This is a genomic window from Pseudomonas sp. FME51, from assembly GCF_014897305.1.
In genome coordinates this window covers 1-55,949 of record NZ_JABUYN010000016.1, presented here as the reverse complement: position 1 = coordinate 55,949, position 55,949 = coordinate 1, and the positions used below count along the sequence as shown (strand labels likewise).

At 58.0% G+C, this 55,949-nt stretch carries 59 protein-coding genes and 4 tRNA genes (1 of these 63 running past the window's edge); 34 read left to right on the top strand and 29 right to left on the bottom strand.

Annotated elements, in window-relative coordinates:
• From INT39_RS20405 to INT39_RS20385, 5 genes are all read right to left on the bottom strand, one after another.
• Positions 1-472 carry the start of an aldehyde dehydrogenase family protein gene (locus INT39_RS20405; RefSeq protein WP_193075806.1) on the bottom strand. The gene continues 1,049 nt to the left of window position 1, outside the view, so only the first 472 of its 1,521 coding nucleotides appear in the window; the start codon lies at positions 470-472; the stop codon falls past the left edge of the window.
• Positions 473-617: 145 nt separating this feature from the next.
• A complete protein-coding gene (locus tag INT39_RS20400) occupies positions 618-1,484 on the bottom strand; it encodes a D-hexose-6-phosphate mutarotase (RefSeq protein WP_051610862.1) in 867 nt (288 codons plus the stop codon).
• Positions 1,485-1,486: 2 nt separating this feature from the next.
• Positions 1,487-2,947, bottom strand: coding sequence for an NAD-dependent succinate-semialdehyde dehydrogenase (locus INT39_RS20395; protein ID WP_193075805.1), 1,461 nt, complete (start codon positions 2,945-2,947; stop codon positions 1,487-1,489).
• Positions 2,948-3,145: 198 nt separating this feature from the next.
• Positions 3,146-3,361, bottom strand: coding sequence for a dodecin (locus INT39_RS20390; protein ID WP_193075804.1), 216 nt, complete (start codon positions 3,359-3,361; stop codon positions 3,146-3,148).
• A gap of 52 nt (positions 3,362-3,413) precedes the next feature.
• Complete coding sequence (locus INT39_RS20385) at positions 3,414-3,581, bottom strand: hypothetical protein (protein ID WP_193075803.1); 168 nt, start codon at positions 3,579-3,581, stop codon at positions 3,414-3,416.
• 171 nt (positions 3,582-3,752) lie between these two features.
• Here INT39_RS20385 and INT39_RS20380 point away from each other — a divergent pair, with 171 nt between their 5' ends.
• The 4 genes from INT39_RS20380 to INT39_RS20365 all read left to right on the top strand — a co-directional run bounded on the left by INT39_RS20380 (position 3,753) and on the right by INT39_RS20365 (position 8,759).
• Positions 3,753-5,117: an imelysin family protein gene (locus INT39_RS20380; RefSeq protein ID WP_193075802.1), complete on the top strand. Its 1,365-nt coding sequence runs from the start codon at positions 3,753-3,755 to the stop codon at positions 5,115-5,117.
• An 88-nt stretch (positions 5,118-5,205) separates the two neighbouring features.
• Entirely contained in the window at positions 5,206-6,603 is a 1,398-nt protein-coding gene (locus tag INT39_RS20375) for a di-heme oxidoredictase family protein (RefSeq protein WP_193075801.1), read from the top strand.
• 10 nt (positions 6,604-6,613) lie between these two features.
• Positions 6,614-7,657, top strand: coding sequence for an imelysin family protein (locus tag INT39_RS20370; RefSeq protein WP_193075800.1), 1,044 nt, complete (start codon positions 6,614-6,616; stop codon positions 7,655-7,657).
• Between the two features lies 1 nt (position 7,658).
• A complete protein-coding gene (locus INT39_RS20365) occupies positions 7,659-8,759 on the top strand; it encodes a DUF1513 domain-containing protein (protein WP_193075799.1) in 1,101 nt (366 codons plus the stop codon).
• A 13-nt stretch (positions 8,760-8,772) separates the two neighbouring features.
• On the opposite strand, the gene INT39_RS20360 is transcribed toward INT39_RS20365, so the two are convergent.
• Positions 8,773-9,105, bottom strand: coding sequence for a PilZ domain-containing protein (locus tag INT39_RS20360; protein WP_193075798.1), 333 nt, complete (start codon positions 9,103-9,105; stop codon positions 8,773-8,775).
• A 215-nt stretch (positions 9,106-9,320) separates the two neighbouring features.
• On the opposite strand from INT39_RS20360, the gene INT39_RS20355 reads away from it, so the two are divergent.
• On the top strand, positions 9,321-9,815 hold the full coding sequence (locus tag INT39_RS20355; RefSeq protein ID WP_193075797.1) for a copper chaperone PCu(A)C: 495 nt from the start codon (positions 9,321-9,323) through the stop codon (positions 9,813-9,815).
• Positions 9,816-9,839: 24 nt separating this feature from the next.
• On the opposite strand, the gene gorA is transcribed toward INT39_RS20355, so the two are convergent.
• Complete coding sequence (gene gorA / locus INT39_RS20350) at positions 9,840-11,204, bottom strand: glutathione-disulfide reductase (RefSeq protein WP_193075796.1); 1,365 nt, start codon at positions 11,202-11,204, stop codon at positions 9,840-9,842.
• A 129-nt stretch (positions 11,205-11,333) separates the two neighbouring features.
• Positions 11,334-11,777 carry a hemerythrin domain-containing protein gene (locus tag INT39_RS20345; RefSeq protein WP_193075795.1) on the bottom strand — a complete coding sequence of 148 codons (444 nt, stop codon included), beginning with the start codon at positions 11,775-11,777 and terminating at the stop codon, positions 11,334-11,336.
• Between the two features lie 217 nt (positions 11,778-11,994).
• Here INT39_RS20345 and INT39_RS20340 point away from each other — a divergent pair, with 217 nt between their 5' ends.
• The 15 genes from INT39_RS20340 to INT39_RS20270 all read left to right on the top strand — a co-directional run bounded on the left by INT39_RS20340 (position 11,995) and on the right by INT39_RS20270 (position 29,289).
• Entirely contained in the window at positions 11,995-12,408 is a 414-nt protein-coding gene (locus tag INT39_RS20340) for an NADH-quinone oxidoreductase subunit A (protein WP_193075794.1), read from the top strand.
• A gap of 10 nt (positions 12,409-12,418) precedes the next feature.
• Entirely contained in the window at positions 12,419-13,096 is a 678-nt protein-coding gene (locus INT39_RS20335; protein WP_193075793.1) for an NADH-quinone oxidoreductase subunit B, read from the top strand.
• A gap of 57 nt (positions 13,097-13,153) precedes the next feature.
• Complete coding sequence (nuoC, locus tag INT39_RS20330; RefSeq protein WP_193075792.1) at positions 13,154-14,938, top strand: NADH-quinone oxidoreductase subunit C/D; 1,785 nt, start codon at positions 13,154-13,156, stop codon at positions 14,936-14,938.
• Between the two features lie 2 nt (positions 14,939-14,940).
• Positions 14,941-15,435: an NADH-quinone oxidoreductase subunit NuoE gene (gene nuoE, locus INT39_RS20325; RefSeq protein WP_413468954.1), complete on the top strand. Its 495-nt coding sequence runs from the start codon at positions 14,941-14,943 to the stop codon at positions 15,433-15,435.
• The gene (gene nuoF, locus INT39_RS20320) at positions 15,432-16,781 is read left to right on the top strand and encodes an NADH-quinone oxidoreductase subunit NuoF (protein WP_193075791.1); all 1,350 of its coding nucleotides are present in this window, start codon (positions 15,432-15,434) and stop codon (positions 16,779-16,781) included. The genes nuoE and nuoF overlap by 4 nt, the downstream gene beginning before the upstream one ends.
• A gap of 48 nt (positions 16,782-16,829) precedes the next feature.
• Entirely contained in the window at positions 16,830-19,565 is a 2,736-nt protein-coding gene (gene nuoG, locus INT39_RS20315; RefSeq protein ID WP_193075790.1) for an NADH-quinone oxidoreductase subunit NuoG, read from the top strand.
• A complete protein-coding gene (nuoH, locus tag INT39_RS20310) occupies positions 19,562-20,551 on the top strand; it encodes an NADH-quinone oxidoreductase subunit NuoH (protein ID WP_193075789.1) in 990 nt (329 codons plus the stop codon). The genes nuoG and nuoH overlap by 4 nt, the downstream gene beginning before the upstream one ends.
• A gap of 10 nt (positions 20,552-20,561) precedes the next feature.
• A complete protein-coding gene (nuoI, locus tag INT39_RS20305) occupies positions 20,562-21,110 on the top strand; it encodes an NADH-quinone oxidoreductase subunit NuoI (RefSeq protein WP_193075788.1) in 549 nt (182 codons plus the stop codon).
• Between the two features lie 19 nt (positions 21,111-21,129).
• On the top strand, positions 21,130-21,636 hold the full coding sequence (gene nuoJ, locus INT39_RS20300) for an NADH-quinone oxidoreductase subunit J (protein ID WP_193075787.1): 507 nt from the start codon (positions 21,130-21,132) through the stop codon (positions 21,634-21,636).
• Entirely contained in the window at positions 21,633-21,941 is a 309-nt protein-coding gene (nuoK, locus tag INT39_RS20295; RefSeq protein WP_193075786.1) for an NADH-quinone oxidoreductase subunit NuoK, read from the top strand. The genes nuoJ and nuoK overlap by 4 nt, the downstream gene beginning before the upstream one ends.
• Entirely contained in the window at positions 21,938-23,791 is a 1,854-nt protein-coding gene (gene nuoL, locus INT39_RS20290; RefSeq protein ID WP_193075785.1) for an NADH-quinone oxidoreductase subunit L, read from the top strand. Before nuoK ends, nuoL begins: the two co-directional genes overlap by 4 nt.
• A 31-nt stretch (positions 23,792-23,822) precedes the next feature.
• The gene (gene nuoM, locus INT39_RS20285) at positions 23,823-25,352 is read left to right on the top strand and encodes an NADH-quinone oxidoreductase subunit M (RefSeq protein ID WP_193075784.1); all 1,530 of its coding nucleotides are present in this window, start codon (positions 23,823-23,825) and stop codon (positions 25,350-25,352) included.
• Positions 25,353-25,374: 22 nt separating this feature from the next.
• Positions 25,375-26,832 (top strand): NADH-quinone oxidoreductase subunit NuoN, encoded by a 1,458-nt coding sequence (gene nuoN / locus INT39_RS20280; protein ID WP_193075783.1) that lies wholly within the window; start codon positions 25,375-25,377, stop codon positions 26,830-26,832.
• Between the two features lie 138 nt (positions 26,833-26,970).
• Entirely contained in the window at positions 26,971-27,282 is a 312-nt protein-coding gene (locus tag INT39_RS20275; protein WP_193075782.1) for a DUF2388 domain-containing protein, read from the top strand.
• 57 nt (positions 27,283-27,339) lie between these two features.
• Complete coding sequence (locus INT39_RS20270) at positions 27,340-29,289, top strand: DUF4105 domain-containing protein (protein WP_193075781.1); 1,950 nt, start codon at positions 27,340-27,342, stop codon at positions 29,287-29,289.
• Between the two features lie 36 nt (positions 29,290-29,325).
• On the opposite strand, the gene INT39_RS20265 is transcribed toward INT39_RS20270, so the two are convergent.
• Positions 29,326-29,604: a hypothetical protein gene (locus INT39_RS20265; protein ID WP_193075780.1), complete on the bottom strand. Its 279-nt coding sequence runs from the start codon at positions 29,602-29,604 to the stop codon at positions 29,326-29,328.
• A 222-nt stretch (positions 29,605-29,826) separates the two neighbouring features.
• On the opposite strand from INT39_RS20265, the gene INT39_RS20260 reads away from it, so the two are divergent.
• Positions 29,827-29,913 (top strand) — tRNA-Leu (locus tag INT39_RS20260).
• Positions 29,914-30,102: 189 nt separating this feature from the next.
• Here the strand turns inward: INT39_RS20260 and INT39_RS20255 are convergent.
• A complete protein-coding gene (locus tag INT39_RS20255; RefSeq protein ID WP_193075779.1) occupies positions 30,103-30,339 on the bottom strand; it encodes an amphi-Trp domain-containing protein in 237 nt (78 codons plus the stop codon).
• Between the two features lie 237 nt (positions 30,340-30,576).
• Between INT39_RS20255 and INT39_RS20250 the strand changes: the two genes are divergently transcribed.
• Both INT39_RS20250 and INT39_RS20245 read left to right on the top strand, forming a co-directional pair.
• A complete protein-coding gene (locus INT39_RS20250) occupies positions 30,577-30,978 on the top strand; it encodes an antitoxin Xre-like helix-turn-helix domain-containing protein (RefSeq protein ID WP_193075778.1) in 402 nt (133 codons plus the stop codon).
• Entirely contained in the window at positions 30,972-31,667 is a 696-nt protein-coding gene (locus tag INT39_RS20245; protein ID WP_319021398.1) for an RES family NAD+ phosphorylase, read from the top strand. Before INT39_RS20250 ends, INT39_RS20245 begins: the two co-directional genes overlap by 7 nt.
• 8 nt (positions 31,668-31,675) lie before the next feature.
• Here INT39_RS20245 and INT39_RS20240 read toward each other — a convergent pair whose 3' ends face one another.
• Positions 31,676-32,545: a DMT family transporter gene (locus INT39_RS20240; protein WP_193075777.1), complete on the bottom strand. Its 870-nt coding sequence runs from the start codon at positions 32,543-32,545 to the stop codon at positions 31,676-31,678.
• Here INT39_RS20240 and INT39_RS20235 point away from each other — a divergent pair.
• Positions 32,531-32,755, top strand: a complete 225-nt coding sequence (locus INT39_RS20235; RefSeq protein WP_193075776.1) for a hypothetical protein — start codon at positions 32,531-32,533, stop codon at positions 32,753-32,755. The genes INT39_RS20240 and INT39_RS20235 overlap by 15 nt on opposite strands.
• Before the next feature lie 89 nt (positions 32,756-32,844).
• Here INT39_RS20235 and INT39_RS20230 read toward each other — a convergent pair.
• From INT39_RS20230 to INT39_RS20205, 6 genes are all read right to left on the bottom strand, one after another.
• A tRNA-Cys gene (locus tag INT39_RS20230) sits at positions 32,845-32,918 on the bottom strand.
• Between the two features lie 42 nt (positions 32,919-32,960).
• Positions 32,961-33,036: transfer RNA gene (locus INT39_RS20225), tRNA-Gly, on the bottom strand.
• Positions 33,037-33,109: 73 nt separating this feature from the next.
• Entirely contained in the window at positions 33,110-33,670 is a 561-nt protein-coding gene (pgsA, locus tag INT39_RS20220) for a CDP-diacylglycerol--glycerol-3-phosphate 3-phosphatidyltransferase (RefSeq protein ID WP_193075775.1), read from the bottom strand.
• A 31-nt stretch (positions 33,671-33,701) separates the two neighbouring features.
• Positions 33,702-35,531 carry an excinuclease ABC subunit UvrC gene (uvrC, locus tag INT39_RS20215; RefSeq protein ID WP_193075774.1) on the bottom strand — a complete coding sequence of 610 codons (1,830 nt, stop codon included), beginning with the start codon at positions 35,529-35,531 and terminating at the stop codon, positions 33,702-33,704.
• A complete protein-coding gene (gene uvrY / locus INT39_RS20210) occupies positions 35,528-36,178 on the bottom strand; it encodes a UvrY/SirA/GacA family response regulator transcription factor (protein ID WP_193075773.1) in 651 nt (216 codons plus the stop codon). The genes uvrC and uvrY overlap by 4 nt, the downstream gene beginning before the upstream one ends.
• A 97-nt stretch (positions 36,179-36,275) precedes the next feature.
• Positions 36,276-38,189 carry an acetate--CoA ligase gene (locus tag INT39_RS20205; RefSeq protein WP_193075772.1) on the bottom strand — a complete coding sequence of 638 codons (1,914 nt, stop codon included), beginning with the start codon at positions 38,187-38,189 and terminating at the stop codon, positions 36,276-36,278.
• 92 nt (positions 38,190-38,281) lie between these two features.
• On the opposite strand from INT39_RS20205, the gene INT39_RS20200 reads away from it, so the two are divergent.
• From INT39_RS20200 to INT39_RS20190, 3 genes are all read left to right on the top strand, one after another.
• Entirely contained in the window at positions 38,282-40,216 is a 1,935-nt protein-coding gene (locus INT39_RS20200; RefSeq protein WP_193075771.1) for a putative nucleotidyltransferase substrate binding domain-containing protein, read from the top strand.
• On the top strand, positions 40,213-40,929 hold the full coding sequence (locus tag INT39_RS20195) for a 3'-5' exonuclease (RefSeq protein WP_319021397.1): 717 nt from the start codon (positions 40,213-40,215) through the stop codon (positions 40,927-40,929). The genes INT39_RS20200 and INT39_RS20195 overlap by 4 nt, the downstream gene beginning before the upstream one ends.
• A 178-nt stretch (positions 40,930-41,107) precedes the next feature.
• A complete protein-coding gene (locus INT39_RS20190) occupies positions 41,108-42,382 on the top strand; it encodes an OmpP1/FadL family transporter (protein ID WP_319021399.1) in 1,275 nt (424 codons plus the stop codon).
• Between the two features lie 74 nt (positions 42,383-42,456).
• Here INT39_RS20190 and INT39_RS20185 read toward each other — a convergent pair whose 3' ends face one another.
• The 4 genes from INT39_RS20185 to INT39_RS20175 all read right to left on the bottom strand — a co-directional run bounded on the left by INT39_RS20185 (position 42,457) and on the right by INT39_RS20175 (position 45,165).
• On the bottom strand, positions 42,457-44,226 hold the full coding sequence (locus INT39_RS20185) for a sodium:solute symporter family protein (protein ID WP_193075769.1): 1,770 nt from the start codon (positions 44,224-44,226) through the stop codon (positions 42,457-42,459).
• Between the two features lie 18 nt (positions 44,227-44,244).
• Positions 44,245-44,511, bottom strand: a complete 267-nt coding sequence (locus INT39_RS20180) for a DUF4212 domain-containing protein (RefSeq protein ID WP_193075768.1) — start codon at positions 44,509-44,511, stop codon at positions 44,245-44,247.
• Positions 44,512-44,759: 248 nt separating this feature from the next.
• On the bottom strand, positions 44,760-44,891 hold the full coding sequence (locus INT39_RS22740; protein ID WP_264299124.1) for a hypothetical protein: 132 nt from the start codon (positions 44,889-44,891) through the stop codon (positions 44,760-44,762).
• Positions 44,892-44,952: 61 nt separating this feature from the next.
• Positions 44,953-45,165: a hypothetical protein gene (locus INT39_RS20175; protein ID WP_193075767.1), complete on the bottom strand. Its 213-nt coding sequence runs from the start codon at positions 45,163-45,165 to the stop codon at positions 44,953-44,955.
• A gap of 186 nt (positions 45,166-45,351) precedes the next feature.
• On the opposite strand from INT39_RS20175, the gene INT39_RS22735 reads away from it, so the two are divergent.
• On the top strand, positions 45,352-45,486 hold the full coding sequence (locus INT39_RS22735; protein WP_264299125.1) for a hypothetical protein: 135 nt from the start codon (positions 45,352-45,354) through the stop codon (positions 45,484-45,486).
• A gap of 153 nt (positions 45,487-45,639) precedes the next feature.
• Here the strand turns inward: INT39_RS22735 and INT39_RS20170 are convergent, their stop codons facing one another.
• The 7 genes from INT39_RS20170 to INT39_RS20140 form a co-directional block, all read right to left on the bottom strand.
• Entirely contained in the window at positions 45,640-46,542 is a 903-nt protein-coding gene (locus tag INT39_RS20170) for a LysR family transcriptional regulator (protein ID WP_193075766.1), read from the bottom strand.
• Positions 46,536-47,546, bottom strand: coding sequence for a phosphonate dehydrogenase (locus tag INT39_RS20165; RefSeq protein WP_193075765.1), 1,011 nt, complete (start codon positions 47,544-47,546; stop codon positions 46,536-46,538). Before INT39_RS20165 ends, INT39_RS20170 begins: the two co-directional genes overlap by 7 nt.
• Before the next feature lie 9 nt (positions 47,547-47,555).
• Positions 47,556-48,383, bottom strand: a complete 828-nt coding sequence (gene phnE, locus INT39_RS20160; protein WP_193075764.1) for a phosphonate ABC transporter, permease protein PhnE — start codon at positions 48,381-48,383, stop codon at positions 47,556-47,558.
• A 9-nt stretch (positions 48,384-48,392) separates the two neighbouring features.
• Complete coding sequence (gene phnD, locus INT39_RS20155) at positions 48,393-49,253, bottom strand: phosphate/phosphite/phosphonate ABC transporter substrate-binding protein (protein ID WP_193075763.1); 861 nt, start codon at positions 49,251-49,253, stop codon at positions 48,393-48,395.
• A complete protein-coding gene (gene phnC / locus INT39_RS20150; protein ID WP_193075762.1) occupies positions 49,250-50,101 on the bottom strand; it encodes a phosphonate ABC transporter ATP-binding protein in 852 nt (283 codons plus the stop codon). The genes phnD and phnC overlap by 4 nt, the downstream gene beginning before the upstream one ends.
• Positions 50,102-50,670: 569 nt before the next feature.
• A complete protein-coding gene (locus INT39_RS23055; protein ID WP_226944936.1) occupies positions 50,671-50,823 on the bottom strand; it encodes a carboxymuconolactone decarboxylase family protein in 153 nt (50 codons plus the stop codon).
• Positions 50,824-51,319: 496 nt separating this feature from the next.
• Positions 51,320-51,409: transfer RNA gene (locus INT39_RS20140), tRNA-Ser, on the bottom strand.
• Between the two features lie 162 nt (positions 51,410-51,571).
• Between INT39_RS20140 and INT39_RS20135 the strand changes: the two genes are divergently transcribed.
• The 6 genes from INT39_RS20135 (at position 51,572) to cls (ending at position 55,173) form a co-directional block, all read left to right on the top strand.
• Complete coding sequence (locus INT39_RS20135; RefSeq protein WP_193075825.1) at positions 51,572-52,234, top strand: Bax inhibitor-1/YccA family protein; 663 nt, start codon at positions 51,572-51,574, stop codon at positions 52,232-52,234.
• A gap of 74 nt (positions 52,235-52,308) precedes the next feature.
• Complete coding sequence (gene tusD / locus INT39_RS20130; protein ID WP_193075761.1) at positions 52,309-52,698, top strand: sulfurtransferase complex subunit TusD; 390 nt, start codon at positions 52,309-52,311, stop codon at positions 52,696-52,698.
• Between the two features lies 1 nt (position 52,699).
• Entirely contained in the window at positions 52,700-53,053 is a 354-nt protein-coding gene (gene tusC, locus INT39_RS20125; protein ID WP_193075760.1) for a sulfurtransferase complex subunit TusC, read from the top strand.
• A 22-nt stretch (positions 53,054-53,075) separates the two neighbouring features.
• Positions 53,076-53,375 carry a sulfurtransferase complex subunit TusB gene (tusB, locus tag INT39_RS20120; RefSeq protein ID WP_226944935.1) on the top strand — a complete coding sequence of 100 codons (300 nt, stop codon included), beginning with the start codon at positions 53,076-53,078 and terminating at the stop codon, positions 53,373-53,375.
• Positions 53,372-53,707, top strand: a complete 336-nt coding sequence (locus INT39_RS20115; protein ID WP_413468956.1) for a TusE/DsrC/DsvC family sulfur relay protein — start codon at positions 53,372-53,374, stop codon at positions 53,705-53,707. The genes tusB and INT39_RS20115 overlap by 4 nt, the downstream gene beginning before the upstream one ends.
• 26 nt (positions 53,708-53,733) lie before the next feature.
• Entirely contained in the window at positions 53,734-55,173 is a 1,440-nt protein-coding gene (gene cls, locus INT39_RS20110) for a cardiolipin synthase (RefSeq protein WP_193075759.1), read from the top strand.
• 67 nt (positions 55,174-55,240) lie between these two features.
• Here cls and INT39_RS20105 read toward each other — a convergent pair whose 3' ends face one another.
• A complete protein-coding gene (locus INT39_RS20105) occupies positions 55,241-55,759 on the bottom strand; it encodes a hypothetical protein (protein ID WP_193075822.1) in 519 nt (172 codons plus the stop codon).
• Between the last annotated feature and the right edge of the window lie 190 nt (positions 55,760-55,949).

The window sequence follows — 55,949 nt, the reverse complement described above, 5'->3', positions numbered from 1 at the left end:
CCACGCCCAGCGGCTCATGGAAGTGATAGGCCACGGTGGTTTCGTTGATTTCCGCGGCACTGCCTTCCTGGGCGCGGATACAGCCGGCAAAGTAGCGGAAGTGATCGGCCGCCAGCGGGATGTCGGCATTCAGCGTTTCACGCACGGCCTTGCCGTTGTCCCAGGTCTCGGCTACCGCAAGCAGCTCCAGGTTCTGCTCGATACGATCGGCAATCTTCAACAATAGATGCGAGCGCTCCTGCACAGCGGTTTTCCCCCATGCCGCCTTCGCCGCGTGAGCTGCGTCCAGCGCCAGCTCGATATCTTCGGTCGTGGAGCGGGGGATCTCGCAGATGGCTTCACCGGTAACCGGCGTGGTGTTGCTGAAGTACTGGCCTTTGACCGGGGCAACGAATTCACCGTTGATGAAGTTGCCATAGCGGTTCTTGAAGGTGATGAGGGAGCCGGCAGCTCCAGGATTGGCGTAAATCATTGTTCTTAGTCCTCTATGCGCAGCCTGGCCCCAAGGCGCAGGTCATGCTTCGATACTAGTGACTCCAGGCGTGTAGCGTGAATGCCTCCTTGGCAGGTCTGGTGTCGTCATTTAGTAGTAGATGCTGCGGTTAGCGGATCAACACTTAGGGCGGGTGACGGCTGATGATGGTCTGCAGCCAATGGGTCTGCCCCGCTTCGACAAGGCGTGCATCCGGTCCGGCATTGGCGGCTTCGATGCATACCATGCCGCGATAGCCATCCGCGGGGAACTGGGACAGGCGTGCGCCCTTGGCTTGCCATGGGTTCCATACCACCACTGATTGGCTATTGCGGCGCTGCACCCACAACGGCTCGCCCGAGCCATCAAGCAATTGCACGTCCGCTGTGGTGTCAAAGTACACCCGGTCCACTTCGCCACTGAACCGAACGGGTCCCTGCTGGCGACATTGCGCGCCCGCCTGCAACTTGTCGATGTAACTGGCACCCTCCAATCCCAGGATCTGGGCGCTATCGATATCGTCCACGGGTAGATAGCTGTGCAGCGCCTGGCTCAGAGGCTGGGGCCGGGGGCCGGTGTTCGTTGTGGTGAGCGTCACACTCAAACTGCTACCAAGCACCATCTCGACCTGGACGGCCCAATGCTCACCGGGCAATTGCCGGGCTATCTCCTGCTCGGGCAGTTCCAGCACGAGGCGCACCTGCTGCGAGTCGGCTTCGGCCAGGCGCAATTGCCAATGGCTGGTACGGGCGATGCCGTGTGCCGGCCCCGGGCGCTCATCGGCAAACCATGGCCAGCACAGCGGAATACCGCCGCGCAATGCGGTGTCGGGCTTGGCCGGGTCCACCGGACTCATCCATAACAAGGGTTGTTGACCGGTGGGTGCGCAAGCGATGATCTGTGCCCCCTGTTCCGCGATCCGGGCATGCACCGCTGGGTGGTCAACCTCAATGAAACGACGTCCAAGCGCATTGCGGGTCCGGATGACGCCGGTTGGCAGAGTATCGATCACGCCTATTCCGCTCCCATGCAGAGATATTTCAGCTCGGTATATTCATCCAGGCCATGGCGGGAGCCTTCGCGCCCCAGACCGGACTCCTTGACGCCACCGAATGGCGCCATGGGATTGGAAATCAGCCCCTCGTTGATACCGATGATGCCTGCCTCCAGCGCATCTGCCACCCGCCATATGCGGTGGATATCACGGCTATAGAAATAGGCCGCCAAGCCAAAGGGAGTGGCATTGGCCAGCTCGATCGCTTCTTCCTCGGTGTCAAAACGCAACACCGCCGCCAGCGGGCCGAAGGTTTCCTCGTGGCACAACGTCATTTCGGTGTTGATATCAGTCAGCAACACCGGCTGCACATAGTTGCCTCGATCGGTGTCCGGCGCCGGCCCGCAGACCCGTTTGGCTCCCTTGGCCAGGGCATCCTCGAAATGCTCCACCACCTTCTCTACCGCATCGCCATTGATCAACGCCGATTGCGTGACGCCCGGCTCGAAGCCATCTCCCACCCGCAGCTTGCCCATGGCTTCAGCCAGCGCGGCGACGAATTCATCATGCACGCCCGACTGCACCAGAAACCGGTTGGCGCAAACGCAGGTCTGCCCGGTGTTGCGGAACTTGCAGACCATCGCGCCTTCTACCGCCCGGCTGATATCCGCATCGTCGAAGACGATGAAAGGTGCGTTGCCACCCAACTCCAGGGAGATCTTCTGAATATGCTCGGCGCATTGCGCCATCAGCCGGCGGCCAACATCCGTCGAGCCGGTAAAGCTGAGTTTGCGGACCTTGGGGCTGTGGGTAAGGGCTTCACTGATTTCACTGGCTTTGCCGGTCACCACGTTGAATACGCCGTGGGGAATGCCCGCCTCGTCCGCCAGTGCTGCCAGGGCCAGAGCGGAGAATGGCGTTGCGCTGGCCGGTTTGACGATGATGGTGCAACCTGCGGCAAGTGCCGCGCCGGCCTTGCGGGTGATCATGGCTGCCGGGAAATTCCAGGGAGTAATCGCAGCGCACACGCCTACCGGCTGACGGGTCACCACGATGTGCTGGCCGATACGCGCCCCAGGAATGGTTTCGCCATACATGCGCCGCGCCTCCTCGGCAAACCAGCGTATGAAGGAGGCGGCATATTCAATCTCGCCACGGGATTCGACCAGCGGCTTGCCCTGCTCCAGAGTCATCAGTGTAGCCAGATCTTCCTTGTGCTCGAGCATCAGGTCGTGCCATGCCAGCAGACAATCTGCCCGCTCCTGCGCAGTCCGTTTACGCCACTGACGCAAGGCGTTGGCGGCGGCATCAATGGCGGTATTCACTTCCGCAGCCGAGAGCACAGGAACATGGCCAAGCACATCACCATTAGCCGGATTGGCCACTGGCAAGGTCTCGCCGCTGGCAGCATCCAGCCATTGCCCATTGATGTGACATTGCTGGCGAAACAGCCGGGGAGATTTCAGGCGGGAAAGGGTCATGTGTCCTCCTGCGCGTAGATGAAAGGGGCCGCACTCGGACTGCACACAGGCAGCCCATTGGACGCGCGTTCATGACGGCGGCCCTGACTTGAGAGTAGACACGGCGCTGCGAGGACGCAAACCGCTGCGGTAAGCCGGCAGCGGAGATTTTAGGCAGGGAAACCGGCGGCGTAGACACCACCGGCTGAGTGATGAAAATCAACTGCTTTCGATACGGAAGCCAACCTTCACGGTGACCTGATAGTGGGCGACCTTGCCGTCGACAATGTGCCCCCGGGTTTCGATGACTTCAAACCACTCGACATTCTTCACGCTTTTGCTGCATTCGGCGACGGCATTGTTGATGGCCTCTTCAATGCTGTTCTTCGACGAGCCGACAATTTCGAGTTTCTTGTAAGTGTGATGATCTGACATACCAACCTCCTCTTTGCCTGTTCTGAGTATGGCAGAGGTTTTTCGGGTTGGTTCAAATCTCACTGTGGGAACCGCGTCGACTCTTACGTTCACCGTCGGACTTGAGTGGACAGCCAGGAGCTTTGCATTTCTCATCCCGGCCGCGTTCCAGCTCCTGCAAAGCATGCCAGGCGCGGCACAGGGAGCGGGAATTTCCTGCCATCAGGGTCACTTTTGTCATGAGCCAATCTCCGAAACAGATAGATGAACCGAGTATTGTCGGGCTGATCACATCTGTCAATGAGAATTATTCGCATTATTTATTGGCGTTTTTAGCGCTCTCTTTATTGCAATACGAAGATACAAGTTTATAATCGCAACGAAAATCATTCTCACAATAACGGGATACCCCATGCCTTGTACCCTTCGCTACACCTCACTTGCTCTGACCATTTCCGCCGCCATATTCCTGGCGGGATGCGACAGTAGCGAAGATAAGGCCTTGCAGGCCCCCGCAGCGCCAGCAGTCGAGAATGAGCAACCGGCGACGACCAATACCCATCCGCAGGCGCCCGCCTCGACCGAGATCAGCGAAAGCGAAGTGGCTGGCCACTACGCAGACCTGGCCCAAGCTGTCTTCCAGGATGCACTGACCAGTGCGCAGGCGCTCGACAAGGCGGTCGATGCGCTGATTGCCGAGCCAGTCGAAGCCAATCTCGAAGCCGCCCGCCAGGCCTGGCTTGAAGCCCGCGTTCCCTATCAGCAATCCGAGGCATTCCGCTTCGGTAACCTGGTGGTGGATGACTGGGAAGGCCAGCTCAACGCTTGGCCGCTGGATGAGGGGCTGATCGATTATGTCGCTGCCGATGATTATCAGCATGAACTGGGCAACGAGGGTGCCACGGCCAACCTGATCGCCAGCCAGAGCTTGATGCTCGGTGGTGAGACACTGGAAGTCAGCGAGCTGACTCCCCAGTTGCTGGCCGATCTGAATGAAGTGGGCGGTTCCGAAGCCAACGTTGCTACCGGTTACCACGCCATCGAGTTTCTGCTGTGGGGCCAGGATATGAATGGGTTTGAAGCCGGTGCCGGTCAACGTCCGGTGACCGATTTTGCCCAGGGTGATGATTGCACCAATGATAATTGTGATCGCCGCAGCGCCTACTTGGACGCCGCTACCGACCTGCTGGTCAGCGATCTGCAGTGGATGGTCTCCCAGTGGTCAGCTAACGAGGATGGCAATTACCGCGCAGAGCTGCTGGCTCTGCCGGCCCAGGAAGTATTCCAGAAGATGCTGTTCGGCATGGGTTCGTTGTCACTGGGTGAGCTGGCGGGCGAACGGATGAAAGTCGCTCTGGAAGCCAACTCCTACGAAGACGAGCACGATTGCTTCAGCGACAACACGCATAATTCGCATTACTACAACGGCAAGGGTATCCAGAACGTCTATCTGGGCAGCTATCAGCGCCTGGACGGCTCGATCTTTGAAGGCCCTTCCCTTTCGGCGCTGGTAGCAGCGAAGAATCCTGAACTGGACCAAGCGCTGCGTAACGATCTGGATAACACCATGCAGGCGCTGACGCGCATGAAAGACGCAGCTGAGGGCGAATCGAAAATGGCCTTCGACATGATGATCGCACCGGGCAATGAGGCCGGCGCCACCCTCATCAATGATGCTATCGCCGCGCTGGCGCAACAGACGGGCTCCATCGAACAGGTTGCGGCCGTGGTAGGCGTCGAATCTCTGCAGCCCGATGATGCTGGCCATTCCTTCTGATAAACCAACAGCCGTCTGCACCTCGGTGAGCTCAACGCTACCGGGGTGCAGCACTCAGGCCCTTCACCCAGGTCACAAATCGACTTTCATGAAATTGCTGTCACTGACACCCTTTGCGGTGCTCCTGTTTGCCGGCACCTGTCTGGGTGCTGACTTTCCAATGCAAGAAACCCCCAACTCCGGCGGCGCTGGCACTGTGATGCAAAGCGATCACAACGCCTATTCCCTGCCGCTGGGCAATCTGCCGATATCCAGCCGCCTGGATTTCAGCGTGGGTAACAGTTTCTTCCGCAACCCCTGGGTTATAGCGCCATCCAGCACCGATGCCCGCGATGGCCTGGGACCGCTGTTCAATACCAACTCCTGCCAGGGCTGCCATATCAAGGACGGTCGCGGTCATCCACCGGCACCGGGAGAAACGGCGGTGTCGTTGTTTCTGCGGCTGTCGGTACCCGCCGCCCCGAATACAGATCCACTGTTGCTGCAACAACACGGTTTTGTGCCTGCGCCTGTGTATGGCAGCCAGCTGCAGACCGCCGCCATTCCCGGTATGGAACCGGAGGCGCAACTGCATGTCGAGTGGCAGCTGTTCGAGGAAACACTGGAGGATGGCGGCAAGGTAGCGTTGCAACGCCCGCTGTACCGCATCGACGATCCCAACTACGGCGCCCTGCCCGACGACCTGATGATCTCGCCCCGCGTAGCGCCACCGATGATCGGCCTGGGCTTGCTGGAAGCTATCTCCGAGGCGACTATCCTGGCGGCTGAAGACCCGGATGATGAGAATGGTGACGGTATTTCCGGGCGCGCCAATCATGTCTGGGATCGCATTGAGCAGCGCACCGCGTTGGGTCGCTTCGGCCTGAAGGCCGCCGAGGTCAGCGTCATGCAACAGAGTCTTGCTGCGTTTGCCGGCGACATGGGACTGAGTTCCAGCCTCATACCCGACACCGACTGCACAGCCGAGCAGCAATGTGATCGATTTGCCGATGGCGGCACGCCCGAAGTCAGTGACAAGATTGCAGCCTTCATCAACTTCTACGCCATGAGCCTGGCAGTACCGGCACGCCGCGAGATGGATAGCCCCGCCGCGCAATCGGGCGCGCAGCTATTCAACGAGATCGGTTGCGCCGCCTGCCATACCCCGCGGCATACCACAGGCAAGGTGGCGGATCGCCCTGAGCTGAGCAATCAGGTGATCTGGCCCTATACCGATCTGCTGCTGCATGACATGGGCGAAGGATTGGCCGATGGCCGCTCCGAGTTTCTGGCCGATGGCAATGAATGGCGCACCCCGCCGCTCTGGGGGCTGGGGCTGACCCAGCAGATCAATCCACGGGCAGGTTTCCTGCACGACGGCCGCGCACGTACGCTGGAAGAGGCCATTCTCTGGCACGGCGGTGAAGCGCAGGCGACCACCGAACGTTATCGCGCCTTGCCGGCGGAGCTGCGGCAATCGCTAGTTACCTTTCTGAACTCTCTGTAACGGATCCCACATGCCTTCATTATCCAACCTGAGCCTGCGTACTCTGAAATGGGGCACCACAGCGCTCCTCGCCGCGTCTTTTTGCAGTACCGCCTGGGCGGAAACACCAAGAGACATCTGGCACAGCTCCCTCGCCGAAGGCTACGCGACGCTCGCCATCACCACGGCGTCGCTGAACGAGGCTGCCACGGCTTACTGCTCATCGCCCTCGGCCAGTGGACATGAGGCGCTTGAGTCCGCCTGGTATCAGGCGTTCGACAGCTGGCAAGCGGTGCGCTTTGTCGATTTCGGGCCGATCGAGCGCGACAACCTGTCGTGGCAGTTCCAGTTCTGGCCTGACGCCAAGAACACCATCGCCCGCAAGGTCAATTACTGGCTGGGTAGCGAGCAGCCGATCAGTGTTGAGCAGCTGAAAGCTGACAGTGTGGCGGTCAAGGGCTTCCCGGCTCTGGAATACCTGCTGTTCGATCCGCTGGCGGCAAAGCAGCAGCCACTGCCCGAGCAACGAGCCTGTGAGCTGGTAACGGGCATCAGCAACCTGCTGCAGGAAAATACCGCTCAACTGCAACAGCAATGGCAGGCGTTCCGCCCGCACTACCTGGATAACGACCAGTTCCAGAACACCACAGTGCTGGCCGCCATGCATGGTCTGGAGATCCTCCGCAACAAGCGCTTGGCAGCGCCCATGGGGCTCGAAGGCAAGCCGCGCCGCAATCCGTACATTGCCGATGCTTGGCGCAGTAAGCATTCGCTGGCGGGTATCCAGGCCAGTCTGGTCGGCCTGCAGCAATACTTCCTGCCGGGTTTGCGCCAGTTGATGAATGATAACCAGGGGGCTGAATTGACCGAGCGCCTTGATCAGCAATTGACCGCGACCATCAAGCGGCTGGAGCGCCAGCAGACCGATATGCAGCAGCTGCTCGCCAATGACGACGGCTACCGCAGCCTGCAGCTGGTCTTCATCGAGGTGGACAAACTAAACCAGCTGCTGTCTGGCAATATCGCCAGCGAACTGGGCATTATCCGTGGCTTCAACTCCAGTGATGGGGACTGAGATGCAGCGTCGTGGATTCATCCAGTTCAGCCTGCTGGGCATTGCCGCCGCCTGCAGCCCTCTGAGTTTTGCGGACAGCGATCTAAGGATGTCGGATCTGCGTTTTCTCAGTTCAGTGGAAAACGCCATGGGAGAGCATTTCATCGTCGCGGCCAATAGCGCTGGAAAACAGCTTTTTCGCATCCCGGTAGCTGAGCGCTGTCACAGCGGCTGCCTGAGCCCAAGCACCGTTCAGGCGGTGATCATGTCCCGCAGGCCAGGTGAAAATCTCTATCTAATCAATATGCTGGGAGGGACTCTTGATGCAGTAGTTGAGGCTGGCGAAGACTTCCACTTCTACGGTCATGGGGTTTTCAGCGATGATGGTAGCCGCTTCTACGCCACAGCAAACCACTACCCCAGCGGAGAAGGTTGTATTCGCGTGTACGCTGCAGATGAGGGCTTCAGGCATCTGCAGGATTTTTCCGTAGGCGGCATGGACCCCCATGAATTGCGATTGCACCCTGATGGTCAACGGTTGGTGGTGGCGCTGGGCGGCATCAAGACACACCCTGACTATGGCCGTATCAAGCTGAATCTGGAGTCCATGCAGCCAGCCCTGGTGGTGATGGATCGTACCAGCGGTGAGGTGCTGCAGCGCTGCGAACCCTCCCATCATCAGCTCAGCTGTCACCACCTGGATATCAGTCGCGACGGTATCGTCATTGCCGGTTACCAGTTCGAAGGGCCTAAGTGGGAAACACCGCCCTTGATTGCCCGTCTGGACACCGGCACCGGAGAGTTCAGCGAAATCACTTTGCCGGAGCATGAACAAGCGAATCTGGGCAATTACACGGCCAGCGTGGCAGTCCATCTCCACTCTTCCGTCGCAGCGATTACCGCGCCCCGTGGGGATAGCGTCATGTTGCTGGACTACCGCTCCGGTCGGCCGCTGCAGCTGGTCTCGGTGCCCGATCCCGGTGGAGTGCTGGCGGAACGCGATGGCAGCTTCGTGGTGTCATCCGGACATGGTGGTCTGTACCGTATCCGGGCAGGAGCAACAGAGCCGGAGCTGATCTCTCATGACACGCTGCGCTGGGACAATCACCTCACCCGGGCTTGAGCGGTGACTTGGCTCAGCGGCTGGAAACCATACGCTCGATGCAGAGACGCGAGTCTTCGGGCAAGCGCGTGAATTGCAGTCCGGTCCAGTACTGACCACCGGCAATGCTTTCGCGGTTCCAGCGGCTCTCCGCATCAAGCATGAATTCACTCATGCCATTGAGGTTCATGGGCAGATTCACCTGCAGCGCCCAGGCTCTGTTCAGCTCGATCGGTTGCTCGCTCAACAGCATCAACCCTTCGGCGTGAAGATCCACAACACGGCCAAGCAGGTGACCGCTATCCAGGTCGTATACTTCCAGGCTGCTGCTCACGTGATGGCGCTCCAATTTTCGTCTTTCGCTCATGAAATGCTCTGTCCGGTGTATGACAACAAGTGTCGGCCACTTGCCTGGTAGCTAAAAGCCATATTCCATGTATTTACATAAATATTGAAGCATTTTGTGATGCGCTCGACATATCAGCGTCGGCTTGCCCCCTTCCTTGAGCACCGCCCATAATGATCAGGCAATACTTGGCTTCACCCACTGGCCCATCGGGCCCGCCCTATCGAGGATCAACTATGCGACTCACCCAACTGAGCATGCTGCTCGGCGCAACGTTACTTGGTGCCCAGGCACTGGCACATGATTTCACCGCAGGCGATATGCATATCATCCATCCCTGGTCGCGCGCGCTGCCGCCGGTGGCGCCCACGGGCGCTGCCTATCTGGTACTGGAGAACAAGGGTGAGCAAACGGACAGGCTGATTTCTGCAACCTCCCCCATCGCCCGGCGGGTGGAATTGCACGAGCATATCCATCAGGACGGATTGATGAAGATGCAACAGATTGACAGCGTGGAGATCGCGCCGGGCGCGGAAGTGGAATTCAAGCCGGGTGGCCATCATTTCATGCTGTTCGACCTGCAGCAGCCGCTGACCGACGGTAGCAGTTACCCCATGACACTGAACTTCGAGCATGCAGGCAAGGTAGACGTTGAAGTCAAGGTGACCGGCGAGGCGGCAGCTGCTCCCTCCTCCGCCGACCATAACCATGACGCCCACGCTCATCACTGAGCGTCATGGTATCGTAACGCCGGCTCAGTCGGTCCGAGTCGGCGTACGCATGGTGACGAATTCTTCTGCCGCGGTGGGATGAATCCCCAGGGTGGCGTCAAACACCGCCTTGGTGGCGCCAGCTTTGATGGCCACAGCCAGCCCCTGAATGAGCTCGCCGGCGTCAGGGCCGATCATATGGACACCCAGCACCCGATCGGTTTGCTGGTCCACGAGCATTTTCATGAAGCTCTGCTCATCGTTGCCAGCCAAGGTATTGCGTAGCGGGCGAAACCGGCTCTCGTAGATATCGAGCTTATGCCCGCAGGCGCGCGCCTGCTCTTCGGTAAGCCCCAGGGTGGCAATGTTGGGGATGCAGAATACAGCGGTGGCAATATCGTCGTAGTCCACCGGCCGGTACTCGTCGGGTCTGTACAGACGCCGAGCCAGTGCCATACCTTCGGCCAACGCCACAGGTGTCAGCTGGATGGTGTCGGTCACGTCACCTATGGCAAAAATGGCCGGATCGGTCGTTTGATACAGCTCATCGACCGCAACAAAACCTTTGTCATCCAGTGTGACCTTGGTGTTCTCCAGACCCAGGCCATCCAGTTTCGGCTTGCGCCCTGTTGCATACAGAACCAGATCGGTTTCCAGGGTCTCACCGTTCTTCAGGGATACCAGCAGACTGCCGTCGGCCTGCTTCTCGATACTGGCAACGTCCGCATCGAACTGCAGGTCGACGCCCTTGTTCTGCATGGTCACAACCATGTGGTCGCGCAGCCCCTGATCGAAGCCGCGAAGGAACTGTGCCCCACGGTAAAGCAGGCTTGTCTCGCAACCCAGGCCATGAAAGATGCTGGCGAATTCGATGGCAATATAGCCGCCGCCCACCACCATGGTGCGCTTGGGCAAGTGCTCGAGATAGAAGACTTCGTTAGAGCTGATCACATGCTCACGGCCCGGAAATTCGGGAATGAACGGCCAGCCACCGGTGGCGATGATAATACGCCCTGCCGTGAAGGACTTGTCTCCAACGGCAACGGTATGGGAGTCAACCAACTGCGCTCGGCCGTGCACCAGAGTCACCCCGGCCGCTGTCAGCAGATTATGATAGATGCCATTGAGGCGGGTGATCTCGGTATTCTTGTTCTCGACCAGACGTTGCCAATCGAACTGCGCCTTGGACAAATCCCAGCCATAACCCTGGGCATCACCGAAGTCCTCGGCGAAATGGGCCGCATAGGCGAACAGCTTTTTCGGCACACAGCCAACGTTGACACAGGTACCGCCGAGATACAGGTCTTCGGCTACCGCCACCCGCGCACCAAATCCTGCCGCCATGCGGCTGGCGCGCACACCACCCGATCCGGCACCGATAACGAAAAGGTCAAAATCATAATCCGACATACTTGCTGTCCTGCAACTGAAACGAGCATGAGAGCATACCCGATTGGCCCGTATCGGGTGTAAAACGCTCAGATAAAGATTTTCAATTTCGCAGGCAGTGCCGGCGTCGGTTCGGCGCCGAAGACCGGGTCAGGCTTTCGCCAATAACGCTTCGTATTCGCCGTTGTAGTGCTTGGCCAGTTCCTTTTTCTGCTTATCGGTGAGCAGCTTGCCGGCCATCTGGAAGAATTTCTGCTCTTCCTCTTCCAGATGATGCAGTACTTTGTCGCCCAGGGCGCGGGCAGTTGTCAGCCACGCGGAACTGGACATCTCTGTTTCATCCAGTTTTTCGACCAGCTCATCCATTTCGTGATGCTCGGCGATGGCGTGGCGACTCAGGTCGACGCCGTTATCATGATCCATCAGCGGGATATAGAAATGACGTTCCTCCGCTGTTTCATGGGCATAGAGTTCTTCTTTTAGTTGCTGATAGGCATCAACCCGCTCCTGGGTATCACCGCTGGTGCGCAGCACAGCATCGACATACTCACGCTGCTTGTCATGGCTTATCCGTAGGGCTTCGAAAATAGTCATATGCGGCTCCGTTAACCGTAGTAGCCTTTTGGACTGAGCAGGCCGATTGAAGTTCAGGAAGGCGCACCAACCCCTTGTGTAAAAAACTGTTACAACTCGATCGAAGCCTTTCATAAGCCGCCCAGCGGGCATACAATACCGCCAGTTTGACGCGACAAACGTTTTAATAGTCCGCGCAAGTAACCAATAATGAAGCCGTTTCTCCAAGGAGTCCGGCATGTCTGATGCTGCTGTATCGTCACTGCCACATAATTGGGCTTTAGCTGCTTTCCTGCTGGGCGTTCTAGGCCTCTGTGCCTTCATGTTGCTATTGTCCAGCATTCTGGGCAGCAAAGCCTGGGGTCGCAGCAAGAACGAACCCTTCGAGTCCGGCATCGTTTCCACTGGCGATGCCCGCCTGCGTTTCTCCGCAAAATTCTATCTGGTCGCGATGCTATTCGTGATTTTCGATGTTGAAGCCCTATTCCTTTTTGCATGGGCCGTCTCGGTGCGCGAAAGCGGCTGGGCCGGTTTCATTGGAGCCTCTATCTTTGTTTCAATTCTAGTTGCGGGTCTTGTCTATGAAGCGTCTATTGGTGCCCTTGATTGGTCACCGGCAGGCCGCCGCAGGAGGCAAGCGAAGCTAAAATGAGGCTTTCAACATGCAATATGAACTTGTTCGGATCGATCCGGATGCCGTCAATGACGAGTATCCGATCGGTACCAGGGAGACTGTCGACGATCAGCTGCTGAAAGACCAGGTTCACCGCAACATCTTCATGGGCAAGCTGGAAGATGTGGTTAGCGGTGCGGTGAACTGGGGACGCAAGAACTCTCTCTGGCCCTACAACTTTGGCCTCTCCTGCTGTTATGTGGAGATGACCACTGCCTTTACCGCGCCGCATGACATTGCGCGCTTTGGTGCGGAAGTCATTCGAGCATCTCCGCGCCAGGCGGACTTCATGGTTATCGCGGGCACCTGCTTCGTCAAGATGGCCCCAGTCATTCAACGTCTCTATGAGCAGATGCTGGAACCCAAGTGGGTCATTTCCATGGGCGCCTGTGCCAACTCCGGCGGCATGTACGACATCTACTCCGTTGTTCAGGGCGTGGACAAGTTCCTGCCGGTGGATGTGTACATCCCTGGCTGCCCTCCCCGTCCCGAAGCCTTTTTGCAGGGTCTGATGCTGTTGCAGGACTCCATCGGTAAGGAGCGTCGCCCACTATCCTGGGTGGTTGGAGATCAGGGTATCTATCGGGCAGATATGCCTTCGCAACGCGAGGAGAAACGTGACCAGCGTATTGCGGTCACCAATCTGCGCAGCCCCGACGACGTGTGAATCGGCCACCAGCCCACACCATCGCCGCACTCACCGTTGACGATAGCGACTCATATAATGACTGCAGATCAGGCGTTACCTATTCCACCATACAAGGCCGATGGCCAGCGGGTCGTTGCCGAACTGAATGCCCAATTCGGGGCCGAGAGCTTTACTGCTCAACCCACACTCACCGGCATGCCGGTGATCTGGATTGCACGCGAGCAACTGCTGGCCGTGCTGCGCTTTTTGCGCCAACTGCCGCAGCCCTACGTCATGCTGTACGACCTGCATGGCGTGGATGAACGTTTGCGCACACACCGCCAGGGCTTGCCGCCTGATGCGGACTTCACCATCTTCTACCACCTCATGTCGCTGGAACGTAACAGTGACGTGATGATCAAGGTCGCGCTCAAGGAAAATGATCTCAATGTGCCCACGGTCGCGAGCGTCTGGCCAAATGCCGACTGGTACGAGCGCGAAGTCTGGGACATGTATGGCATCCACTTCGAGGGTCACCCGCGCCTGACCCGCTTACTGATGCCGGCGACCTGGGAAGGCCACCCGCTGCGCAAGGACTATCCGGCACGCGCCACCGAGTTCGATCCCTATACGCTCACCGCCGCCCGCCAGGACGCCGAACAGGAAGCGCTGCGTTTCAAACCGGAAGACTGGGGCATGAAGCGTGGTGGCGAGCATGAGGATTTCATGTTCCTCAACCTCGGCCCGAACCACCCTTCGGCGCACGGTGCCTTCCGTATCATTCTGCAGCTCGATGGTGAAGAGATCGTCGATTGCGTCCCGGATATCGGTTACCACCACCGTGGCGCGGAAAAAATGGCCGAGCGCCAGAGCTGGCACAGCTTCATCCCCTATACCGACCGTATCGACTACCTCGGTGGGGTAATGAATAACCTGCCCTATGTACTGGCGGTAGAAAAACTCGCCGGCATCACCGTGCCGCAGCGAGTGGATGTCATCCGCATCATGATGGCCGAGTTCTTCCGCATCCAGAACCACCTGCTGTATCTGGGTACCTATATCCAGGACGTCGGTGCCATGACCCCGGTGTTTTTCACCTTTACCGACCGTCAGCGTGCCTATGAAGTGATCGAGGCCATCACCGGCTTCCGCATGCACCCGGCCTGGTACCGCATCGGCGGTGTCGCCCATGACCTGCCCCGTGGCTGGGACAAGCTGGTACGCAAGTTCCTCGACTGGATGCCCAAGCGCCTGAGTGAATATGAAAAGGCGGCTCTGAAAAACAGCATCCTGATCGGCCGCACCAGGGGGGTTGCCGACTACAACACCAAGGAAGCGCTGGAATGGGGTGTGACCGGCGCCGGTCTGCGCGCCACCGGTTGTGATTTTGATATCCGCAAAGCGCGCCCCTACTCCGGCTACGAGAACTTCGAGTTCGAAGTGCCGCTAGCGGTCAATGGTGATGCCTACGACCGCTGCATGGTCAAGATGGGCGAGATGCGCGAGAGTCTGAAGATCATCGAGCAGTGTTTGAACAACATGCCCGAAGGCCCGTACAAGGCGGATCACCCACTGACCACGCCACCGCCCAAAGAGCGCGCACTGGAGCATATCGAAACGCTGATCACGCACTTCCTGCAGGTGTCCTGGGGGCCCGTGATGCCGGCGAACGAGTCGTTCCAGATGATCGAGGCGACCAAGGGTATCAACAGCTACTACCTGACCAGTGACGGCAGCACCATGAGCTACCGCACGCGTATCCGCACGCCCAGCTTCCCGCATTTGCAGCAGATCCCCTCGGTGATCCGCGGCAGCATGGTGTCGGATCTGATTGCGTATCTGGGTAGTATCGACTTCGTTATGGCTGACGTGGACCGCTGATTATGACTACGTTGATTCAGACTGATCGTTTCGTTCTTGATGAAGCCGAACGTGCGGCCATCGAACAGGAAATGCACCACTACGAGGATCCGCGTGCGGCCTCCATCGAGGCGCTGAAGATCGTTCAGCAGGCCCGTGGCTGGGTGCCGGATGGCGCAGCCGATGCCATCGGCGCGATCCTGGGTATTCCCGCCAGCGATGTGGAAGGTGTCGCCACTTTCTATAGTCAGATCTTCCGTCAGCCGGTAGGTCGCCACATTATCCGCGTGTGCGACAGCATGACCTGCTATATCGGTGGACACGAAAGCGTGCTCGACAGCATCAAGAATGAAATCGGTATCGTCCCCGGCCAGACCACCGCCGATAACCGCTTCACGCTCATTCCCGTGTGCTGCCTGGGTAACTGCGACAAGGCGCCGGCGTTAATGATCGATGATGACACCTATGGCGGTGTCAGCGCCGACGGCGTGGCTGCACTGTTGGAGGGCTACCAATGAAAAAATTATCATCCTTCGGCCCGGCCAACCTTATTGAGCGGTCGGAAGAAACCCACCCGTTGACCTGGCGCCTGCGCGACGACGGCCAACCAGTGTGGCTGGAAGAGTACCAACAGAAGAACGGTTACACGGCTGCACGCAAGGCACTACTGGACATGGCCCAGGCTGATATTGTCAGCACCGTCAAGGATTCCGGCCTCAAGGGCCGTGGCGGCGCGGGTTTCCCCACTGGGGTGAAGTGGAGCCTGATGCCGGCGGATGAGTCGCAGAACATTCGCTATCTGCTGTGCAACGCCGACGAGATGGAGCCCAACACCTGGAAGGACCGGCTGCTCATGGAGCAACTGCCGCACCTGCTGATTGAAGGCATGCTGATCTCGGCGCGGGCGCTCAAGGCCTATCGCGGCTATATCTTCCTGCGTGGCGAATACGTCGATGCGGCCCGCAACCTCAAACAAGCAGTCGAAGAAGCCAAGGCAGCTGGTCTGCTGGGCAAGAACATCATGGGTTCCGGCTTCAACTTCGAGCTGATCGTGCATACCGGTGCCGGGCGTTATATCTGCGGTGAAGAAACCGCACTGATCAACTCGCTGGAAGGGCGCCGGGCCAACCCCAGGGCCAAGCCGCCTTTCCCCGCCGCTGTAGGTGTGTGGGGCAAGCCGACCTGCGTGAACAACGTGGAAACCCTATGTAACGTACCAGCTATCGTCGGCAATGGTGTGGAGTGGTATACCGCGCTGGCCCGCCCCGAAAGCGGCGACCATGGCACCAAGATGATGGGCTTCTCCGGCAAGGTGAATAACCCCGGTATCTGGGAACTGCCTTTTGGCATCAGCGCTCGTGAGCTGTTCGAGGATTATGCCGGCGGCATGCGCGACGGCTATACCCTTAAATGCTGGCAGCCCGGCGGCGCCGGTACCGGCTTCCTGCTGCCCGAGCACCTGGAAGCGCCGATGTTCTCCGGCGGCATTGCCAAGTACGGCACCCGCATGGGTACCGGCTTGGCGCTGGCCGTAGACAACACGGTGAGCATGGTCTCGCTGCTGCGCAATATGGAAGAGTTCTTCGCCCGGGAATCCTGCGGCTGGTGTACACCCTGCCGCGATGGCTTGCCCTGGAGCGTGAAGACGCTGCGTGCCCTGGAGCACGGCCAGGGCAATCCCGAGGACATGGAGATTCTCGCCAGACTGGTGGACTTCCTCGGGCCGGGCAAGACCTTCTGTGCCCACGCACCAGGCGCGGTTGAACCCCTGGGCAGCGCGATCAAGTACTTCCGCGAAGAGTTTGAAGCCGGGATAGATCGCTCAGCCGAAGTTCGAGCGACAACCGAGTTTGTGAAGGCATAAAGAATTCCATTATCAGCACCCGGTATCGGGTAAGAAGAAAGTAGAACCATGGCCACTATCCATGTAGACGGTAAAGACTACGAAGTCGATGGAGCGGACAACCTGCTGCAGGCCTGTCTGTCCCTGGGCCTCGATGTCCCCTACTTCTGCTGGCACCCTGCGCTGGGCAGCGTAGGTGCCTGCCGCCAGTGCGCGGTCAAGCAGTACAGCGATGAGAACGACACCCGCGGTCGGCTGGTCATGTCGTGCATGACGCCGGCGACCGACAACAGCTGGATCTCCATCGACGATGAAGAAGCCAAGGCGTTTCGTGCCAGCGTGATCGAGTGGTTGATGATCAACCACCCGCATGACTGCCCGGTGTGCGAAGAAGGCGGACACTGTCACCTGCAGGACATGACAGTGATGACCGGCCACAACCAGCGCCGTTATCGCTTCAACAAGCGCACCCACGTGAATCAGGAACTCGGCCCGTTCATCGCCCACGAAATGAACCGCTGCATCGCCTGCTACCGCTGCGTCCGCTACTACAAGGACTACGCCGGCGGTACCGACCTGGGTGTGTTCGGTGCCAACGATCAGGTGTATTTCGGCCGTGTCGAGGATGGCACGCTGGAAAGCGAGTTCTCCGGCAACCTCACCGAGGTCTGCCCCACCGGTGTGTTCACTGACAAGACCCATTCCGAGCGGTACAACCGCAAGTGGGACATGCAGTTCGCGCCGAGCGTCTGCCACGGCTGCGCTTCGGGCTGCAACATCAGTCCCGGCGAGCGTTACGGCGAGATTCGCCGCATCGAGAACCGCTACAACGGCTCGGTTAACCACTACTTCCTGTGCGACCGCGGCCGCTTCGGCTATGGCTACGTGAACCGCGACGACCGTCCGCGCCAGCCCATTGTGCAGCGTTCCAAACTGCGCATGGGTATTGATGCAGCACTGGATCAGACCGCCGGCCTGCTCAATCGCCAGCGTATCCTCGGCATCGGCTCGCCCCGCGCCAGCCTGGAGAGCAACTTCGCCTTGCGCGAGCTGGTCGGAGCAGAGGACTTCTACTCCGGCATAGGCCGGGATGAACTGGACAATATCCAAGCCATCCGCAACCTGCTGCAGCACGGCCCGCTGCCAACCGCGACCATTCGCGACATGGAAAGCCATGACGCGGTGTTCGTACTCGGTGAGGACCTCACCCAGACCGCGGCGCGTATCGCGCTTGCCCTGCGTCAGACCGCCAAGGGCAAGGCCGCCGAGATTGCGGAAGCTGCCGGCATTCAGAGCTGGCACCAGGCCGCGGTAGAGAATATCGCCCAGGGTGCCAAGCATCCGGTATTCATCGCCAGTGTCACGGCTACCCGACTGGACGGTATCGCCGCCGAATCCGTTCAGGCCGCCCCGGACGATCTGGCACGCCTCGGCTTTGCTGTCGCCCATGCCATCGACCCGAGCGCTCCGGCGGTCAGTGGGCTGGAAGCAGATGCACTGGCGCTGGCACAACGTATAGCCGACGCCCTGCTTGCCGCCAGACGTCCGCTACTGGTGTCCGGCGCATCCCTGGGCAACGCGGCCATCATCGATGCGGCTGCCAACATCACCCAGGCGCTGAAAAACCGTGAAAAGAACGCCTCAATCAGCATGGTGGTGCCGGAAGCCAACAGCATGGGCATGGCCCTGCTACTGGCCGAGGACGACGCGGACAAGTCGGTCGAAGCGGCCCTCGCAGCTCTCACGGCCGGGCAGTATGACGCGCTCGTGGTGCTGGAAAACGATCTCTATCGCCGTACCGACAAGGCGGTAGTCGACGCTGCCCTGGTCGCTGCCAAGGTGGTGGTCGTGGTCGATCACCAGCAGACCGCTACCGCCGACAAGGCCCATATCCTGCTGCCGGCTTCGAGCTTCGCCGAAGGCGATGGCACCCTGGTCAGCATGGAAGGCCGCGCCCAGCGCTTCTTCCAGGTGTTCGAGCCCAGCTATTACAACCCGGACGTGCTGATCCGTGAAGGCTGGCGCTGGTTGCACGCGCTGCGCCACACGCTGCTCGGCAAGCCGGTTGCCTGGACCAACCTGGATCAGGTGACTGAAGCCTGCGCTGCAGTGCATCCGCGCCTGGCGGCTATCACCGCAGCGGCCCCCGATGCCAGCTTCCGCATCAAGGGCCAGAAACTGGCCCGCGCGCCCCACCGTTACAGCGGCCGTACCGCGATGCGCGCCAATCTGAGTGTGCACGAGCCGCGCCAGCCACAGGATCCGGACAGCCCCTTCGCCTTCTCCATGGAGGGTTATTCGGGCAGCCAGGAAGACCGTCAGCAGATCGCCTTTGCCTGGTCACCGGGCTGGAACTCGCCACAGGCCTGGAACAAATATCAGGATGAGGTCGGCGGTCATCTGCGCAGTGGCGATCCGGGTATACGTCTGCTCGACGGTGCGCGTATGGATCTGCCCTGGGCTCAGGCACCGGGCGCGTTCGCTCCGGCCGCCGGTACCTGGCAGGTTGTGCCGCTACATCATCTGTTTGGCAGCGAAGAAAACAGCAGCCGAGCCGAGCCGATCCAGCAGCGCATACCGCAAGCCTACGTTGCGCTGACCGACACGGAAGCGACGCGTCTGGGTGTAACCGAAGGCGCCCTGCTTTCTATCACCCTGGGTAACCAGCAACTGCAACTGCAACTGCCGCTGCGCATCAGCGCCGAACTGCCACTGGGCGTTGTCGGAATGCCCATCGGCCTGCCGGGCATTCCGCCACTGAGCGCAGCCAGCGTGGTGACAGCCTTGAGTGAGGTGGCGCAATGAGCTGGTTTACCCCTGAGGTGATGATCATCCTGATCGCCGTGATCAAGGCCATCGTCATTCTGCTGGCAGTGGTGGTCGCCGGCGCTTTCCTGAGTTTTGTCGAGCGCCGGCTGCTGGCCCTGTGGCAGGATCGCTACGGCCCCAACCGGGTTGGCCCCTTTGGCCTGTTTCAGATCGTCGCGGACATGATCAAGATGTTCTTCAAGGAGGACTGGACGCCACCCTTTGCCGACAAGCTGATCTTTACCCTGGCACCCGTGGTGGCGATGAGCTCGCTGCTGGTGGCCTTTATCGTGGTGCCTATCACCCCGACCTGGGGCGTGGCGGATCTGAATATCGGCTTGCTGTTCTTCTTTGCCATGGCCGGGCTTACCGTCTATGCAGTGCTGTTCGCCGGCTGGGCCAGTAACAACAAGTTCGCCTTGCTCGGCGGCCTGCGCGCCGCGGCCCAGACCCTGTCCTATGAAGTCTTCCTCGGCCTGTCGCTGATGGGCGTGGTAGCGCAGACCGGCTCGTTCAATATGCGCGATATCGTTGGCTATCAGGCCGATAACCTGTGGTTCATCATTCCGCAGTTCTTTGGCTTCCTGACCTTCTTCATTGCTGGCGTTGCGGTGACCCACCGTCATCCCTTCGACCAGCCGGAAGCGGAGCAGGAACTGGCCGACGGTTATCACGTGGAATACGCCGGGATGAAATGGGGCATGTTCTTCGTCGGTGAGTACATCGGTATCGTACTGGTATCGGCGTTGCTGGCCACGCTGTTCTTCGGCGGCTGGCACGGGCCGTTCGATCTGCTGCCACAACTGCCCTTCCTGTGGTTTGCGCTGAAGACCGCTTTCTTCATCATGATCTTCATCCTGCTGCGCGCCTCGCTGCCGAGGCCGCGCTACGACCAGATGATGGCATTCGGCTGGAAGGTCTGCTTGCCATTGACCCTGATCAACCTGCTGGTGACCGGCGCATTTGTGCTGGCCGCAGCCTGAGGAGAAAGCCATGATCAAATCAATTATTCATGTCGTACATGGCACCTACACCCAGCTACGCAGCCTGGTGATGATCTTCGGCCATGCGTTCCGCAAACGGGACACCCTGCAATACCCCGAGGAGCCGGTGTACCTGCCGCCCCGCTATCGTGGCCGCATCGTACTGACCCGAGACCCGGACGGTGAAGAGCGCTGCGTTGCCTGCAACCTCTGTGCTGCCGCCTGCCCGGTCGGCTGCATCTCCCTGCAGAAGGCCGAGACCGAGGACGGACGCTGGTATCCGGAGTTCTTCCGCATCAACTTCTCGCGCTGCATCTTCTGTGGTCTGTGTGAGGAAGCCTGCCCGACCACGGCAATCCAGTTGACCCCGGATTTCGAGTTGGCCGAATACAAGCGCCAGGATCTGGTGTACGAAAAGGAAGACCTGATGATTGCCGGTACCGGCAAGAACCCCGACTACAACTTCTACCGCGTGTCCGGCCTGTCGATTGCCGGCAAACCCAAGGGTGCCGCGCAGAACGAGGCCGAGCCGGTCAACGTCAAGGGGTTGCTGCCATGATTGTCGTGAGGAATATCTGATGGAATTTGCCTTTTATTTCTCCGCCGGGGTGGCCGTTGCGGCCACACTGATGGTGATTACCAATACCCGCGCAGTGCATGCCCTGCTGTACCTGGTCACTTCGCTGCTGGCGGTGTCCATGTGCTTCTTCGCCCTCGGTGCGCCCTTTGCCGGGGTGCTGGAGATCATCGTCTACGCCGGCGCCATCATGGTGCTGTTCGTGTTCGTGGTGATGATGCTCAACCTGGGCAGTGGCAGCGAGAATCAGGAGCGCCGGTGGTTGAGTCCGCGTGGCTGGATAGGCCCGGCGATCCTCTCCGGGCTGTTGTTGGCACAGTTGCTCTATGTCCTGTTCAGTGAGCCCACATCCGCGGTCATTACCGGTGAAGTGGTGGATGCCAAGGCAGTCGGTTTCGCCCTGTTCGGCCCTTACATTCTAGCCGTCGAACTGGCAGCGATGATGCTGCTCGGCGCCATGGTCACGGCCTTCCACATCGGTCGTCACGAAGCCAAGGAGATTTCATGAGCGGCATACCCATGGAGCACGGGCTGGCGTTGGCCGCCGTGCTGTTCAGCCTCGGCCTGGCCGGGCTGATGATCCGTCGCAACATCCTGTACGTGCTGATGAGTCTGGAGATCATGATGAACGCAGCTGCGCTGGCCTTCGTCGTTGCCGGAGCCCGCTGGGGCCAGGCCGACGGTCAGGTGATGTTCATTCTGGTGATCACCCTAGCAGCTGCCGAGGCCAGTATTGGTCTGGCCATTCTGCTGCAACTGTATCGCCGCTTCGGAACCCTGGATATTGATGCTGCCAGCGAGATGCGCGGATGAACATGCTATTTCTAACCCTGTTATTTCCGCTGATCGGCTTTGTGCTGCTGGCCTTCTCCCGCGGGCGCTGGTCAGAGAGTACCTCGGCTCTGGTCGGCGTCGGCTCGGTCGGCCTGTCGGCGCTGGTCACGGCCTGGATCATCTTCCAGTTCAGCACCGGCGCGCTGCAGGACGGCGCCTACATTCAACTGCTCTGGCAATGGATGGCGGTGGGCAACTTCACCCCCAGCCTGACCCTGTATCTGGACGGCCTGTCGCTGACCATGCTCGGCGTGGTCACGGGTGTGGGTTTTCTGATCCACCTGTTTGCCAGCTGGTACATGCGCGGCGAAGACGGCTACTCCCGCTTTTTTGCCTACACCAACCTGTTTATCGCCAGCATGCTGTGTCTGATCCTGGCCGATGATCTGCTGTTCCTCTACCTCGGTTGGGAAGGCGTTGGCGTCTGCAGTTACCTGCTGATCGGCTTCTACTACCACGAGCGCAAGAACGGCAATGCCGCGCTCAAGGCCTTCCTGGTTACCCGGGTTGGTGACGTACTGATGGCCTTCGGTCTGTTCATCCTGTTCGTGCAGCTGGGTACCCTGAATATTCAGGAGCTGCTGGTACAGGCACCGTTGATGTTTGCCGCGGGGGATTTCTGGATCACTTTGGCAACCCTGTCGCTGCTGGGTGGCGCTGTGGGTAAATCCGCCCAGCTGCCCCTGCAGACCTGGTTGGCTGACGCCATGGCCGGCCCCACGCCGGTGTCAGCACTGATCCACGCGGCGACCATGGTCACCGCGGGTGTCTACCTGATCGCCCGCACCCACGGCCTGTTCCTGTTGACCCCGGATGTGCTGTATCTGGTGGGCGTGGTGGGCGGTACCACTCTGGTACTGGCCGGCTTTGCCGCAGTGGTGCAGACCGACATCAAGCGCATCCTCGCCTACTCGACCATGAGCCAGCTCGGCTACATGTTCCTGGCGCTGGGTGTAGGTGCCTGGGAAGCAGCGATCTTCCATCTGATGACCCACGCTTTCTTCAAGGCGTTGCTGTTCCTGGCCTCGGGCTCGGTGATCCATGCCTGCCACCACGAACAGAACATCTTCCGGATGGGTGGCCTGTGGAAGAAACTGCCCGTGGCCTACGCCAGCTTTATCGTCGGCGGTGCCGCGCTGGCTGCTCTGCCGCTGCTGACGGCCGGCTTTTACTCCAAGGATGAGATTCTCTGGGAGGCCTTTGCCAGCGGCAACAGCGCATTGCTGTACGCCGGTCTGCTGGGTGCCTTCCTGACATCGATCTATACCTTCCGACTGATCTTTGTGGTGTTCCATGGCAAACAGCAGGCCGAAGCCCATGCCAGCAAGGGTCTGGCTCATAACCTGCCGCTGATTGTGCTGATCATACTATCGACCTTCATCGGTGCCTGGATCACACCTCCGCTGGCCGGCGTGCTACCGCAGAGTGTGGGGCATGCTGGCGGTGAAGGCCGCATCGGGCTGGAAATACTCTCGGGCGTTATCGCCGTGGCTGGCATCCTGCTGGCCGCCTGGCTGTACCTGGGCCAGCGCAAGGTAGTCCAGGCCATCGGCAGCAGCGCGCCGGGCCGCTTCTTGACCGCTTGGTGGTTCGCCGCATGGGGCTTCGACTGGTTGTACGACAAGGTGTTTGTGCAGCCCTACCTGTGGCTGACCCGGACGCTGCGCCGCGACCCGCTGGACCGGACCATTGGCATTGTGCCGGTGCTGGCCCGGGCCGGTAATACGCTGCTCAGCCGCACACAGAACGGCCAGACCCGCTGGTATGCCGCCACTATTGCCGCCGGTGCCGTGCTGGTGATCGGCATCCTGATGCTGCAGGTGGTCTGATAATGAATTTACGCAAGGAAATGATCCCGTCATGATTCTGCCCTGGCTGGTACTGATACCTTTTATCGGCGGCCTGTTGTGCTGGCAAGCTGAACGCTTCAGCAGATCCCTGCCCCGCTGGTTGGCCCTCGCGACCATGGGGCTGGTGCTGGGACTGAGCCTCTGGCTCTGGATCAGTAAGGATTACTCGCTGTCCGCCGTCACCAATGGCGTTCCGGTGTGGACGCTGGAATTCAAGCACGTCTGGATCGAGCGCTTCGGCATCAACCTGCACCTGGCGCTGGATGGCCTGTCACTGCTCATGCTGATCCTCACCGGGATTCTCGGGGTGCTATCGGTACTCTGTTCCTGGAGCGAGATCCAGCACCGGATCGGCTTCTTCCACCTCAACCTGATGTGGATTCTGGGTGGTGTGGCCGGTGTATTCCTGGCCATGGATCTGTTCCTGTTCTTCTTCTTCTGGGAAATGATGCTGGTGCCGATGTACTTCCTCATCGCGCTCTGGGGTCACAGCGGCGAAGGCAAGAAGACACGGATCAACGCGGCAACCAAATTCTTCATCTTCACCCAGGCCAGCGGCCTGATCATGCTGGTGGCCATCCTCGGCCTGGTGCTGTTCAACTTCAGCCAGACCGGGGTGCTGACCTTTGCCTATGACCAATTGCTCGGTATCGAGATGCCGGCGGGTGTCGAGTACATCCTGATGCTGGGCTTCTTCATTGCTTTTGCCGTGAAGTTTCCGATCGTGCCGCTGCATTCCTGGTTACCGGATGCCCACGCCCAGGCACCGACGGCAGGCTCGGTGGATCTGGCGGGTATTCTGCTGAAAACCGCTGCCTACGGCATGCTGCGCTTTGCGCTGCCGCTGTTCCCCAATGCCTCGATGGAGTTCGCGCCGATTGCCATGACCCTGGGCCTGGTCGGCATCTTCTATGGCGCCATCCTTTCCTTTGCCCAGACCGATATCAAACGGCTGGTGGCCTATTCCAGTATTTCGCACATGGGCTTCGTGCTGATCGGCATCTATGCCAGCACCCAGCTGGCATTGCAGGGCGCGGTGATACAGATGGTTGCCCACGGGCTGTCGGCCGCCGCACTGTTTATCCTGTGCGGTCAGCTGTATGAGCGCATCCATACCCGTGACATGCGCGAGATGGGTGGACTCTGGGCACGGATTCCCTACCTGCCGGCGCTGAGCATGTTCTTTGCCATTGCCTCCCTGGGTATCCCGGGTACCGGCAACTTCGTCGGCGAGTTCCTGATCCTGTTCGGCAGCTTCGCCAACAATCCCTGGGTGGTGGTGATCGCTACCTTCGGTCTGGTACTGGCCTCGGCCTACTCGCTGATCATGATCCACCGCGCCTACTTCGGAGCCTCGCGCTCCGGAGATGCCCTGCGTGGGCTCAATGGCCGGGAGCTGGCCATGGTGCTGTCGCTGGTCGCCCTGTTGGTCATTATCGGATTGTATCCGCAACCGCTGCTGGATACCTCGGCGTCGAGCATGAGCGGTGTTCAACACTGGCTCAGCGATGCCCTCTCCAACCTTGTTCCGGCCCGGTAGCAGTCAGATGGAAAACGACATCATGCAATTTACCCCGTCCCACTTCATCGCCTTGCTGCCACTGCTGATCGTATGCGTGACAGCGGTGGTGGTCATGCTCGCCATCGCCTGGCGGCGCAGGCACGATCTCACGTTCATTCTCTCGGCTGCCGGCCTCAACCTGGCCCTGCTGTCACTGATTCCGGCGCTGCAGGTCGTGCCGCTGGAAGTGACCGGTCTGATACAGGTGGACCGTTTCGCGCTGCTCTACATGGGCGTCATCCTGATCGCCACGCTGGCATGCACCACACTGGTGCATGCCTATCTGGGCAAGACCAACACCGGTGAGGGTTTTCCCGGCAACCGCGAGGAGATGTATCTGCTGATGCTGCTGGCTGCGGCCGGTGGTCTGGTGATGGTCGGTGCCTCGCACCTGGCCACCTTGTTCATCGGCCTGGAGCTGCTCTCGGTCCCGGTCTACGGCATGGTTGCCTATGCCTTCTTCAACAAGCGCTCGCTGGAAGCCGGCATCAAGTACATGGTGCTGTCCGCCGCCGGCTCTGCGTTTCTGTTGTTCGGCATGGCGCTGGCCTATGCCGAGTCCGGCAGTCTGGCGTTTTCTGCACTGGGGGCAGCGGGGCTGACTCCCCTGCTGCAGATCGGCTTCGGCATGATGCTGATCGGCTTGGCCTTCAAGCTGTCGCTGGCCCCCTTCCACCTGTGGACGCCCGACGTCTACGAAGGTGCTCCGGCACCGGTGGCCGCTTTCCTCGCCACCGCTGCCAAGGTCGCCGTGTTCGCCGTGCTGCTGCGCCTGTATCAGGTTTCCCCGGCTACCGACGGCGGCTGGCTCAATGACCTGCTGGCCGCTATCGCCATCGCGTCCATTCTGCTCGGCAACCTGCTGGCGCTGCTGCAGAGCAACCTGAAACGCCTGCTGGGCTACTCCTCGATTGCCCATTTCGGCTACCTGGTGATTGCCCTGATTGCCAGTAGCGGCCTTGCCGTTGAGGCCATCGGTGTCTATCTGGTGACCTACGTGTTGACGACCCTGGGCGCCTTCGGCGTGGTGACGCTGATGTCCACCCCGTTCAAGGGCCGCGACGCCGATGCGCTCTACCAGTACCGTGGCCTGTTCTGGCGCCGGCCATACCTGACCGCTGTGCTGGCGGTAATGATGCTGTCGCTGGCCGGTATCCCACTGACTGCGGGCTTCATCGGCAAGTTCTATATCATTGCCGCAGGCGTGGAATCACAGTTGTGGTGGCTGCTGGGTGCCTTGATCCTGGGCAGCGCCATCGGCCTGTATTACTATCTGCGGGTCATGGTCACCATGTTCCTCGTCGAGCCGGGTATCCGCCGCCGTGACGCACCCATGAACTGGGGCCAACACGCCGGCGGCATCATGCTGCTGCTGATTGCCCTGCTGGTATTCGTGCTGGGGGTGTACCCACAGCCGCTGCTGGAATTGGTCCAGCATGCCACACTGGTGGCGCTTTGATTGAACAAAGCCCCGGTTCGCTGGAACTTTGTTTATCTGCCATGTCGATTTTAATTGCGGCACGGACAATACTGGGTGCATTCCCTGCTTCAGCAGGTGAATACCTGAACGCTCTACAGTCTCAAAAGGATATCCACCATGAAACGCATTCCCCTGATCATTGCTACCAGCCTCATCGCTCTTGCTGGCAGCGCCCATGGCAGTAGTTTCATCGGCACCACCGACGCCATCGCCGGATCGCTGATCAATACCATTGACGCGACCAGTGATGCCACTTCCGGTAACAACAAGGTCGTGCTGGAAGCCCGTGAAGACGCAGCCAGTTTTGTCGGCAGTGACGGCCAGCTGCGCAGCGTTCGTCTCGAAGCCGCCTTGGTTCACATTCGCCAGTCCGCCCCGGATCTGGAAGCCACCGATATGCAGTTGGCTGAGGCGATTCTGGCACTGTGAGGTGTTTTTGTGTCAGTGGCGAGCTGACCGCTGAGACGGCCGATCAGTGAGGCTAGAATGCGGTCCGCCATAGGGCGTTTTTTTCTTGTCAGCTTGCTGGTAAGCAGTCCCCTCGCCCAGGCAGGGTTGCAGCTGGTGCTGGACCAGCGCCAGCTCACCCCATCCGAAATGCAGGCCAGTCAGACATTGCTTGCCGATGCCACGACGCTGCTGCCACCCTTGCTGGTCGAGCAGCTGGACCGACAGGTGCCCGTGCGCTGGAGCGAGCGGCTACCCGAGGAGGTCTTCGGCCGCGCCACACCCAGCGGCACGCTGGAACTCAATCGGCGCTGGCTGGCAGATCTCTCCGCTGGGGGTGAAGGTGCTTTTCCCGAGGGGCGCCAGCACGGCAACCTGCGTCAGGAATTACTTGCCACACTTATCCACGAGCTGGCTCATCTGTATGACCAGGGGCGTTATTGGCGTGCTGAACAGCAGACCTTGTTGCGCCAATGCCGCGCTCGCTATCGCACCCAGGGCAAGGCCGGGCTGCCGGCAGAATGCAGAGGCCAGACCGAGCGTCGCTTTACCCTCAGCGATGACCCACGCTTTCTCGATCTGGCCGGCTGGCCACAGCAAGCGGGACGCCGTGGCGCCCGCGAGCGGGCGAATCGCCAGTCTTACCGCAGTCCGGATCAGTACGAGCTGTACAGTCCTGCGGAGTATCTGGCAGTCAATCTCGAATACTTTCTGCTTGATCCGCAATATCCCTGCCGCCGTCCGGCGCTGCACGCCTATCTGAAAGATCATTTCGATTGGGCACCACCAGCGTCGAATTGCCCCGCTGAGATACCCTATCTGTACGCCGGTCTGGATACAGAACGCTCTGCCCTTGGCTGGCTTGATCCTGAACGAGTCTACGCGGTGCATTATCTGTTGGCAGAGCCTAATGACCAGTGGGTGAGTCGGTGGGGCCACAGCATGCTACGCCTGGTGATATGCGCTCCCGGGCGAACGCCCGGCCCCGACTGTCTGCTGGATCTGGATCACCATCTGGTGCTGTCCTTTCGCGCTTTTGTCGATGATCTGCAGCTGTCCAGCCTGGATGGGCTGATCGGCAATTACCCTTCCCGGCTGTTCATGCTGCCGCTGCAGAAGGTGGTAGACGAGTACACCCAGCTCGAACTGCGTGACCTCAGCTCGGTGCCGTTGCGCATGGATGAGCAGGCTCGTCGCCGACTCGTTGAACAGGCCGCGACTCTGCACTGGAGTTACGATGGCACCTACTATTTCATCACCAATAACTGCGCCGTCGAAACGCTGAAGCTGCTGCGCAGCGGCAGCGCACTGACCTCGCTGCATGATCTGGACAGTCTGACGCCCACCGGTCTGCTCGAGCTGCTGCACGCCCGCGGCGTGGCGGATCTGGAGCCTCTGCAAAATCGCGAGACCGCCTTGCGCCGGGGCTATTATTTCGACTCTTACCGGGAACGCTACGGTCACATGTTCGAGGTGCTTCGCAGCCAGCTGCGCATACCTTTTGACCGCCTGGAGGACTGGTTTGCCAGCCCTGCCCACGATCGCGAAGCCTGGTTTACAGGCGCGGGCACCCGCTCGTCTGCCGCCCTTCTGGTGCTGGAGCAAGCCATCCAGCGCAGACATGTGCTGGAGATACAGCAGGATCTCAAACAGCGATTCCTGGCGGCCGATGCCCCACAAGAGCTGACCGAGGCTGCCCAGATTATGCAGGGGCTGCTGAGCGGCAGCAGTTTCCTGAGTCGGCCCGGCGAACTGCTGAGTGAAGGCTATGGACTGCCGCAACCGGAGGAGTCGGAACGTTTCCTGCAGCTTGCCGCTGATAAGCAGCAGGCACTGCTGACGACGGCTGATGATCTGGAACAGCGTCTGCTGTCGCTGATGAACGCGCAACAGCGTCTACAGCTGGATGCCACCGGGGCCAACATCGATCTGCTGGTAAAACAGCTGCGGCGGCTGCACAGCCAGTCCGGCGGCATTCAACTACCCTGAGCTTCATTTACCCTCAAGTGAGACACACCATGGAACTCAAATCCGATCACTTCTATCCGGAATATCCGGCTCATCTGAGCCCGGTAATGTCCCTGGCGCCTGAGCTTGCGGTGTCGGGACTATATCCGGAGCTCGTTCTCGGGTGGGTGTGTTCCCCGGCGCTTCCTGGGGAACATCGTCCGGCCCCGGCGGCTCGGTTGGAGAGCGCTCTGGAGGCGTTCCCGGATTCGGACCCTGACCGGGACGCTGCCCTGGCACCGGCTCATGCCCCGGTTGTTGCGGCCCTTGCGGACGATCAAGTGGATCAATACTCATCACTAACCTCCTGACGAACTCTGAGTGGCTCTCTTATTGGAGGCGACACCGCCACGATCGTTCAGACTTCAGCTGGATCCGTCCCCAGCAGAAAGTTCTTGTTACACCGATACGATCTGTGTAACATTCTGAATCTCTTGGAGTTATGGTCGGATTTACATCCACCACGCCCGCTCGCTACCGAGCACGGCAAGGCTTTGTCAGAACTCCAAGTGCCAGCCAGCCCGGATGGCGAAACTGGTAGACGCAAGGGACTTAAAATCCCTCGATGGCAACATCGTGCCGGTTCGATTCCGGCTCCGGGCACCAACAATATCAAGCACTTAGGTACAACAATACTTACCCTGTCGGTCCGCAAAACTGTGTTCGGTCCGCAATTCGAGCTCGCAACCTTCCCGTAATCGCTCAATCCAGACCCTCTGCCTATCCGGGCAACGCTGCATCCCCAACAGCCGATTTACAGCAACAAGTCTTCCTCACTCACTCCCTCGCTCTCATCTATTCAGTCGGCTTACCACCCTCTTGCGACGCCCACAGCAACTGGAATTCAAGCTCTTGCGTATTCCCGCTACGCTCGTGCTCAACATTGAATACTGCGCTGGCCGGAATACGCAGCCGCTCACCGGCTACTTGGATGTTAAAAGCTTGTTCTGACTCTATAGCGTCAGCCAGTCGACGCAGCTTGGCAACGAACTGAGGTCGGCTATAGGTCTTGGTGAGATCACGGTCTGACATGAAAAGCTCCTTAGTACGTTGCTCTGATAAAGCAAGATCTGACAATAGCCAGCTCTGGATGAAACCAAGCCTGGGCCTGGCTGCTGTGTAGACAGGGGATTATAGATTAGAACAACGAGCCGGCAGGGGCATCCGGGCGGTATCCGCCGGATCTGACATGAATAATGTCTGAAGACATGCTATTCTTAATTTCGGTTCTATAGACACATCCATGCAGAGCCAGAGGTGAGGTCCCTGATGTCATTAGCCAATATTCAAAATATCAAAGCTGAAAAGCCCCAAGGCACTGTTGGCCTGCGTACCGCCATGAAAATCATGGAGCGCTGGGGAGCTTCCCGGGACCAGATGGGCAGAATTCTTCGCGTCTCCGGGAGCTCCCTTGCCAGAGCCAAGGCAGGCAATGAGACAATCGGTCTGGATAATGACCAGCTCGATAGAATCAGCTATGTACTCAACATCCACGCTGCACTACGGCTGATTTTCGATAATCCCGACAACGTGTACGGCTTCGTTAACCTGCCCAACAATAATGCCTTCTTCAATGGGCGCAGGCCGTTGGACGTTATATCTGACGGCAGTTTTGCAGCTCTTTATGAAACCTTCCGCCGAATTGACGGGTTAAGGGGGGCAATGTGGTGAGGTGGGATAGCCTGCCGGAAGTTGAACCCACCAAGATAACGAGTTATCGCTTGGTCAACTCGCGGTTCCCCCCTATCCCCCTGTTCGATGATGTGGCAGATGCAGAGGAATTCGAAGCACTGCACGAGTTACAGACGCGGACCAATCCACGCCTGCTGAATCAGGCCGGCCGCATTGAATTCATCCCCAGCAGTGAGATCCCGTTCGGTATTCCAGGCTGCTCCTATGCAGTGTCGCCATTTACCCACGTCAACCCTGAAGGCTCACGCTTCAGCGATGGCAGCTTCGGCATCCTGTACCTGGCTGATACTCCTGCCACGGCACTGGCAGAGGTGCGATACCACCAGCAACGCTACTGGTCCGGCGTGACGGGGCTGGCCTTCGACAGGATTCTGATGCGGGGACTGTCTTGCAAGTTCGATCAGACCGGCATGATGGATATGACCCAGATCACACTCGACGATCCGGTATACGACTCCAACAGCTATGCTGCTGCTCGTGTCGCCGGGGTCAAGCTCAAGCAGGCAGGGGTCAATGGCCTGAAATACAATTCGGTCCGCAGTCCCGGCAATGTCTGCTGGGGACTTCTCACGCCGAAGCCCGTGTGCTCGATAGTGCAATCCTCGCATTACGAAATGATCTGGGACGGAAAGGCGATTTCCAGCGTCAACAAGATCACCTCGGTTTAAAGCGACTCTTATTGAGACGGACTCGCCCTGCCCTGGATATAGGCGATGCCAAGGCCACTGACGATGATCATGCCGATGCCGAGCATAGCGCCAATATCAGGCGCTTGATCAAAGGCAATGAAGCCAACAATCCCTGCGAAGACGATCTGACCATATGTGAAGGGCGCCAAGGTAGCCGCACTCGCAAAGCGATATGCGTTGGTCAGCAAGAGGTGACCAAGCGTGGTCACGCACCCTAGCCCAACCATTAACCCGGCATCCGGCATGGTAGGCGTGCGCCAATTGAAAAGCACCAGAACGCTCAGCACCGTAGTTCCCACCAGACTGGCGAGGAAATTACTGGTCACCGGGTGATCGGTGCCGGCCAGTCGGCGTGTAAGTAGCTGGTATATCGAAAGCGACAGCGCAGCACCAAACGGCAACAGTATCGCCAGAGTGAACAAGGAGCTACCGGGTCGGACGATGAGTAGTACACCCATCAAGCTGAAAACCACTGCGATCCATTGGCTGCGACTAACACGCTCCCCGAGCAGCGCCGATGCCAGGGTAACCATTAGCGGTGCCAAGAAAATCACCGCCGTTGCCTCCGCTAGGGGAATGTAACGCAGACCACTGATGAACAGAATGCTTACCGCAACGAGGCTCATCCCGCGGAATAATTGCGGCCAGGGACGTAAAGTAACAAATACGCGGCGCCCCATGCGTGGCGTGAAAAGCGCCACCATCAGCAGCGTCTGCGCCAGGTAACGCACCCACACAACAAGTATGACGGGATACAACTGGGTCAGGTATTTTGACAGGCCATCATTAATGGCCAATAACAGTCCCGACGCCAGAATCAGCAAGGCGCCGAGTAACGGCTGATGTGGATTATTCAAGGAAGAAGCACCGAAATGATAGACAGCAGATTAGAGCCTGTTGTTGAGTTTCATATAGTAAACCGTATCCACATCAAGCGGGATGCGTTGTTACATACCACCCGGGGCGCGCACGACCACCTGTTGGCATTGGAAGATCGGAACACAAAGGAGCTCAAAGCCCTGCGCGAGGAATATATCGAGCTAGGCCGCAAGAACGGCGCCGGATAATACTGCCGGCCACTGCAAGTAGCGGAAACGACTTCCAAAACGCACAAAGCAAAAAGCCCCGTAGACCAGTGTCTACGGGGCTTTAATACTGGAGGCCGAGGTCGGAATCGAACCGGCGTTCACGGATTTGCAATCCGCTGCATGACCACTCTGCCACCCGGCCTCGAAGGGGGCTGTTGTGCCGCAATTGCAACACAACTGAATATGGAGCGGGAAACGAGACTCGAACTCGCGACCCCGACCTTGGCAAGGTCGTGCTCTACCAACTGAGCTATTCCCGCTCTGGAACGGCGCCTATTCTATCTTTCTGCGGCGCCCTGTCAAGTCATTGATTCGAAAAAGTTTATCTGTTGTTTATTTTGTCTGCACCGGGCGCAGATGCGGCCAGGCAGCGCGCAAATATATCACCATTGACCACAGGGTCAGAACTGCAGATATCATCAACAATACGTAACCGAGAATCACCCAGGGGCTCATTGGCAACGCCGGGTTCGCCAGCAGCACCACCAACGCCACCATCTGCGCTGCGGTCTTGTACTTGCCGAGATTGGAGACCGCGACTTGCGAGCGGGCCCCCATTTCCGCCATCCACTCACGCAGTGCGGAAATGACGATCTCGCGTCCGATGATGACCACCGCAGGGGCGGTCACCCAGAAGTTACCATGGCTTTGCACCAGCAATATCAGCGCCACGGCCACCATGAGTTTGTCCGCTACCGGGTCAAGGAAGGCGCCAAACGGGGTGCTCTGCTCCCATTTACGCGCCAGGTAGCCATCCAGCCAGTCGGTTATGCTGGCCAGGGTGAACATCACCGCGGCGGCCAGATAGCTCCAGTGAAATGGCAGGTAATACAGCAGAATGAAAACGGGGATCAGACCGACCCGCGTCAAGGTAAGAATATTCGGAATGTTCATGACGTCTCTGTGAACGGGCTTTGACAGCATTCTAGTCGCTATGTAAGGCAGTATATATCTGTTCTGCCAGTTTTTTGCTGATGCCGGGCGCTTTGGCGATTTCCACGGCACTGGCGCGCGTCAGCTCCTGCAGTCCACCGAAGTGTTTCAGTAACTCCCTGCGCCGTGTCGGGCCGACACCAGGGATGCCCTCCAGGGTGGATGTATTACGTGTCTTGCCACGGCGCTGACGATGACCCGTGATGGCAAAACGGTGAGCTTCGTCACGGATGTGTTGGATCAGATGCAGTGCTGGCGAGTGGCCCGGCAGTACCAGCTCATTGTGCGGATCATTCAGATACAGGGTTTCCATACCCGCCTTTCGGGTAACGCCCTTGGCCACACCGAGTAGGATCAGGTCATGGATGGCCAGCTCCTGAAGTACTTCGCGGGCCATCTTCATCTGACCTTTACCGCCGTCGACTATCAGGATATCCGGCATCTTGCCTTCACCCTCGCGCAACTTGGCAAACCGGCGCATCAATGCCTGCTGCATAGCTGCGTAGTCATCTCCGGCAGTAACGCCCTCGATGTTATAGCGCCGATAATCGCTTTTCAGCGGGCCTTCCGGACCAAACACGACGCAGGAAGCCACGGTCGATTCGCCGCTGGTGTGGCTGATGTCGTAGCATTCCAGGCGGGTGGGCATTTCATCCAGCTCGAGCGCCTCCTGAAGAGCTTCGAAGCGCGCCTGAATGTTCTGCCGGTTGCCGAGCATGGAGGTCAGCGCCTGTTCGGCGTTGGTGACCGCCATGCTCTGCCAGCGGCTGCGCGTGCCGCGCACCCGGTGAGTGAAGGCAACTGCATGGCCGCGCGCCAGCGCCAGCGCATCGGCGATGACCGGCAGATCCTCATGCGCGGCGTTGACGATGATCTCTTTGGGCAGCTCCCGCTCCCCCGTGCCGAGGTAGTACTGCGGCAGGAATGCCGCCAGCACCTCGCCGGACGTCTGCTCGATAGGAACCCGCGGGAAGTGATTGCGACTGCCGAGTACCCTGCCCTGCCTAACCATGATCACATGAACACAGGCGCCACCCGGCATGACCGCAGCGGCGACGACGTCGACGTTGCCGGATTCGGTATCGATATGCTGCTGGTCCTGCACTCGCCGCAACTGGCCGATCTGATCACGTACCTCTGCAGCTCGCTCGAACTCCAGATTCTGCGCTGCGGTTTCCATGGTGCGGGTCAATTCATCCGTCAGCGCATTGCTGCGGCCTTCCAGAAACATGACCGAGTGACGAATGTCCTCAGCATATTCCTCTTCGCTGACAAAGCCGACACAGGGCGCCTTACAGCGCTTGATCTGGTATTGCAGGCAAGGCCGGGTACGATTGCGAAAATAGCTTTCTTCACACTGACGCACCTTGAAGGTCTTCTGCAGTAGGCTCAGGCTCTCGCGGATTGCCCCGGCGCTGGGATAAGGGCCGAAGTACCGTCCTTTGGCCTTCTTGGCACCCCGATGCAGCCCGAGTCGTGGGTAGGTATCCAGGCTTGAGAGATAAACGTAGGGGTAGGATTTATCGTCGCGCAGCAGGATGTTGTACGGCGGCCGCGATCCCTTGATCAGGCTCTGCTCGAGCAGCAAGGCCTCGGTCTCATTGGCCGTCACCGTGGTGTCTATATAGCCGATGCGCGACACCAGCGCGGCCGTCTTGGGACTCAAGCCGGTCGGACGAAAGTAGCTGGATAGCCGTTTCTTGAGATTGTTCGCCTTGCCGACATAGAGCAGTTCGCCCGCGGCGTCGAACATTCGATAGACACCAGGTTTGCCGGTGACCGCCGCCAGGAAGGCTGCGGCGTTAAAAACCTCTGAGCTCATACCTGGTTGAATGATGCGTCGATCATGCCGTGACGCACGGCCAGCAGCGTCAACTCCACATCACTGGTGATGTTGAGCTTTTCAAAGATACGGTAGCGGTAGGTGTTTACTGTTTTGGGGCTGAGGTGGAGCTTGTCGGAAATGCTCTGCACTTTCTCACAACCGACAATCATCAAGGCAATCTGCATTTCCCGCTCTGACAGGCTATCAAAAGGACCAGCATCACTTGGATCGTACATCCGCGCCAGCAACAGCTGAGCAATGTCCGGGCTGATGTGTCGCTGACCGATCGCCACCTTGCGAATGGCACTGACCATTTCTTCCAAGGCAGCCCCCTTGGTGACATACCCTGCAGCACCGGCCTGCATCAGCCGGGTCGGAAAGGGCTCTTCATCACAGGCGGTTACGGCGATGACTCTGATACTGCGGTCATGCTGCAGAAGCTTGCGGGTCGCTTCCAGGCCGCCAATGCCCGGCATGCGCACATCCATCAGCACTACATCGGGCTTCAACGCACGCGCTTGGGTGATTGCCGATTCGCCACTGTCGGCTTCGCCAACAATGGACAGACCGGGCACGTCACCGAGCATGCGGGTGATGCCCATACGCACCAGGTCATGATCGTCCACCACCAATACCTTGATCACCGTCTACCCCTTTCATGAACACAGCGAGAGCTGTTTGATAGCCAAGCAACATCTCGCAACCGCGCCAAGATAGCAAATCGGTGATTATTGTGAAACGTCAACCTGGGGCTACGGGTCCAGATTTATCCAGCAGCGCCGCCAATTCATCCAGGCAGCCGGGGTCATCAATAGTGGACGGCACCACCCAGTCCTCGCCCCGTACCATCTGCCGCAGAATACGCCGCAGGATCTTGCCCGAACGGGTTTTTGGCAACCGGCTGACCACCAGAGTGCGCTGATAACACGCCAAAGCGCCGATCTCATCGCGCAACAACGCTGCCAATTGCGCATTCAACTGCGCCTGCTCCAGCTCAATACCATTCTTCAACACCACCAGACCTACCGGCAACTCACCCTTGATCGCATCCGGCACACTGATAACCGCGCATTCGGCGACAGCTGAATGGGAACCCAGCACCTCCTCCATTTCGCCGGTGGAAAGGCGGTGCCCGGCCACGTTGATAATGTCATCGGTACGTCCCATGACGAATACATAACCATCTGTATCTACATAGCCCGCATCGCCGGTCTGGTAATATCCCGGGAACTGGCTGAGGTATCCATCATGGAAACGTTGCGGATCTCCCCAGATGGTTGTCAGGCAGCCGGGAGGCAGCGGTAGTTGTATGACGATATTACCTTGGGTGCCAGGCGCCACCGGCCGCCCTTCGTCATCAAGAATACCCAATTGATAGCCTGGCATCGGAAAGGTCGCTGAGCCGGGGCGGGTTTCTTCAAGACCGTAACCCACCGGGTTGGCAACAATCGCCCAGCCGGTTTCCGTCTGCCACCAGTGATCGAGTACCGGACGCTGGATGTGCTCTTCCAGCCAGGCCCAGGTCGGCGGATCGAGACGCTCACCAGCCAGATATAGGCGCTCCAGGCGACTCAGGTCGTATTGCTTGGCCAGTTCTGCCTGAGGATCCTCCTTACGAATCGCCCGGAAAGCCGTAGGCGCCGTGAACAACGCCTTGACCCCATATTCCGCACATACCCGCCATACCGCGCCAGCATCCGGCGTTCGCACTGGCTTGCCTTCGAACATGACAGTGGTGCAACCGGCCAGCAACGGGCCGTACACAATGTAGGAATGACCAACGACCCAACCGACATCCGATGCAGCCCAGAACACTTCCCCCGGCAGCATGCCGTATACCATTGCCATGCTGTAGCGCATTGCTACGGCATGACCACCATGATCGCGCACCACGCCTTTGGGCTTGCCGGTAGTGCCAGAGGTATACAGGATGTACAGCGGGTCGGTTGCAGCGACCGGTACGGCGTCAGCCGGTGTGGCCCTGCTTATCTGCTGCGCCCAGTCCAGGTCCCGACCAGGCTGTAGATAAGCATTCGCCTGCGGGCGTTGCAGTATCACGCAATGGCGGACCTGGTGGGCGGCGCGACTAATGGCCTGATCTACCAAAGGTTTGTATTCAATGATCCGGTCGACCTCTATCCCACAGGACGCGGTGAGAATGATGTCCGCCTGAGCATCATCGATACGCACTGCCAGCTCATTGGCTGCGAAGCCGCCGAATACCACGCAGTGCACTGCACCGATGCGCGCGCAGGCCAGCATCGCCACAATCGCCTCGGGCACCATGGGCATATAGATAATGACCCTGTCGCCCTGCTTCACCTGCAGGGCGCGCAGCATGCCTGCGCACAGAGTGACCTGTTCATGCAGCTGACTGTAGCTGATACGCTGCTTGCTTGAGGTGACGGGCGAGTCATAGATTATCGCTGTCTGCTCGCCACGGCCGTCTTCGATATGCGCGTCCAGCGCCAGCCAGGAGGTATTCAGCCGTCCATCAGGAAACCACTCAACCACCCCGTCGGCTACCGCACTTGGCTTGCAGGTGATGGTCGGCGGCGTGTGCCATTTGAGCAGAGCTGCCTGATCGGCCCAGAACACATCGGGATGACGCGCGGCGTGGTGTCGGGCGTTGCTGTAGCCAAGAGAAGTGGACATGCTTGCCTCCTTATTGTTATGTCATCAGATTAGCTCAGCCAGCCCGAAACGAAACTAGACTTACGGTTGAGATCTCCCTTTCAGAGGCGCTTATGAGCAGAGACGACTCGCTCGACCAGATTGGCAAAACGGCTGTAAAACAGAACATCCACGGCACCATGACCTTTCTGCTTGCTTACCCGCCATTCAACCAGATGGAAACCCATCACCTCGCCTGGCTGGTCGAACACTGCGAGCTGCGTTTCTATGCTGAAGGTGATGTCATCATTCGCCCCACTGAAGGCCCCGTACAGCACTTTCATATCGTCAAACAGGGGCGCGTTCGCGGAGAGCGTTTGCTCTCCGGCCAGGAGTCGCGCGCGACCACATTCGAGATCAGCGTCGGCGAATGCTTTCCGTTGGCCGCGCTCATCGGCGATCGGCCCACTCGCACCGATCATATCGCCGGGGAGGACACCTTCTGTCTTTTGTTGCCGCATGCGGATTTCAGCCAGCTGCTCGGTATGTCACCAGTGTTCCGGAATTTTGCGCTGCGCGGTGTCAGCAGCCTGCTGGAGCAGGTCAACCTGCAGGTGCAGCGTGAAGCAGCGGAAGCCGTTAGCGCTCACTATTCGCTGGATACCGTACTGGCAAAGATTGCCATACGCGACCCGGTTACATGCTCGCCAGGCACCGCCATTGGCGCCGCCGTGAAGAGCATGCATGAGGCCAGCGTCGGCAGCATCGTGATTATTGACGCGCAGGCGGCGCCGGTGGGTATCTTCACGCTGCGCGACCTGCGGCGCATCGTTGCGCAGGGGCAAACGGACCTGCATCAGGCCATATCCGAAGTGATGACCAAATCACCCTTATACCTAGCCTCCTCCGCGAGCGCCTTTGACGCGGCCATCAGCATGACCCGCGAGCACATTGCGCACCTTTGTGTGGTAGATAAAGGACGGCTGGTGGGTGTGGTATCCGAACGCGACCTGTTCGCCTTGCAGCGCGTCGACCTGGTCCATCTGGCACGCACTATCAGCCAGGCCGAGAGCGTCTCCAGCCTGGTAGCCCTGCGGCATGATATCCACCGCCTGGTCGACAGCATGCTGGCGCACGGCGCCTCTGCCGCTCAGGTCACCGACATCATCACCTTACTCAACGACCACACCGTCTGCCGCGTTATCGAACTGTGCCAGCGCCAGCATGGCGATCCGGGTATTCCCTTCACCTGGTTATGCTTCGGCAGCGAGGCCCGCCGCGAGCAGACGCTGCTGACCGATCAGGACAATGGCATTCTGTTCGAAGCCGATAATGCCGAGCAGGCCAATGCCTACCGCCAACGCCTGCTGCCGCTGGCGCAGCGGATCAACCAGGCGTTAGCTGAATGTGGTTTCACATTATGCAAAGGCAACATCATGGCGGGTAATCCCGAGTTGTGCCTGTCGCGCAGCGAGTGGCACAGCCGCTTCTCGCGCTACATACAGTCGACCACCCCCGAGAACCTGCTGGCATCATCCATCTTCTTCGATTTCCGGGTCGTCTGGGGTGAGTCGCATGGTGCCATGACCTTATTCGAGTCCGTGCTGGATATGGTTGCGAGCAATAGCACTTTCCAACATTTGTTGGCGCGCAATGCTTTGGCCAATCGCCCGCCCATCGGCATGTTTCGGGACTTCGTGGTATCGCGCAGTGGCCACGAAAAAGACACGTTGGATCTGAAAACCCAAGGCCTGACGCCCTTTGTCGATGGTGCACGCGTGCTGGCGCTGGCTAATGGCATCAGCGAAACGGGTACCCTGCGCCGTCTGGAGCAATTGAAACAGCAGGGGGTAATTGATGTACTGGATGCGGATGCCTATGTAGAGGCCTATCAGTTCATCCAGCTGGTGCGAATGCGGCAACATCAGCGTCAGGAACGTGAGCATTTGCCGTTTTCCAATCGTCTGGCACCTGATACCTTGAACCACCTGGACCGCCGGATTCTCCGCGAATCCTTTCGCCAGGCCCAGCGTCTGCAGTCCAGTCTCGCCTTGAGATATCAATTGTGAATCTACGCAGTCTGTTCCATCGGTCTCGACCGGCCGTGCTGTCACAAAACAGCGTTGAGCGGCGGGAAGCCTTGTCGGCACCACAACCCATCGATAGTACAGCATTGAACCGGGCACGCCTGGTGGTGCTCGATCTGGAAACCAGTGGTCTGGACTTCCAACGTGACGAGATACTCTCCATCGGGGCTGTTGCCATAGACGCAGGCATCCTGAGCATGGCGGATCAGTTCGAATGCACTGTGTTTCGTCCAACCCATCATGCCAGCCAGGCCACTTTGTTGCATGAGATCACTCCCGGCGAGGTTAATGCCGGGGTCCCGGCCGATGAGGCCTTTCTGGGGCTATTGGAATTTTCTGGCCGTTGTGTTTTTCTGGCTTTTCATGCCGGCTTTGACCAGCGGATGCTGCGCCGCGGCTTGCGCCAGGATCTGAATTACCGGCTGCAACATCGTTTTATGGACGTTGCCGAATTGGCGCCGATGCTGTTTCCGGAAGCTGCGAAACAATGCTCGACGCTGGATGATTGGCAGAACCATTTTCATCTGGCCAACAGCGAGCGGCACAATGCCGCCGCCGATGCCCAGGCCACTGCGGAGATTCTACTCATCTTGCTCAACCGGGCCACTAAGCAAGGCACTACCACATTGGCAGAACTCAACAACCGGCTGGCGCTCTGGCGGCGACTCAGCCATGTCCGCTCCAGTGGATTCTAGACCACTCGGGCGCAGACTGACTGATCAGTCTTCCATCAATTTCGTTGAAATTTACGTTTCTTAACGCGAATTACCTGAAAACCAGCGTATGCAGCGTGGCGCCGCAAGTTTTTTCCTGCTAGTTTCCGCGGCGTCAACAAGTTCAACAATCAAAAAGCTCAACAGGAGTACCTGGATGATCAAACACGCCTGGTTCAAAACAACCTTAGCCATAGCCGTTGCTACCGCCTCTTGCCAGCTGATGGCAAACGGCTTGGCCATCAATGAGCAGAGCATCAGCAGTATGGGTACCGGTTTCGCTGGCCGTTCCTCCTCCGCGCTGGACGCCAGCACTGTGTTTGGTAACCCGGCGGGCATGTCGCGCCTGGAGCGCGTGGAGATCAGTGGTGGTTTTGCGGCGATTAAGGCGAGCACTGATATCAACGCTGCCAGTACAAACCCTGCAACTGGCACCAATCTGGTCCAAGGCACTAACGAAGGTGATATCGCCCCCGAGGCGGCTGTTCCCTTCGCCTATTATGTGCGCCCCCTCAATGACAAGTGGCATTTCGGCCTTGGCTTTTATGTTCCGTTCGGTGTGATCAGCGATTATGAAAAGTCTTCGCAGGGTCGGGATCTGGGGCTGTACAGCAAGGTTCAAGTAATGACCTTGCAGCCGACACTGAGCTATCGCATCAACGATCGCATCGCCATTGGTTTTGGTCCGACTATTAACAAGATTGAGGGCAAGCTAACCAGCCAGCCTTTGGCGGTCACAGGCTCCGACGAGACAATCAATATCAAAGGGGACGATATCGGTTACGGTTTCAATCTGGGCGTACTGGTCGACGTGACCGATCGCCTGGCCTGGGGTCTCACCTATCACTCGAAAGTGGATTACGAGCTCGAAGGCCGCACTCGCTTCGCCGGCTTCCCCGCCCCGCTTGGTGGCGAATATGACGCCACGCTGGATTTCACCTCACCTGAATCGGTTGACACTTCCATCACCTATGCAGCGAACGACAAGTGGACTCTGTACGCAGGGGCGACCTGGACCCGTTGGAGCCAGCTGAAGGAAATCGAAGCGGTTAACGAAGGCATGCATCCGGCGCTCGGCGGTGCGTACGACAGCGTTGGCGAAGAGTTGAACTGGGAGAATTCTTGGTCCTATGCCATCGGCCTCGCCTATCAGATCAACCCTGCTTGGGTAGTACGTGGTGGTTTCACTCTGGACGAGTCTCCCACGAATAACGCTGACCGCACCGTGCGTATCCCTGTAAGCAACCGCAAGATCGTATCTCTCGGCGCAGGCTGGAATATCAACCGCGACTGGACCATGGACTTCGCCTACTCCTATCTGCGCGAAAGCAAAGGACGGGTCAACCAGACCAATCATGCAACAGGTACTCAGTACGCCGCCGAATACCGCAACAGCGCCCACGGCGCCGGCGTGCAGCTGACCCACCGGTTCTGACCTCACGGTCCTGCGCAACGAAAAAAGGCCCCGGTTGAATCAATCGGGGCCTTCTCGTTTCACACCATCACCGCTCAGTGATCAATCGCACCCCCTGCCCCACGCGGCACACGGATATCCTCGATCAGGTGCTGGATATGCTCCGGTGGCGCCTTGGTAACCGAGGCAACGGCGACCGACACGACGAAGTTGAGGATCATCCCCAGCGTACCAATGCCTTCCGGTGAAATACCGAACCACCAGTGCTCAGCATTATCCAGCTCAGGACTGATGAACTTGAAGAACACGATATAGCTGAAGGTGAAAGCCAGGCCAACCGCCATACCCGCAATTGCACCTTCCTTGTTCATCCTCTTCGAGAAGATACCCATGACGATGACCGGGAAGAAGGATGCTGCCGCCAGACCGAAGGCAAAGGCTACCACCTGCGCTACGAAGGCCGGCGGATAGATGCCGAACAGACCGGCGATAACCACCGCAACCCCAGCTGCAACCCGCGCTGCAAGCAGCTCATGTTTCTCACTGATATCTTTCTTGAAGTTACTCTTGAGCAAGTCATGGGATATCGAGGTCGAGATAACCAGCAACAGACCCGCCGCAGTGGAAAGCGCTGCTGCCAGACCGCCAGCGGCAATCAGCGCCACTACCCAACCTGGCAGGTTGGCAATCTCGGGGTTGGCCAGAACGATGATGTCACGGTCCACGTACAACTCGGTTTCCGCCGCGGTCGGCGCATTGCTGATCAGCCGCTCCCCATTCGTACCGCGCTCGTCAGTAAACTGAGGAGAACCGGTAAAGGGCGCACCCGCACCATACTGGATGACACCGTCACCATTCTTGTCCTGCCACGCGATAAGTCCAGCGCTTTCCCAGGTCTTGATCCATTCCGGCGCTTCCTGGTATGACACATCAGGCACGTTGGTTAACAGATTGATACGAGCAAAGGCAGCAACAGCTGGTGCAGTAGTATATAGAATCGCAATGAACAGCAAGGCGTAACCTGCTGATTTACGGGCATCACGAACAGTCGGGGTGGTGAAGAACCGGACGATTACATGGGGCAGCCCCGCCGTCCCGACCATCAATGCCATGGTGATGGCAAACACGTCAATGGTCGACTTGGTGCCATCCGTATATGAAGTGAAACCGAGCTCAGCACCCAATCCATTGAGACGGTCCAGTACCGAAATATCAGTCCCGCTAACGGTGTCGCCAAAGCCGAACTGCGGAATGGGGTTGCCCGTGATCAGGATGGAAATGTAGATAGCCGGGACCATATAGGCAAAGATCATCACGCAATACTGCGCCACCTGCGTGTAAGTGATGCCCTTCATCCCGCCCAGCACGGAGTAGAAGAACACGATGACCATACCGATTATGACGCCCATGTTGATATCGATCTCCAGATAACGGGAGAAGACGATACCCACCCCGCGCATTTGCCCCGCCACATAGGTGAAGGAGATGAAGATCACGCAGATCACCGCCACCACCCGTGCCGCCTGGGAGTAGTAACGAGTACCGACGAACTCCGGCACCGTGTACCTGCCGAATTTGCGCAGGTAGGGAGCCAGACACATCGCCAGCAGCACATAGCCGCCAGTCCAGCCCATCAGGTACACGCTGCCGTCGTACCCGGTGAACGAGATGATACCCGCCATGGAGATGAAGGAGGCCGCCGACATCCAGTCAGCCCCGGTTGCCATGCCATTGGCGATGGGATGAACGCCTTTGCTGGCGACGTAATACTCACTGGTACTGCCAGCCCGGGTCCAGATCGCGATGCCGATATACAGCGCAAAAGTGGCGCCCACCATCAGATAGATCAGCGTTTGGGTTTCCATATGCAAGGCTCCTGGTTGTTATTCTTCGTGGAGGTCGTACTTGCGATCAAGTTTGTTCATCTTCAGCACGTAGATCAGGATCAGCACCAGGAAGCCATAGATAGCGCCTTGCTGGGCAAACCAGAAACCAAGCGGAAAACCGAAAAACTGGATTTGATTGAGTACATCTACGAACAGAATGCCAGCGCAGAAGGATACGACGAACCAGATGATCAACAAGGTGATCATCAACCGTAGGTTCTCCTTCCAGTAAGCTCGTGCTGCGTCTTCTTTGGATAAAGACATGACTGCCTCCTATTGTTGTTTTTATATTGCAGCTTAAAACTAGCACTAGGTTGGGCAAAACGAGACTACGACTTTGGTATAAATATGAAAAAAGCGCCATCTGGCACCTTTCAGGGAAGCCAGAAAAATTTACCGAGGCCAGGCCATCACGCCCCGGTGGCGTCCCTCTTTTTTCGCTCGGTACAAGGCTTCATCTGCCCGTGCGAAAATATCGTCCACCCGCCCGGCTGCGTGGCCGTGTAATCAAGCTATGAACGCTGATTGTCGATCAGCAGCCACCAGTAGGAGGCGAAGATAAATATCAAAATAGAGGTGCCAACCCAGAGAGAAACCCCGAAGACGACATCACACCCGCGGAATGGGCTATCAGCTTTGCCCATCTACACTTCCTGCGAAGGAGCACCGAGCCCTCCGGGGTTAAGACTCCGGAGGGCTTGTCAATTACTGAGTGGTGCCCGCTCCGTTCGCAGGAGGCGTCGTGTTCATATCGGCGCCACCAGCTCCATCAGCTCCATCAGCGGGCTGTCCCATATTATTCTGCGGCTCCGCCGCAGGCGGCATGGCATTCTCTTCGTCGATGCGATCATTATCATCCGGTCCACAGCCAGCCAGCATCAAAGCAAAAGCAGGAACCAACAAGTACGTCAGTCGCATAAGGAACTCCTTCTAATGGTTGAAAGTGTTGCCTTGGGTATGACCGAGCATGCGAGGGTAAGTGCAGATTTGTTTTGCGTTTGGGGCAGGAGCGGGTCGTAATTGATATGAGGTGCGCGCCAGAAACAACAAAGCCCCGGAGTACGGGGCTTTGAGGATGAAGTGGCGGAGGATCAGTCCGCCTTTATGAATCAGGCGTTGGCGCATAGTCTGGGCAACGCAGTCGAAGCGGCTTATAGACGGGGCGACCTGTTCGAGAAGCGCCGCGCCCTGATGACTGACTGGGCTGCCTATTGCGCACCAGCTTTGAGGACTACGTGACCTATGGTTGACCAGGATGCCTAACTTCGGATTTAACCTAAGCACTCGCGACATAGCTACCCTCATTTGCCTTGGAATGCTTGGTTCAGTTGTTATCCGTCAAGACTGACATCATTAAGGAAACTCGCCCCTGAGGCACAAGGCCAGACGTTATCACAGCTCAGGTGTTGCCAATGTGCAGGAGCTAACTTCCGACCCATTAAGCAAGTGACTGACAAAACCCGGCAGCTGATCCGATTTAGCCGGGTTTTCACGCCAGACGACCATCAGCTCCTTATCCAGACCCGCCCCGCTGAACGGAACGGCACGCAAACTGCCTGACCGAACCTCTTCTGTTACGGCGGAAGCCAGCACCAGCGAAACCCCCAGCCCCGCTTTGACTGCCTGCTTAACCGCTTCCGTACTACCCAGTTGCATTGACACTCCGGGGATGGCGCTTTTATCAGCAAAATAACGATCCAGCAGCCGGCCCGTACCGGTGCCAGACTCCCCCCCAATCAGTTCCATACCAGCCAGATGCTCTGGGCCCACCTCATAAAGTTCCGCATAGGAGTGCGTCGGAGGCACTATCAGCACCAGCGGCTCCTTTCTCCAACTTCGGACCTGAAAGCCGGTTTGAGGCTGCCACCACTCCATGACGGCCACATCCAGCTCTGCATTCCCCAACTTCTGCGCAATAGCTGGATTGCTACCGATTACCAGCTCTAGATCAGGGTTGTACTCTGCGGTAACGAACGAGCGCACATAGGGCGGCAGCATATAGATGCCGATATTCGAACTTGCTCCCACGCGCAGGTCCCGACCCTTGATTGCACGCACTGCACGATCATTCAGCTTCAACATGCTTTCGGCAAAAGGCAACAGCAGCAGCGCCTCGGGCGTTGGCTGACAACCAGCGCGCCCGCGCACAACCAGCCCCACCTGAAGTTGCTCCTCCAGCTTCTGGACATGTTGCGTCACCGTCGGCTGGGCAATACCCAGCCGGTCTGCGGTGGTCTGGAAATTCCTGTACTGAAACAAGGCGACCAGCGTCTTGAGCCAGACCAGATTCAGCATGCAAGCTCTCCAACCTTGGCAAGCCGATTGGCAGCGTCTTGCGGTATATCACCCCGCAGCACCTGCAGTATATTTTCTGCAGCCCTGCGCTCGATTGCCATGCGCACCCGGCTGACCGCCGAGCCTATGTGCGCACTGAACAATGTATTCGGATGCGCCAGCAAATCCGCGTTGATCGTGCGCGGCCGCTCATCCCTGGCCCAGTCCTCCATTTCAAATACATCCGCCGCATATCCTCCCAAGTGGCCACTGCGCAATGCGTCCAACACCGCCTGTTCATCCGCCACCGAGCCCCTGCAGGGATTAACCAGAAACGCACCCGCCTTCATTAGAGCAAGGCGACTCGCATTGATCGTATGCAGGGTGTAGGAATTGAGTGCCAGCGCCAGGATTACGATATCGGATGTTTCCAGCAGCGCTTCAAGCGAACAGAATTCAATGCCTAACGCAGCCTCTTCATCAGAGCCCAACGCCTGCGGCTCACTGTACTGGACTCGTGCGCCCCAGCCCTTAAGCCGTTGCGCCAGCGCTTTGCCGATCGCTCCCATACCGACGATGCCTACAGTCGATCCCTCTATGCCCAACCCATAGAACTGCGGCGTCCAACCCTGAAAATCACCCGACCTGACATACTCATCAGCGGCTTTGATCTGCCTCACCAATCCGATAGTCAGCCCAACGGTCAGTTCGGCCGTTGGCACGGTAAGGAGGTCCGGTACAAAGGTCAGCCATACATCCCGTTGCGTACAGGCCTGCACATCAAAATTGTCGAACCCTTTCAGCGCCGCGCCGACAACCTTGAGTTGCGGGCAAGCATCGAGAAAATCAGCGTCGATACGGTCTGGCATGAACGCCATCATAGCCTGCGCACTGCTAACCCGGCGCAACACCTCAGCCCGGGGCAGCGTCTCGGTAGTTTGGTTGGTTATCAACTCGCAATGCGGAGCGAGTAACTGAAGGGTTTCGTCATGCACTTTATGGGTTATTACGACACGTGGTTTCATATTCAGCTCTTACTTGAATGATTTGCGCAGAAAGCCGCTAAGTGCATCCACCAGCGTTACCATCAGCAGTATGACTAGCAAGATCGCGAGCACTTCCTGGTATTGCATGATTCGCAAAGAGCCCATCAGCTCAAAGCCGATCCCCCCAGCGCCGACCATGCCCATCACTGTGGAAGCGCGGAAGTTGTATTCCCAGCGGTAGATTGAAACATCCGCAAACTGCGGCAGGACCTGAGGCAATACGGCATGGAAAAGCACCTGCAGTCGCGTGGCGCCAGCAGCCCGAGCGGCTTCCACTGGCGCTTCATCCACATGCTCTATGGCTTCGGCAAAAAACTTGCCGACCATGCCAATTGAATGCAGCCCGAGCGCCAGCACGCCTGGCAAGGCCCCAAAACCAACCGCCGCTACAAAGATGATGCCCATGATCAGCTCGGGCACCGACCGCAGTCCGTTCAGCACAACCCGCGTCAACTGAAACACCACCGGATGCGGCGACGTGTTGCGCGCCGCCAGAAACGCCAGCGGCAAAGACAGGCTGACAGCAATTGCAGTTCCCGCGATGCTCATCGCCAAGGTATCGATCAATGGCGAAAACCAGTTTGCCGCATTACTGAAATCAGGAGGAAAGGACTCTCCGGCCAGGGTCAGAATGGCCGGCACACCCTGGGCTAGGGTGTCAAAGTCCAATAAATTCACATACCAGCTGGCAACCAGCACCACACCGAGAACCGCAGCGGCTTGTGCCAGCTTGCGCTTCCAGCCCCGACCATAATCAGTCAGCACCTGTTGGCGATCAACCGTCTCTGTCAACGCAACGCTCGAATGAACGCTCATAACCGCTCCTTACATGGTGGCGAAATCGAGCCCAAGCAGGCTACCCATATCGCGGATGATGTCGTAATCGGCGTTCTCGATCGGAGCAAAACCCTCGGCCTTGAAGCTCTCTAAAACGCTCGGATCGTCCAGATTGACAAAAGCGTTCTTGATGCTGGCCTTGAGATCGGCGTCGAGATTCGAGCGCATGGCCCAGGGGTATTGCGGGTACTCTCCGCTGTAACCCAGCGCCTTGACCTTGGCCGGGTCGATCAGACCAGTCTCTAATACGTGCTTAAAGATCACCTCTGACAGCCCACCAGCGTCGGCATTGCCATTGGCTACGTTCACCGCAACCGCATCATGGCTGCCCACAAAATGTTGCTGATAGTCTTCGTCGGCTTTCAACCCAGCCTCCACCAGCACCGTTTTGGGGATCAGGTGACTGGAGGTTGAAGCACGGTCGCCGTAGACCATCTTCTTGTCTTTCAGGTCCGCGTAGGATTCCACTCCCGAATCAACGTTGGCGATCAATACAGAACGGTAGGTAGGCTTGCCATCAACAAGCATTGCGGCAAAAGGCTCGATTTCACTTTTGCTCTTCGCCAGGACGTAGGACAAGGGACCGAAATAGGCCAGATCAATCCGGCCAAAACGCATCGCCTCGATCATGGACGAGTAGTCCGTGGTGACAATCAACTGAACCTTCTTGTCCAGCGTGCTTTCAAGGTAGTCTTTCAGCGGCTGGTTGCGCTTGATCAGCTCCGAGGCGTTTTCATCGGGCAGCAGTGCCACCTTGAGGGTGTCCGGATTGGCATCCGCAGCCATCGTGGAACTCGCTCCTGCGATAAAAAGACCTGCAGCCAGCACTATTTTGTTAAGCAGTTTCATTGAGCAATCTCCAGTTCTGTAACAGAGTTAAGGTGGGGGGCAGGGTTCGCATTTCCAGGGCAGGCGTCAGCTGCCTGGGTGTTGGCCTTTTCAGGAGCCGCGTAGATGCGCGCAAGCTGGGCCTCATTCAATTCACCCGCTGCGCCATCAAAAACGATATGGGAGTTGGCCAGTCCGATAATGCGGTCGGCAAAACGCTGGGCATATTCAAGTTGATGCAGAGACACCACGGCAGTGATGCCATCTTCCTGGCAGATACGCTTGAGTAACGACAACACTATTTCCGAGGTGGCCGGGTCCAGACTGGCAACGGGCTCATCGGCCAGAATCATGCTAGGTTCCTGGGCTAGTGCGCGGGCAATGCCCACCCGTTGCTGCTGCCCGCCGGAGAGTTGATCGACGCGCATCAGTGCCTTGTCGGCCAAACCCACGCGGTCGAGACAATGCAGAGCCAGATCAAGGTCATTCCGGGGCAAGGGGAACAGACTGCGCCACGTACTGTGATAGGCCAGCCGGCCCGTTAGCACGTTAGCCAGCGCCGTGTGACGTAGGATCAGCTGATGATGCTGAAATACCATAGCGGTCTTGCGCCGGTGGTTACGTAGGCCAATTCGCGCATCAAGCGGCCCAAATTCGCTGGATACCACCCGCCCGCTGGACGGCTGTACTAGATGGTTGAGTGTGCGTAACAAGGTTGACTTGCCCGCACCGGACAAACCCAGCAGCACAGTGAATTCGCCGTGAGCAAAACTCACGGAAGTCGAACGCAGCGCCACAACGCCCCCAGGATAGGTAACGCCCAACCCTTCTACCCTGAGAACAGAGTTCGTCACATGTTTCGGTGCCATATGATCACCTTTAGCAATGTTACGACCCGCTTTATTGCGAATCAGAATTCAACGCTAAGGTAATTCAATGACCGTGGCGTGACGCTGAAGTGACAATTCGGATAACAAGTAGAGCTATTGAGGATTTACCTCCCACGGCAGATACCACCAATGAAAAGCCATCCAAAATCAGGAAAGGGATAGTTTTTGCGATCGTGCGGACTTGGCGAGCGGCGAGTGCCTGGTTCCCGATCCTTCAGGTAAAAAGGTATCGGCACTGCAATCAGTGCCGCTGATTCACTTTGAATGGACGAGAGACAGGGCGACTCCCTGAATAGTAGCCAAGGTCGTTCGCCACAATGCGAATCGAGGGCTCATTTGGCTAAAAGTTTCACGTAGGAAATAGCGACACTCGCGGCGCCAGAATCGCTAAAAGACTTGGACATTGTTTGTTACAACGGGCCGCTATTGGCCGATTATTGCCTGTAACGTCCGGCAATAATCGATCGATACCCATGCAACGGCAGCCACCCCACCTCCGCAATTACAGCCCTGATTATAAGTTTGACGCGAATGCCTTGCGAGCAGCATTAATGCCATTCATGCAAACAGGCACATCGGCACATCGGCACATCGGCATAGAAGGCGATCTGGAGCAGGATTTCAATGATTTCTTCCCGGCGGACACCGATATTCAGCGCCGCCCGAATGTGAACCTCGAGCTGTCCGGGTGCGCTCCCCATTGCCATCAGCGCGGCTGACTGTGAGCATTTCACGGGTGCGAAAGTCGATGCCCGGACGCGCCACCACGTCGGCAAAGGCAAGCCCCAGCACCAACTCGGCAAAATTATCCGAAAGCTCGTCGACAGAGTGGCCTTATCATTCAAGGGTATAGCGGAGCACTCTCCGGCCTCGTTAGCTATCTCAACACCAACCGTTCGTAAAATTACCGCAACATGCTAGAGCTTGATTTTTAGGACACCAGCAGGATACAGGCGCCGAAAATAAAAAAGGGTTCACAGCGCAAACGCTGTAAACCCTTGAGTTATATGGCGAAGCGGACGGGGCTCGAACCCGTGCCCCGGCGTGACAGACTTGTGTATCTGGATATACGGTGCAGCGATCAGAATCGCGGAACGATGTACAACCGCCGCACGCGCTACTGAAATGGGGGAACAAGGGGGGCAAGAAAACCAAAAACAACAAAGCCCCGGAGTACGGGGCTTTGAGGACATGAAGTGGCGGAGGGACAGGGATTCGAACCCTGGGAAGGCTTTCACCTTCGCCGGTTTTCAAGACCGGTGCATTCAACCGCTCTGCCATCCCTCCACGGCGGGCAATACTACCGGAAACTCGAGCGCAGTCAATGGATAAAGACACATCAGTTAACGTTTTTCGAACTCGCCGGTGTTGTTCGACACGAGTTAACAGGTATGATCGCTGAAGAAGAAGGATTGTCCGTGTAACTACTGGAGCCAATGAACCATGCAAATGCAAGAACGCAATACACTGCAGCACACTGGGGTAAGTGAGGTCGAGGTCAGCAAGCTGTTCCGCAACACCTATACGCTGCTCGCCATGACCTTGGCCTTCAGTGCTCTGGTCGCATTCACCTCTATGAGCCTGAACCTGCCCCACCCGGGCCTGATCATTACGCTGGTCGGTTTCTATGGTCTGCTGTTCCTGACCTCCAAGTTACGCAACTCTGCTTGGGGCTTGGTCAGTACCTTCGTCTTTACCGGTTTTCTGGGCTATACCCTCGGGCCTATTCTGAATGCGTATCTATCCCTGCCCAACGGCGGGCAACTGGTCACCATGGCCTTGGGCCTGACCGCGCTGGTGTTTTTCGGCTTGTCCGCCTATGCGATTCTGACCCGGAAGGACTTCAGTTTCCTGTCCGGCTTCATCATGGCCGGCTTCATTGTTCTGCTGGGTGCCGTGGTCGCGAGCTTTTTCTTCCAGATGAGCGGTCTGCAGCTGGCAATTTCTGCTGGCTTCGTGCTCTTTTCTTCAGCGGTGATCCTGTATCAGACCAGCGCCATCATCCATGGTGGTGAAGATAACTACATCATGGCGACCATTACTCTATTCGTGTCGATCTACAATCTGTTCCTGAGCCTGCTGCAGCTGCTCGGTATCTTCAGCAACGACTGATCCCGCGGTTTTGGTTATACTCAGGGGGCTCGTCATTTGGCGGGCCCCTTTTTGTTTTCATCTGAGTCGACTTCATGAATTTTGCCATTGCCCTGCTAGCCGGCCCCCAAGACCCGGCGGCCCGGAGCGCTCTCGAATTTGCTCGTGCCGTGCTCGCATCGGGCCACCAGATCAGTCGCTTGTTCTTCTATCGAGATGCGGTGCAGCTGGCTTCCCAACTGAGTGTGCAACCACAGGACGAGCAGGATATCGCTGCGGAGTGGCGGCAGTTCATCACTGATCATCAGCTGGATGCAGTGGTCTGCATTGCTGCCGCCCTGCGGCGTGGCATTCTCGACGAAGCGGAGTCTACTCGCTGGGCCCGTCCCGCAGCGAATACTGCTGCCCCTTGGGTGCTTTCGGGGCTGGGCCAGTGGATAGATGCCTTACAGACAGCCGATCGGGCCGTGACTTTTGGAACCTGACATGAAAAGCCTGTTGATCATCAGTCGCCATCCACCAGCCCGACATTCGGCACGCGAAGCTCTGGATGTTGCACTGGCCGCAGCCGCGTTTGGGGTGCCGTGCGGCATTCTATTTATGGATGACGGGGTATTCCAGCTGATGCGCGGGCAGGATGCCGGACAGATAGGTCAGAAGTCGCTGGCTGCCAGCCTTCAAGCGCTGCCGCTGTTTGGTGTGGAGGATATTCTGGTATGTCAGCACTCTCTCGGCGAACGAGGATTGCAGACGAACCAATGCACATTGGAGGCGCGCCCAGTGAACAATGCTGAGATCGCCACCCTACTTGAACATTACGAGCAGATCCTTACGCTCTGAGCTGCATAAAGGGATGATTACCATGCTACACATCCTGCGTCATTCACCCCATTCGGACTCTCGGTTCGCCAGTTGTCTGCGCGCAATCAACCCCAACCAAGGGTTGCTATTGATCGAGGACGCTGTATACGGCCTGCTTCCAGGCACATCGGGGCGCGCCGCACTGGACTATCTACCAGGGAGCATCAATATGTATACATTAGAGCCGGATCTGCAGGCCCGCGGTCTTGCGCTGGATGACTTACCCTCCCGCATCAAGGTGATCGGTTACCCGATGATGGTGGATTTGTGTACAGAACATACAAAGGTCGTGAGCTGGTGATGCGGCTGCAGGCAAACGGTCGAAACATCGATCTGGACAAGGATGGTTTTCTGGTCAATCTGGCAGATTGGTCTGACGATGTGGCTATAGCTTTGGCAGAGCATGAAGGCCTGACATTGAGCGTTGCTCATTTCGAGATTATCCATGCTCTGCGTCGATTCCATACTCAATACCAGCTGTCGCCCGCCATGCGCCCACTGGTAAAGTATATCGGGCAGGAGTTGGGTAAGGACAAGGGTACCAGCCTATACCTGCTATCGTTGTTTCCCGGCAGCCCTGCCAAGCTAGCCAGTAAGCTGGCAGGATTACCAAAACCGGATAACTGCCTCTAAATCAATAATATCGTTCACGGGCCGCCATGGATTATCTGCATAGCATTATCGGCTGGACCATCGCGGGCTTTTATTGGCTGCTGACTGCGTCAGTCACCATTCGCATCATTGCCTTGCGCCGACCGGTAAGCGTGACTCTAGCCTGGTTGCTCGTCATCTACATCCTGCCTATTTTGGGGGCGGCGCTGTATCTTCTGATTGGTGAGCTGAACCTGGGACGCAGGCGTGCGGCGCGCTCAAGCGCAATGGTCGAGCCCTATCTGACCAATCTCACCACCCAGTTTCAGGACAATAGCTATCCACTGCCGGGCGGCGAACTGAGCCTCGCAGTCAATCGGTTGATGACCACTCAAGTAGGTATCGGCGCACTCAATTATGAAGGGCTAGAGGTACTGAGTACGCCGGAGCACATCTTCGAACGTCTGATTGAGGATATCCGCAACGCTAGGCACAGCGTCGTTCTGGAAACTTACATTTGGCACCCCGGTGGACTGGTTGATGAACTCGCTCGCGAACTGATCGCAGCCAGTATGCGTGGTATCAATGTGAAACTATTGATCGATCATGCCGGTAGCCGCCGCTTTTTTCGTTCGATCTCGCGTACCTCCCTGACGCAAGCCGGTATCCAGGTGGTTCCCGCCCTGCCCGTCCGCTTGTTCCGCGCATTGGCACATCGAATAGACTTGCGTTTACACCGAAAACTGATCGTGATTGATGACCGGGTCGCCTACACAGGCTCGATGAATATGGCCGATCCGGCTCATTTCAAACAGGAAGCACGGGTCGGACAATGGATCGACATGATGCTGCGTCTGGAAGGTGAGGCCGCGGCTGGACTGGCAAAGGTCTTCGCCTGGGATTGGGAAGTGGAAACGGGAGAACGATGCTTCCCCTCTCTTGCCGAGCCCACCAGTCAGCCGAACCATTGGTTGTCGATCATCCCCTCCGGGCCCGGCCTGGGTAACCTTATCAATCAGACAGTTCTGGCCAGCATTTACCGCGCCAATCACAACATCGTCATAAGCACCCCCTACTTCGTGCCTTCAGAGGCTGTACTTGATGCCCTGTGCCAGGCAGCCAATCGCGGGGTAGATGTGAAATTACTGCTGCCGCGCAAGAACGACTCGCTGATGGTGGGTTGGGCGAGTCGCTCCTATTTTGATGTTTTGCTTGAGTCAGGGGTGCAGATTCTGCTGTTTGATGGAGGCCTGCTTCACACCAAAGCGATTCTGATAGATGACAAGCTGGCTTTGGTCGGCAGCGTCAATTTAGACATTCGCAGCTTTCAGCTCAATTTCGAGCTCACTGTTGCGCTGTTCGCACCAGAGAGCTGTGCGACCATAGGTGCACTGTTACGCAGTTATGAGGCCAGCAGCGAGCTTCTGCAGGTCGAGCGTTGGGCTCAACGAGGCAAAGCATCCAGAGTTCTGGAGCGGCTCATGTTTTTCATGAGCCCCCTTCTGTAACGTTCAGCATATTATCTGTGATGCTCCTTCATTAGCGGCTTGGCAGTGCAATACTGCTAAGCCCCCGTCACGGAAGCTGAATAGCTAACGCAAAGATACCGAGAAACACCCAAAACCCTGAAAACAACCACGGCGTACGTTTAGAGAACATGAGCGCCTTGCTTTGCCCTTGGTACGTAGACTCCCAGCTCGAAAATAAGGGCGCATCATCATATACCGGTCCAGTGGCAGGTTCGCAGTTAAGCAAGTCAGTCTGCTTTCCATGCCAGTGATCGATAATATCGCAAGCCGCACGAATACCTGGCCATGCGTTAATCGAACTCAATATGCCAAACAGCGCAAGCATCGGCGGTACAACCAAAGTAAATATGGGTCCCCATTCTGCATTCGTGTTGGCCATCGAAGATGCATAGGCAATGACCAGAAATGACTGAGCCGTTAAATAGGCATTGGTACGAGCTGACAGATTATCAGCCTCGCTATGGATCTCTCTGCGGTAGAAATCGAGTCGATCCTTGGGTGACACGAACATCTTCATGTCGGTGTCACACAACGGAGATGGCGGAGTTTGAGGAGTAATAATCATAGAGGATAAGCCCATACCGGTTCTCATGCCTTTGAGGCAGACCGTATGCACAAGTTCAGGACAAAGGCTAAACGGGTGGCATAAGCAAAATCTAGCCATAAAAAAACCCCGCCAGATGGCGGGGTTTTTCTATTAAGCGCTTGACGATGACCTACTCTCACATGGGGAAACCCCACACTACCATCGGCGA

What these genes read in the sequence shown, in the direction of transcription:
- uvrC (WP_193075774.1), bottom strand. Translation starts at nt 35,531, where the DNA reads ATGAGCTCAGAGGTTTTTAACGCCGCAGCCTTCCTGGCGGCGGTCACC.
- nuoJ (WP_193075787.1), top strand. Translation starts at nt 21,130, where the DNA reads ATGGAATTTGCCTTTTATTTCTCCGCCGGGGTGGCCGTTGCGGCCACA.
- INT39_RS20185 (WP_193075769.1), bottom strand. Translation starts at nt 44,226, where the DNA reads ATGGAAACCCAAACGCTGATCTATCTGATGGTGGGCGCCACTTTTGCG.
- INT39_RS20355 (WP_193075797.1), top strand. Translation starts at nt 9,321, where the DNA reads ATGCGACTCACCCAACTGAGCATGCTGCTCGGCGCAACGTTACTTGGT.
- INT39_RS20380 (WP_193075802.1), top strand. Translation starts at nt 3,753, where the DNA reads ATGCCTTGTACCCTTCGCTACACCTCACTTGCTCTGACCATTTCCGCC.
- nuoI (WP_193075788.1), top strand. Translation starts at nt 20,562, where the DNA reads ATGATCAAATCAATTATTCATGTCGTACATGGCACCTACACCCAGCTA.
- phnC (WP_193075762.1), bottom strand. Translation starts at nt 50,101, where the DNA reads ATGGCACCGAAACATGTGACGAACTCTGTTCTCAGGGTAGAAGGGTTG.
- gorA (WP_193075796.1), bottom strand. Translation starts at nt 11,204, where the DNA reads ATGTCGGATTATGATTTTGACCTTTTCGTTATCGGTGCCGGATCGGGT.
- INT39_RS20385 (WP_193075803.1), bottom strand. Translation starts at nt 3,581, where the DNA reads ATGACAAAAGTGACCCTGATGGCAGGAAATTCCCGCTCCCTGTGCCGC.
- nuoG (WP_193075790.1), top strand. Translation starts at nt 16,830, where the DNA reads ATGGCCACTATCCATGTAGACGGTAAAGACTACGAAGTCGATGGAGCG.
- INT39_RS22740 (WP_264299124.1), bottom strand. Translation starts at nt 44,891, where the DNA reads ATGGGCAAAGCTGATAGCCCATTCCGCGGGTGTGATGTCGTCTTCGGG.
- INT39_RS20255 (WP_193075779.1), bottom strand. Translation starts at nt 30,339, where the DNA reads ATGTCAGACCGTGATCTCACCAAGACCTATAGCCGACCTCAGTTCGTT.
- INT39_RS20360 (WP_193075798.1), bottom strand. Translation starts at nt 9,105, where the DNA reads ATGAGCGAAAGACGAAAATTGGAGCGCCATCACGTGAGCAGCAGCCTG.
- INT39_RS20205 (WP_193075772.1), bottom strand. Translation starts at nt 38,189, where the DNA reads ATGTCCACTTCTCTTGGCTACAGCAACGCCCGACACCACGCCGCGCGT.
- INT39_RS20200 (WP_193075771.1), top strand. Translation starts at nt 38,282, where the DNA reads ATGAGCAGAGACGACTCGCTCGACCAGATTGGCAAAACGGCTGTAAAA.
- phnE (WP_193075764.1), bottom strand. Translation starts at nt 48,383, where the DNA reads ATGAGCGTTCATTCGAGCGTTGCGTTGACAGAGACGGTTGATCGCCAA.
- cls (WP_193075759.1), top strand. Translation starts at nt 53,734, where the DNA reads ATGGATTATCTGCATAGCATTATCGGCTGGACCATCGCGGGCTTTTAT.
- nuoM (WP_193075784.1), top strand. Translation starts at nt 23,823, where the DNA reads ATGATTCTGCCCTGGCTGGTACTGATACCTTTTATCGGCGGCCTGTTG.
- INT39_RS20175 (WP_193075767.1), bottom strand. Translation starts at nt 45,165, where the DNA reads ATGCGACTGACGTACTTGTTGGTTCCTGCTTTTGCTTTGATGCTGGCT.
- tusB (WP_226944935.1), top strand. Translation starts at nt 53,076, where the DNA reads ATGCTACACATCCTGCGTCATTCACCCCATTCGGACTCTCGGTTCGCC.
- nuoH (WP_193075789.1), top strand. Translation starts at nt 19,562, where the DNA reads ATGAGCTGGTTTACCCCTGAGGTGATGATCATCCTGATCGCCGTGATC.
- tusD (WP_193075761.1), top strand. Translation starts at nt 52,309, where the DNA reads ATGAATTTTGCCATTGCCCTGCTAGCCGGCCCCCAAGACCCGGCGGCC.
- INT39_RS22735 (WP_264299125.1), top strand. Translation starts at nt 45,352, where the DNA reads ATGAATCAGGCGTTGGCGCATAGTCTGGGCAACGCAGTCGAAGCGGCT.
- nuoN (WP_193075783.1), top strand. Translation starts at nt 25,375, where the DNA reads ATGCAATTTACCCCGTCCCACTTCATCGCCTTGCTGCCACTGCTGATC.
- INT39_RS20170 (WP_193075766.1), bottom strand. Translation starts at nt 46,542, where the DNA reads ATGCTGAATCTGGTCTGGCTCAAGACGCTGGTCGCCTTGTTTCAGTAC.
- INT39_RS20375 (WP_193075801.1), top strand. Translation starts at nt 5,206, where the DNA reads ATGAAATTGCTGTCACTGACACCCTTTGCGGTGCTCCTGTTTGCCGGC.
- INT39_RS20265 (WP_193075780.1), bottom strand. Translation starts at nt 29,604, where the DNA reads ATGAGTATTGATCCACTTGATCGTCCGCAAGGGCCGCAACAACCGGGG.
- INT39_RS20345 (WP_193075795.1), bottom strand. Translation starts at nt 11,777, where the DNA reads ATGACTATTTTCGAAGCCCTACGGATAAGCCATGACAAGCAGCGTGAG.
- pgsA (WP_193075775.1), bottom strand. Translation starts at nt 33,670, where the DNA reads ATGAACATTCCGAATATTCTTACCTTGACGCGGGTCGGTCTGATCCCC.
- INT39_RS20390 (WP_193075804.1), bottom strand. Translation starts at nt 3,361, where the DNA reads ATGTCAGATCATCACACTTACAAGAAACTCGAAATTGTCGGCTCGTCG.
- phnD (WP_193075763.1), bottom strand. Translation starts at nt 49,253, where the DNA reads ATGAAACTGCTTAACAAAATAGTGCTGGCTGCAGGTCTTTTTATCGCA.
- nuoF (WP_193075791.1), top strand. Translation starts at nt 15,432, where the DNA reads ATGAAAAAATTATCATCCTTCGGCCCGGCCAACCTTATTGAGCGGTCG.
- nuoC (WP_193075792.1), top strand. Translation starts at nt 13,154, where the DNA reads ATGACTGCAGATCAGGCGTTACCTATTCCACCATACAAGGCCGATGGC.
- INT39_RS20275 (WP_193075782.1), top strand. Translation starts at nt 26,971, where the DNA reads ATGAAACGCATTCCCCTGATCATTGCTACCAGCCTCATCGCTCTTGCT.
- INT39_RS20395 (WP_193075805.1), bottom strand. Translation starts at nt 2,947, where the DNA reads ATGACCCTTTCCCGCCTGAAATCTCCCCGGCTGTTTCGCCAGCAATGT.
- INT39_RS20340 (WP_193075794.1), top strand. Translation starts at nt 11,995, where the DNA reads ATGTCTGATGCTGCTGTATCGTCACTGCCACATAATTGGGCTTTAGCT.
- INT39_RS23055 (WP_226944936.1), bottom strand. Translation starts at nt 50,823, where the DNA reads ATGGGGAGCGCACCCGGACAGCTCGAGGTTCACATTCGGGCGGCGCTG.
- INT39_RS20365 (WP_193075799.1), top strand. Translation starts at nt 7,659, where the DNA reads ATGCAGCGTCGTGGATTCATCCAGTTCAGCCTGCTGGGCATTGCCGCC.
- nuoK (WP_193075786.1), top strand. Translation starts at nt 21,633, where the DNA reads ATGAGCGGCATACCCATGGAGCACGGGCTGGCGTTGGCCGCCGTGCTG.
- INT39_RS20250 (WP_193075778.1), top strand. Translation starts at nt 30,577, where the DNA reads ATGTCATTAGCCAATATTCAAAATATCAAAGCTGAAAAGCCCCAAGGC.
- INT39_RS20165 (WP_193075765.1), bottom strand. Translation starts at nt 47,546, where the DNA reads ATGAAACCACGTGTCGTAATAACCCATAAAGTGCATGACGAAACCCTT.
- tusC (WP_193075760.1), top strand. Translation starts at nt 52,700, where the DNA reads ATGAAAAGCCTGTTGATCATCAGTCGCCATCCACCAGCCCGACATTCG.
- INT39_RS20370 (WP_193075800.1), top strand. Translation starts at nt 6,614, where the DNA reads ATGCCTTCATTATCCAACCTGAGCCTGCGTACTCTGAAATGGGGCACC.
- INT39_RS20105 (WP_193075822.1), bottom strand. Translation starts at nt 55,759, where the DNA reads ATGATTATTACTCCTCAAACTCCGCCATCTCCGTTGTGTGACACCGAC.
- INT39_RS20335 (WP_193075793.1), top strand. Translation starts at nt 12,419, where the DNA reads ATGCAATATGAACTTGTTCGGATCGATCCGGATGCCGTCAATGACGAG.
- nuoE (WP_413468954.1), top strand. Translation starts at nt 14,941, where the DNA reads ATGACTACGTTGATTCAGACTGATCGTTTCGTTCTTGATGAAGCCGAA.
- INT39_RS20270 (WP_193075781.1), top strand. Translation starts at nt 27,340, where the DNA reads ATGCGGTCCGCCATAGGGCGTTTTTTTCTTGTCAGCTTGCTGGTAAGC.
- nuoL (WP_193075785.1), top strand. Translation starts at nt 21,938, where the DNA reads ATGAACATGCTATTTCTAACCCTGTTATTTCCGCTGATCGGCTTTGTG.
- INT39_RS20180 (WP_193075768.1), bottom strand. Translation starts at nt 44,511, where the DNA reads ATGTCTTTATCCAAAGAAGACGCAGCACGAGCTTACTGGAAGGAGAAC.
- INT39_RS20235 (WP_193075776.1), top strand. Translation starts at nt 32,531, where the DNA reads ATGTGGATTATTCAAGGAAGAAGCACCGAAATGATAGACAGCAGATTA.
- INT39_RS20135 (WP_193075825.1), top strand. Translation starts at nt 51,572, where the DNA reads ATGCAAGAACGCAATACACTGCAGCACACTGGGGTAAGTGAGGTCGAG.